Source organism: Roseovarius sp., from assembly GCF_040219995.1.
Taxonomy (GTDB): domain Bacteria; phylum Pseudomonadota; class Alphaproteobacteria; order Rhodobacterales; family Rhodobacteraceae; genus Roseovarius.
In genome coordinates, this window is sequence record NZ_JAVJUC010000020.1 from 1 (window position 1) to 48,756 (window position 48,756).

Consider the following 48,756-nt stretch of genomic DNA (forward strand, 5'->3'; position numbering starts at 1 on the left):
TCAGCGCACTTCGCGCCGGCCTCATGCTCGGTCAGGATGCCGATGATCTGTTCTTCGCTGTATCTCGTTCGCTTCATTGTCCGTCCCTTCGTTGGGTCGGACTCTAATTCCAAATGGAGGAAAAATCCCGTGGCAGGTCAATCCGAAGAAGATCCTGAAATGCGTCGCTGCAATCCTGTCAGAGATCCAAACGGCAGCCCTCAAGAAACGGCACGCACTGCCAGCGCATGGACGAGAAAGCCGGAAGCGGTCGATTACGAAACATGCCCTGACCAATCAGTGGAAGCGTCTTTTCGACGAAGAGATCAAGGCGTCGAATTTCGATGCGCCGCTTCGCTCCGCGAGGCTCTTCCTATCAGATTACATATCGCATCTGAAATCCGGTTCTGCTCTCCACGGCGGCAAGAAGATCAAGAAATCGCCGGAGATCGAGCGCGCCCTGGATGCGATCAATGGTTTGCTACCAGCGTCACTGACTGTTCGCCCAGACATCTTTGTCGAGCCGGATGCGCCACGTCCCGCGAACCTCGTTCCGTTTGAGATCGCGCTCGAATATCAATCTGATATGCACGCCGAGGAGCACCGGCGCTTGCCATCGGGCACCACGTTGAACCCACGGCTCCGATATTTGCCGGTGGCGACCGCCCCGACATCATCATCCGGGAAAGCGCGCGCGGACCGCGAGGGAAAGATCACCCTCGTGCCGGACGTGGACATTCGGCGCGACTACAGGGTCCATGCGCTGATCGACAGGCTCGCGATCCTGATCAGCACGACCGCCAAGATCGACGACAAAAAGCTGAAGACGCATATCGAAAAAATGGCAGGCAGGTCGACCTTTGTCCGGGATCTGACCAAGATCAAAAATGAAAATGGTTGGGGGGCACCTTTGCCGGTCCCGGATCTCAGCAAACGCACCGGTTATCACTTCGCCATCATGATCCAGGAGCCAACGCCGGATGTGCTCGCCACCATTCTGGAAGCCATCCAGGACGGACCGGGCCTCATCGAGCCGGCGCTCCTGCATCTGATCGAGATCTCGGTCGATTTCTATCCGAGGAAACCACGCGCGCCGGAAGAGGCCGTTCTGCGCCGCGAGAAGATGGTGGGGTTGCTGCAGCGCCATCACTGGAGCAGACCAAGTCGTATTCTGGAGCCAGGTTCTACGACGCCGCGATGTGCAGATGCGCGTCAGCTATCCGAGAAAGAAATTGCATACGGCGAGATCGTGCCCAAGACCGGTTTCCTCTTCCTGCACATGAAATCGTCCGGTGGCATCTACAGGAATGAGAGCGACGCGATTATTTCCGATCCGGAGATCAGAACCCGTATCTTGACAAAGAATCCGGGGAGCAAATTGTGGCTGAATGCTACGATAGCGAAGGGCGGAAAGTTCTCGCCGCACATGGTCAGTGTTCAGCACAAGATCGCAGACCGGAGAAATCTGGGTAAGAAGACCTTCATCTCTTTGCCAGAAGATAAACGCCGCGCCCGGATGGAAGTTACAATCTCCGGAACCGAGACGCTGGCGAAACATGGTCTGCACACGATCGAAGATCTGAGCAGCATCTCGTTCCGGAAGATCACCAGGGGTTTCCTGCGCTGCAGACTGCCAACAATTGAGCCGGTGCAGCATATTTTCGACGACACACAGGCTCAGATGAAGAACCGCGGTGTCTACGGCGTAAACCTTCGGCTGCGTGCCCTGGCCGAGGAGAGAAGACAGACCTTGAAGAAGGCAGGCAAGAAACTGCCGCGCAAGACGAACGACGAAGAGATGGGCCTCTCAGACTGGAAAGAGATGAATGCTATCATCGGCGGCGAACTGGACGGGTTGCAGCGACGCTGGAGCAGATTCACCACCAGGTAGGTCGCGGCCGCGCTCGCCGAGCCTGACGGGTGTGAGGATGATGATGTGAGGCGCGCCGCCGCGTTTTCGTGCGGCTTCTCGTTTCAGAGTCTGGTATGATGTCGGTGTGACGAGGAGGATGGTTTGTGAAGTGTGTATGAGGGGATGGTGTATGTGTGGGGAAGAATATAGGGTATTAAGAGGTGAACCCAGTTATTAGGCCGACGTATTGAGCACCTCAGCCAGAAACCAGTGGGATCACGCATAAGTAAGCGTTTACTGGTGGTTCAAGCGATCACCATGACGTGGATCCTAAGCGCCAACAGCGCGAATGTCCAAGAAATCGGCGTCAAAAATCACAGTTAGGAGCTAATTACAGGTGTCGCGGCTGCTCGGCCCTGCATCTTGAGCAATTGGTTGTGTGCGACGGGAGCGACTGATACCGGAGACCCCTACTTAGCGCCACACACGAACCGGCCCTTCTCCAAACGCTTGCTGAACAGGCATGCACCCTGGCCATCCCACCAGATGATCTTGATCAGATCACCGCGCCGACCGCGGAAGACGAACATGTGCCCGGCGAACGGGTCCTGCTTCAGCACCGTCTCCGCCTGGGCCGCGAGCGTGGTGAACCCGCGCCGCATGTCCGTCACGCCTGCCGCCAGCCAGACCTTCGTGTTCGTCGGAACCGGGATCATCCGGATAGACCCCGGATCAGCCGGACCAGCGCCTCGGGATCGTAGGCCCCGCTGATCCGCAGCTTATGACCACAGGCGGTGTCGATCTCTATCGCGCCTGTCGTGGGGAGGGCCTCTGTGGCGGCGCTGCTATCGTCGTGCATGGGGCGATCAACGATCTCGACGAGAAGGAAACAGGCCGCATCTGGCTCCGCCAAGAGCTCTGGCGCATAGCGCGGGTCGCGCAGCCACCTGGAGATCAGGTTGGCGTTCATCGCGTAACGCTGTGCTACACGCGCAACCGACACGCCCGGTGCCGTCGTCTGCAAACAGATCGAACGCTTCTCCTCGTCCGTCCAAAGCCGCTTCGTCCGACGCGCCATCACGCCCCCATAGTGTCCACTATCTCGTGGTGGACACTATCGATCACCCTCTATGCGCGGCAGAGCAGTGACGCCGGACGCTTACAAAAAAGGCACCCAAAACCGATAAGGAAAGATCCACCGACATATATATGTCGATGGATCCGAATTGTTGTGAATAAAGAAGTGCAGCCTGAGAGGATGTCGTTCAGGCGTCCGCGCGACGGCGGCGCATGGCAGCAAGCCCACCCAAGGCGCCGATTAACAGCAGCGCCGAGGCCGGAAGCGGAATCGGCGCAAGAGCGACTTCACGCACCAGAAAATTGCCGATACCAGAGCTAGGCGCACGCTCAGTGCCAAAGACCCAACCCGTCCGAAGCGAGCAGTTTGCAACCGTGTTGATGCACAATTCACCGACATTGCTGCCAAAGCTGAAGCGACCAATGCTTGTTCCGGTGCTGCTTGATGTCTGACCGATCGCGGCTTGGAGACCTGCGATATCTGCGGTGCCAGGGGTCACGGTGAAGCTCGTCAGGTTTCCGACTGTGGGGCTTGGAAATGCGTCGATCCCAAAGGCGGAAAACAGGTCGTTCACCTGACCGAGAGTTGCAAGACCAAAACCGTCAAACGCACTGACGGCAGCGGAAGAGCTGAGATTGACTGTCGGGGCCAGATCCAGGAACTGAAGCTGGATACCGTTATCCGTATCGTTGATCAAAGTGAGGTCGTTCGTCGCATTCAACGTCTCAGACCCGGCGAAAGTGGCGGCTTCTGCACCATTAGAGGACAGGCCCGCCGACAGAACCCCGAAAAGGACCGTATAGAACAAGTTTTTCATGGTAGCTCCAAGTTGATAGTTTCCTACGCCACATCTCTCATGAAACGCTGAGAAATAAGGTGAAGTTTTAATGAAGAGATTGTGTAAGAGGTGTTTTCAGCGAAATGGCATCTGGTATGCTGCAGCCGCACGATCTCATCTCGAGCTATGCGGGAAACTGGGTGACGTGGTTTGAGAAGGCGGCGAATCGTGGCGGGTGCCTGCGCGGCATTTCCATCGGCGACTTCCGGGAGGCGCTCTCTGCGATCCTGGGGGCGGATGCGCCGAACCTGTCGCCGGGCGTGATCTCGCGCCTGACCGGGGAATGGCAGCAGGAATATGACCGTTGGCAGCACCGTGATCTGTCGGCGCGGCGCAACGTCTACATCTGGGCGGACGGTGTCTACCTCCAGGCCTGGATGGAGCCGCAGGCCGAGTGTATCTTAGTCATTCTCGGGGGCACGCTTGAAGGAAAGAGGGAGGTCGTCGGCTTCCAGGTCGGTGTGCGTGAGAGCGCGCAGAGCTGGCGCGAGCTACTCATCGACATCAAGGTCCGCGGCCTCGCGGTTCCGCCGGAGATCGCCGTCGGGGACGGGGCGATGGGGTTCTGGAAGGCGCTCGACGAGGTCTTCCCAGGGACGCGGCATCAGCGGTGTTGGGTCCACAATACCGCCAACGTCCTGAACAAGTTCCCGAAGTCCATGCAACCGACGGTAAAGGCCGATCTGCGCGAGATCTGGCAGGCCGACAGCGGCCCACGCGAGATCGACCTGGTCGTCCTCTGCTATGGGAGGATAGGCCCTGGGGTAGTGCCGGCGCCAAAACGCATCCCCTTCATGATCGACGAAAAAATCTAGGACTTCGTCCAATCCCATGCATTCCGGCTGTGGTCTATACCCGGATGTCGAGCCATTCCTAGGCAATAAGGCTTCTAGATCTGATCGTCGATGATATTGGAGGCTCTAGGACAAGGGCGGTGCGAAGCAATGTCTAAACCTGCGAGAGGCCACACAATCACCCATCGTTCAATCAGACTAAAAACAGCAACATCGTAAGAAAACCCAAACTGACCACCAAGAGCAGGACCCATAACAGAAGTTTGATACTCGACTTGAACTGAACGACGGGTTCAATAGGAACAGCGGTGCCAGAATTGCCCTTGCCACACTACTATTTGCGGGCGCGGCGCGGAGGTCGAGATTTTCGAGGTCCAGCTGGTCTGTGTTTGTGCTTCTCCTTTCGCTCGGGGGGGCTCGCCGCCCAGTCTATGGCTGATAAATCCAAGTCTACGACATCACTTTCTTCGGCGAAGACACCATTAAAAAGGCGTGCGACAGCCGCGACGTATGCACGGCTATGCAGATTTTCTCGAAGGAGGATCGGGCCACAGTCCTGGTCGCGCGCGGTGAGCTTTTGACCGCCAAGGTGCACAGCGGACTTGGCTCCAACCCGGGCGTTTTCGAGTTGATGGTGGCGGGATACGCTCCAAGACAGATTTAGGCCCTCACGCCCCAATAATTCCTTAATCGATTTCGACACGGCGTTCTTCAACTTGCGATCGTAGGACATCAGCTGGCGGGTTTGGTTGACGAGGTCGGTTAGGTCTGGAGCACTAGAGATGTCGTGCAGAATGTTGAAATGAGAAAGCCTGTTCCGGATATCGCGAAGACAAGTCTCGCCCTTTTGATCTGCCAGGAGCAACCTGACACCAGAACAGTCCTTTCCGAACAGCCCTTCAAGTTTTTCGCGTAGTTCTTTTCCAAGCTCGTTCATTTGCATCTTGTCCTCCCGCAGCGCTGCGAGGACCTGGCCATTCGCGAGGAGTGCTAACCCGCCTTCTTCGTTCTCGGCGGACCTTTTGAAGACATCTTCGGGTCGCGCACCTTTGTCATGCAGCAGACCCAGAATCGCGAAATACAGGTCACGCTCGAACATTCCAGCAAAATCGACCAGTCGGCCGAGGACGGTCACCATGAGCCTATGGAGTTGAACCTGGTCGGTCAGCGTGACGTGGGACGCCAGTCGCCGGTGATGAGCAATGCCACAGAGCGCCGTGACATAGTCTTCAATGTCCTTGGCATCGATGGCCTCTCTCTTCTCCTTAGCCTGCACCCAGTTCTCGTGCGCCTTCTCCTTTCTGGCCTGTAAAGCAGCAACACTGTCCGGTCCCTCCTCGAACTCCAGGCGCAGGAAGGTGCTCACTTCCTCGTCCGTAATTCTAGAATCGTCTGCGATTGATGAGACCAGGCGACTATGTCCAAAGCGCATGATCTCGCGCAGGCCGCGCTTGGGCACCCGGCGGTCTAGCCGTTCGTCTGCCACGGTCGGAAAGATACGCTCAAACCCAGCTCGACTAGAGAAAAGCTTGGCGAAGGGTCTGCAACCCGTCAGGGTATCGCCGCCGTTAAACTTAGCGTCGTGCATGTCGAGATGCAGAGTAAGCGCACGCACCAGCTGCTTCAGATCTTCTTCTCCGGTATTCTTTCTCACTTTTGACGGAGCGTCAGGGTTTGTGGTCTGTAATAGGTCGTCGGCCAGTCGCGAGGTGACCGACCATTTAGCGAGCTGATGCACGATCCGGTTGGCCTCTCCCACGGGAACGAGATGCAGGAACAGGTAGAGAGCCGCTTGCCAGTCTTCCGGCTTTTCCGGCACCGGCACGGTCCCGATCTCGGTCAGTGCGCATTTAGGTGCCACAGGCAATGGCGTTCCCGGTTCCAGTCCGCATATGAACGTAAGGGGCCGCCCGTTGGCTTGAGGACTATTCAGCCAAGCATCGAAGGCAAGCGCTATTACGTCGCACAGAAGATCATCGATATAGCTGGCCTGTTCCTTCGCGGCCTCACCGTCATGGCCATAACCGCGCTGGACTCGCATCTCACTTGCTGTTGCAGAGGAGAGGTCAGAGAAGAAATCCTCGATCCGTCCATCCCCGGACAGCCGCGGCAGATGCTCGGCCTTGGCGACAATGACGGCTTTCTTGTTATCTTCTCCTTTTTTCGCGTTCATCGTCTTCGCGGCGCTCGTGGATCTTTTGATTGCCCGTTCAATCCATGCATTGACCTCATCGGTCGTGCGCGCGGCTAGCCAGGAGCGAAACGGCCGTTCATAGAGGGCTTTTAGGATCGTGTAACGGCATCGCCGTGCCGGATCTTCCAACTGCACACGGTTCGTCCTGGGTGGCAAAACGAGAGCCTCCTCGCCCTTCCACGTGTTTTCTGCGCGCTCGAGCAGCCGACGGAATCGAGGGAGCGGCAAAGGGTTCACAGACGACGTCGCGTAGAGCAGGTCGAGGATTACAGCGTTCTGACCCTCATCAAAATAATGAGCAGCGTGTGCGCCGGTCAAATCCTCCCGAAGCCGTCTTTCTCGGGCTATAACGTCCTCACGCCAAAGGGCCTTTGCTGCCGCCATTATGGACGGCTCCATTATCTCTTCCTTGCTCAGCCCCTTGAGCGCAGCAAGGAATCCACCGCGACCTGTGAAGTGGAAGCTGTTGTTCCGAAGCGCGAGTCCTACACGGAGCAACGAGGCGAGCAACGCCTTGCGGCCTTCGTCATCATAGGAAAAGAGCGCGGCGCGTGAACCGAACAGAAGGCGAACTTTGGCGTCGTGTTTGTCGGAATTAAAGTTGGCTCTGCCGATCGCCTCATTCGGCTTGTTCCGGTTGGCCAGCACATCGCCAAGGTCTTTCTCCATCGATGCCCAGTCCCTCAATGTTATTGAGGCCATGGCGATCGTATGGCGCCAGACACGGACGAACGCCTCAGATCGCTTGATTGCAGACTGGCCGTCGCTCGTGAGATATCGGCTATCGGACAGGTTCTCGGGCCAATTGGCGACGGCGTCGGCCAACCGATCCGCAACGGGTCCATCCGGCACCTTGGTCGCAATGTCAAACGCGGTGTAATGGACCAACTTGCCCCGCCGTATAAGGGCAGACATTTCGCGGTTACGGCTGCGGTGCTGCACCAGGCGCAGCAATTCACTAGCATTCCTGGGCAGACCTGTCGTCACTTGCGCATGTCGAGGCGCTTCAAAACCCGTCTTCGGGGCCTTAGGTCGAGCTTTGTGCTTCAGGAGATTTGCATAAGCGTCTTTTACCGCCATGTGGAGCGCGAGGAGTTCGGGCTCTTTCTCTTGGGCCTCCTGGATGCTGTAGGGATTACGGGAGCCTGGTGCGTGGAAGATACGCTTCCAGTGTCCGTGCAGAATGCTTGCAGCAACCGCGCGGCGCAATGGGCCTTTCCGCGCATTATCCCGGCTTTGCGAAGCAGCAAATATCTCGGCAGCTACATCCTGTCGCATGAAATATCGTGTCACCGCCTCACGCGAAAACGACACTGGACTTTTAAGAGTCTCGGCCCTCTGAACATTGCCCGCTATGCTTTCGGCGCGCCCCTCGATCAAGCCCTTGCACTTCTCGGGACGACTTGGGTCAATCCGAAGTTCGCCAACATGCAGATGGTGGTCCATTAGAGCCGCTATGGCGACCACGTTCGCCTCGGCGGGATTCGTGTCACCAGCAAAACGGCGATACCAACGACCTCGCGGGTTCGGCTCGGGAATCTGTTTTCCGTGCCTGCCCTTCCTAGGTCTGTATTCGGCGTTTCCGTAGGGGTGTATCTTGAAGCGCCAGTATGCAAAAACCAGCGGATCGCTCTGCGCCGAAGCGCTGATCCTTTCGGAGGCACAGATCTGGTCCCAGCAGGCGCGGCCTAGTCGTTCGCGAAAGTCGCGCTGATCCTTAGTCGCACCTTGCGCGCTTTGCGGTTTCGAGACGATACGGTCCAAAACCGAGATCCACTGTGCAATCACCAACGCATCATGCTTCTGTGCGAATACCGGTATATCATGGCGCGCTCGCGCAGCGGTGTTGTCGATTAGAACACGGGTCTGTCCCTGCTCTCCTCTGTGGTATGTTTGGCTTTCTCCGTAAGGACGAACGACTCGCATGGTCAAACCCCACTATCTTGTAAGCTTATGATCTACGCACCAGTAGGACCGGCTTTGCAGTGCTGTTGCAAGGCGTCTTGCCTGAATGGAGCATGTGCAATAGCATCTCAGCGTGATACTCCAATGGTTGACCCTTATGGGATAGAGATGTTGGCAGACATGGAGGAAAGGACGAAAACCTTGAGGAATCGGATGGCTCGCGGCAGTTGGTGATGCCTGAGCGCGGTATTACGATTGCAGCATCAGTGAGTTCTTACACTTTTCCAGAGACTTGTGCGGATCGAGATGGAGACCACGCCCAAATGAAGGGCGACTACACCTTCGGTCGTCATGGGGCGGCTCCTTCAAAGATGGAGACCACGCCCAAATGAAGGGCGACTACACCAGGGGGATGTGGTCAGTCATTGATCTGGCTGATGGAGACCACGCCCAAATAAAGGGCGACTACACCGCGCCTTCCGCCTTACCTCTGCATCGCGCGATGGAGACCACGCCCAAATAAAGGGCGACTACACCGGCTTCCTTGGCGGCGAGGAGGGCGCGCATGATGGAGACCACGCCTAAATGAAGGGCGACTACACCCTGCCTTGTCCAGTCGTCTGTGATCTCCGCGATGGAGACCACGCCCAAATGAAGGGCGACTATCCCTGTGCTGTCCGATGGGAGGAATGTGCACAGAAATAAGCAAGAAACATGGCGCGCGCCTGCCTCGCCACACTCCCACAAATGATCCCGGTCCAAGCCATTCTCGACACCATGCGCCTCTCTCGGCCATCCAGCGGCCCGGCAAGAGACGCATCTCACAGCGTCGTCGCCGTCGCTTCGCAGAACGCGCGCCATGCAGTGACACGTTGCAGGTTGTGCACCAGGCGCTCTGGGGCGCTCCGTGGGTGCGATCCGCACATTCTGACGATGTTGATGCTGCGGCCGAAAAAAACCCACCCAGCGAGTGGCTCTGCGAGCCTGCGGATTTCCCTTGCAGCGCGCGCTTCTTGTTTCATGGGCCCGCCGGGTCCGGAAGGTTTGCATAGAGCCCGAATTTTTTGTTTTCGGGGTCAAATTTGTCAACTTAGGGTAAACTTGATGTAAACCTTTTGGGCGAATTCTGGGGCATTTTGGCTGGTTTCAGGGGGTAAAAGGTTTCCCACTTTTTCAGTCAGGAAACCCTCATGTAAACCTTTTGGCCGGGATCCGGCGAGGGGCGGAAGCGTAGCCATTCCTCGCCGTGCCCTCGGGAAGCATCTCTTTGCATCCGCATCTTCTTCGCGCGATAGGTATGCCAAACACAGAGTGAAGGAGGAACCAATTGGCGCGTCAGCATTGCCGACCGATCTACCTCAATGAAACCGGATCAATGTATGGACAACTTGCTAATCCATTATCCTTGCCCGAAGCTGATCTTCAGGATCTCGTGCACAAGCACCCGGAAGCCTTACCCATCGAAGAAATCGATCCCTCGTTTTCGGACCCGGTTTCGATTTGTCGCGAACTGAACACGCCAGCCGGTCCAATCGACAACTTTCTGGTTACGCCGTCAGGACTGCCAATTCTCGTGGAGTGCAAGCTCTGGCGCAATCCACAGGCACGACGTGAAGTCGTCGGACAGGTGCTGGATTATGCCAAGGAACTTGCACGCTGGACATCTGCTGACATTGAACGGGAGGCTGCGCGTCGGGGTGTCCCTTCGGTCATTGAAAGGGTGCGCGCGCATGCACCTGAAATCGATGAAGCGGAGTTCAATGACACGTTGACGACCAGTCTCCAGAGCGGTCGCTGCTTGCTGTTGATCCTCGGCGACGGGATCAGGGAGGGGGTCGAAGCCATTTTCGAACATCTGGGCGAGCAGGGTGCACTTCATTTCTCGTTCGGGTTGGTGGAAATGCCGGTTTTCGAATTGCCGAATGGTGCCCGGCTTGCGACCCCACGCATCATCGCGCGAACTGCGATCAATGTAAGGGAGGTCGTCAAGCTGCCGGATGGATATGGGCTAAAGGCGGACGGCTCGAGCGACGGCGGCGGCATTGATGCCGAAACACAGGCCATGGGTGATGACAGACAGTCTTTCTGGCGGGCTTTTCTAAAGAGGCTGGAGCTTGATGATCCGGAACAACCTGTGCCGCGCGCGCCGAGGCAGGGCTTCATCACATTCACCCTTCCAGCCCCCGGCGGAACGTCCTGGATCACGGTTTACCGGGAGATGGCCAAGGGTGATGTGGGTGTATTCCTGTCGTTCACGCGCGATACGCTCGGGCAACGTGCAACCGAGAAAATAGTGGAACAAACCGGGCAGGAGATACTCAACGATCTTGGCGGCACGGCGTTCGAGACGGATCGGAATGGAATTCAAACCTTTGCAGACAAAAGGCATGTCGGCAATCTGTCCGACGATGCGGTGCGGGACGTTGCGATCGCGTGGCTGGCCACACGGACAAATGATTTTGTGAATGTTCTGCGTCCAGCGGTTCGATCCGCAATTCTAGACATTCAGGAAAGTGACGAATAGACGCGCGCTGTTTAGACCAGCTGAATTCTCGTCCGAGATAGAGGAGGAACCATGCCACTCCAGAACCGTGTCGCCCCTACTGGCGAACTTCACACAGTCTCAGCCAGAGGAACGCTCATGGGTAACCGCGGCATCATTCATGATGCCGACGGCAGGATCCTCAAGACCCACGCGCATCAGAATTGGGTCACATGCGCGCTGCATTACAAGGATCGCAAACAGGTCTTGATGGCACCCGGACGCTATACCCAGCTGTTCTTTCTCGACGAGGTGACAGCGCTCGCTGCCGGGCACCGACCATGTGCCACATGCAGGCGCGATCGCTATCGGTCATTCGTCGAGGCCTGGTGCAAGGTCCACGGTCGACCGGAAGGTAGGCGCTCTGTGCCGCAGTCGATTGATAAGATGCTGCATGCCGCCCGGATTTCTCGAAATGGAGAAAAGATCACGTTTCAATCAAAGCCGACCGAGCTTCCGGATGGCACCATCTTCATCCTTGATGAGGCCCCGATACTCCGGTGGAAAGGCTCTTTCTTGAGATGGAGTTTCTCCGGTTATGAACACGCAGAAGCAACACACTCGGACGACGTCCGTGTCCTCACTCCTCAGCCCCTCGTCGACCTATATGCGGCTGGTTGGACGCCAGAAGTGCAAATGTGAGGTTCACAATGTCGGTTCTGGACTGCCGGGACCGTGCATCAGGAATCTGTGCCTCACATCAACCAGAACACGCGCGCAGCAAAACCAGACTTCCCTATCGGCGAGGAGCGGCAGCCCATCCATTCCTCGCCTCAGGTCTCGCACTGCTCGTTCTTACGCCCTCCTGGGCTTGCATACGCGCCGCAACAGCTGCACGCGCCGCAGTGTGGGTGCCGGATCGCAGTCGAGGCTGATCATCCGCAGGAATTCCAACCAGGCACGCTCGTTCTCGCTGAGTTCCTCCATATGCTTCATCGCCTCTACCTCCCGAAGATAGCATTGATCGCCGCCTGCGACCGGCTGGTCAGGCGCGGATCGCTATTGTCGGAGACCGTGCGGATTGCGTCGATCCAGCCCCTCTCGTTCTCGGTCACCGGCGTGCCGAAGATCTCGATGACGGCCGCCGCCGCAGTCTGTCCGACCGCCTGCTCCAGGGCGAGGCGCATCAGGAAGGCCGGGTCACATTCCAGGGCACGCGCCAGAGCCGGGATGCGGTCGAGCGCCGCCTTGCTCTTTCCCTGCTTGATCATCGTGATCACGTTCGGATTGATGAAGCCCGTCTGCGCGGCGATCTCGCCCTGCGTCTTGCGCGGCTTCAGCTCGAGGATACGGCGTTCGACATACTGCGCCAGCCGGGTGTCTTCGAAAGGTTTCTTCTGGTTCATTGTGTTCTCTCTTCTGTGACGCAGCACGCGCTGCATGTCTTCGCTATAGCGAGCGTGAGATTGGGAAAGCGTGGCGGGATGAGAAAAACGAAAGCATCATACTGCGGAGTTTTCCGGTCGCTTCGATGTTTGGTTCCACAATTTGCTGGATTTGCACTAGAAGCCAGGACATGAGCAGCCGGACCCGCAGCATTCTCATTTTCGAGCTCGGTGGCGCGGCCTTCATGGTAGCGGTCGGTTCGGCGATGCATTTCCTGTTCGAGCTTGCGTCGGGATGGCCGCCTCTTGCACTGATCGCTGCGGTCAATGAGTCGATCTGGGAGCATCTGAAGCTCGCCTTCTGGCCGGGGCTGTTCTGGGCCGGCGTTGCACCACTACCGGCCGGGTTGCGCCGACGTGAAATGCTGGCGGCCAAGGGGCCTGGATTGTTTGTCACGGCGGTTCTGATCGTCGCGGTCTTTACAACCTATGTAACGATACTGGGCCACAACATCCTCGCGCTGGACATCGGCACATTCGTTATTGCCATCATGATCGGACAGGCTTTGTCAGCTGTCTTGCTGACGGGCGGCGTATTTCAGCATCACGCTTTCATACGCGCTGGACTGGGACTCCTGGGCCTGCAGATAATCTCTTATGGCCTCTTCACCTACATTCCGCCGGATCACTGGCTCTTTATTGAGGCAAGCAGCGGAGTGCGCGGAATTCCTGAGCGCTGACACATGCATCCTTTTCTTGTAGAGGCTAACGATGGAACTCGATGTCAACGTTCACCTGAAATACCAACTCTCCGGTCCCACGGACTTGCTCTTGCAGATCGAAATTGCCGACTTGGCCGATCAGAAGCTGCAATCGTCGTCGCTGGACACCTCCGATGTGGATCACATTGCCCGGGTCACTGCCGACGAAGGGCTTGGCGAGCGCATATGGATCCGGACCAATGGCGAGTTTCGTTGTGACTACACGGCGCGTGTCATCGTCGATCGACCGGTGCTTGATATCTCCGCTCTGCACGCCGTGCCCCCGCACCTTCTACCGGGTGACACCGTTCGCTACCTTATGCCGTCCAGATATTGCCCGTCAGACGAGTTTCAGTTCTTCGTTGCAGCAGAGTTCGGAGACCGCCAAGGCGGAGCTCGGATCGCCGCAATACGAGATTGGATCAATAAAGCCTTCAGCTACGTGCCCGGTTCAAGCAACGCTCAGACAACGGCCCTCGATACCTTTGTTCAGCGCCAGGGCGTATGCCGCGACTTTGCCCATGTCATGATCGCCCTGGCGCGCGCATCCACCATCCCTGCCAGATTTGCGAGCGTTTACGCCCCTGGGGTCACGCCGCCAGACTTTCATGCGGTGGCCGAAGTCTATCTCGACGGGACATGGCATCTCGTCGATGCCACCGGCATGGCGCCTGCCGACACGATTGCCCGGATCGGCGTTGGGCCCGACGCCGCGGGTGTCGCGTTGCTCACGGCCTTCGGACAGGCAACCCTGATGAAGCAGACGGTGTCGATGACAGTATAGTTGGACATCACGCCGGAGCGTTCGCTCGGCATAGAGGATGCTTCCCAGATGGTGGGTTGGACGCCCGAGCATGCACTGCACACACCGCGCCCCAACTGAACCAACTTGAAGAGCTGGCGATCCCCGAGTCCATTTTTGCCGCCGCGAAGTCTGGTGGGTCTATGTCCGAGTTCTGCGCATTGATGCCGCCTGAGCAGACTGCCGCAACGTTGATTCGGCAGAAACGCGGCATGTTCTACCCCACCGCCTCTTCGGCCTCTGCATTTTCGGCTGCCCAGTTGGCTGCGTCCTCCACCGCAACGGCAGAGGCCGTTGGCACGAGATTCACATAGGCATCGGTCTCCGAAGCAGGGACCGCCTGTCGCTGGCTCATACGATAGAATGCATAAAGCGCGATGATTGCGAAGGTGCCGCCGAGCACGATCCAGAACGCGAAAGGACCGAGTGCGTCCATGGCAAAGCCCATGCCGAGCGGGCCAATGATGGCCCCCAGTCCGAAGGTAAAGACGAGGCCACCCGAGATCGCCGGCATTTCTTCCGCGGGAACGTTGTCGTTGGTATAAGCCAGCAGCAGCGCGTAGAGCGGTGTCGTTGTGCCGCCCGCGAAAAAGGCCGCCCCCATCAGCGGTATCAGCGGATCGGGAAAGAGCCAGTCGGGCGGGCTCTGCGCCAGCCAGCCGAGCCCGCAGGACACCGCGCCGAGAAAAGCCGCGCCGCAGATCACCTTGCGTCTATCGAGCCGGTCAGACAGCCAGCCAATGGGCACCTGCAGCAGCAACGCGCCGCCGAAGAGCATTGCCACGAAGAGCGCAATCTGGTTTGCGCTCAGGCCGATCTCGGTGCCGAAGACTGCACCCATGCCCGACTGACTGGCATAGATGCTACCCAACAGAAAGATGCCTATGGTGCCCAGCGGCGAGGCAGTGAAAAGGTTCCTGAGATTGCCGGGCTTGGCCAGTTGAACAGGGGGCGCGGGCTGAACCGAAAGTAGAATCGGTGCAAAAGAAATCGAAACGAGGATCGAGGCCCCAATGAAAAGCGCTGCGTTGGCCGCGTCACCCAGCGTGAGCAACCCCTGTGCGCCGATGATGCCCAGCGTCTGAGCGATCATGTAGACGGAGAGCATCTTGCCACGGTTCTCGTTCGTCGTTGCATTATTGAGCCAGCTTTCAGCCACGACATAGATACCCGACATACAAAAACCGATAATGATGCGCAGCACCGTCCATGACCACGGCTCTGCCCAGAGTGTGAAGGCAATGAGGGCTGCGGACATGAAGCTGCCCAGCGCTGCAAAGACCCGCACATGCCCCACCCTCTGGATAAGCACGGGGGTGAAACGGGCACCGGTAAGGAAACCTAAGAAGTAGCCCGAGGTCACGATTGACAGCTCGGCGGCGGAAAACTCCTCAATACCACCGCGCAGGCCCATCAGGGTGAAATGCATGCCGTTGCCAAGCATGATGAGCACTATGCCCAAGAGCAGCGCCCAGACGGAGGCGAGCATTCTTGTCATCTGGATACTCCTCGCTGCTGTGGACGGCCTACGTTCTTCGAGCCTAAGGCACCTAAATGCTGCCAATGCAATGCCGCAGCTACGCATACGTCTCAGTTTATGACATCGTGCAATTTTTGTGTCCAAGAGGCGCGGCAACCGAGCAAGCATTGGCATACTCTTGGATTGTGTTTGCTTTGGAAGACCCTGATATTGGACCGAAAGCAGCAGGTTCCATCATTGAAGGAAAAGTTCACTTTGCCCCGCTCTGCCGCCATCCGTGTTCCCGAAATGCTGCGCGAGGTGCGAACGCCGGATCTGGTGAAGCCGCGCTGCAGCGGCGGCAAATAATATAAACGGCGATCATGCGCCGTCCGCGCGCTGATTTCTAAGAGGCTGGCCTGTTCATAAGGGGCGCAGGTTGGCGAAAATATCTGGCACAGGTCCTTGGATATCTGCCTATTACTATGCGTCGTCATCTCTGGTCTTTGGCCTCAGAGACGCCGCAGACTGGTTAAACAGAATGGTGTTATTATCGGCCCGGTGCTGCCCCCTGTTTTGCTCAGATTTGTGCAAGTCAATCGCGCGCTGCACCGCAGGACGTTCCTTAATCCGTGCACGCCAATCGGCCACGCGGGGGAACGCCTCGAGAGAGGCATCCAATGGTTTGGCGATGAACGCCCAAGGGAAGGCCAGGATGTCCGCGATAGAGAAGTCACCCAGAATATAGTCACGCCCGTCAAGGCGGCTTTCAAGAACGCCAAGGTTTCGGTCGTATTCGCCGAGATACCGCTTGAATCCGTAATCGCGGTCGACCTCCGGCGCATAGTTGCGGAAATGACTGAGTTGCCCGGCCATAGGCCCCTGATTGCCCACCTGCCAAAAGAGCCACTCCATCAATTCCTTGCGTGCGCGCAGGTCGCTTTTGGGTGGCGCGAACTGCCCGGTCTTGTCGGCAAGGTATAAAAGCAGCGCGCCGGACTCGAACACCGTCACTGGCCCGTCTCCCCAAACCGTATCTGGCGTGTGATCGACGATGGCCGGTATCTTGGCGTTCGGGCTGATTGACAGAAATTCCGGCGTGAACTGATCCCCCTCGCTCAGGCGCATCAGGATGGGCCGGTAGGCCAGCCCAGTTTCCTCAAGCATGATGGCGGCCTTCCAGCCATTGGGTGTGGGGGCGTAGTGGAGATCTATCATTCGGGCATGTCCTGCACGTCCGTTGCAATGCCGTCGGCAATCAGAGCGGCGACGGCATTTGCGTCATAGCCCGCCTGTGCCAACACATCGCGCGTGTCTGCACCCAGACGGGGCGCGGGAGTCGGCGACCCGGTTGGCGTGTTGGAGAACCGGGCGGGCGTTCGGGTCTGGCGAATGCGCCCGGCCTCCGGATGGTCCAGTTCGATCATTGTGTCATTGGCCTCGACCTGCGGATGCATGTAGACCTGATCGCGGGTCAGGACCGGCGCGCAGGGCACATCATGCGCACTCAGGCGGCGCATCCAGTTTTCGGTCGTGTCCTTCAGCAACTCTTGCTGCGTCAGGTCCAGACGGGCGGGTTTGTTTTCCTCGCGCGCAGCCACAGTGGCAAAGCGTGGGTCCTCCAGCCAGTCGGGCCGGTTCACGGCGGCGGAAAGTCCCGCCCATGTGCTGTCGGTATGGGCCGAAACCGCCATCCAGCCGTCGGTGGTCTGGTAGATCAACTCTACAAAGCTCTGCGCCTCGGCTCCCTTGTCGGGCTCAGCTTCGTCGCCAACAAAGGTATAGCCCGCCATGTCCGAGCTCCACAGAAATGCCAGCACCGTGTCCAGCATCGAGACCCGCACATGGCACCCCTCACCTGTCCGGGCACGCGACAGCAGCGCTGCAGTGATCGCCTGAGACGTCTGGATCGCAGTGAGCTTGTCAGGCAGGATCGTGCGCACGAGCCGGGGCCGCGCCGTATCAGCCCCGCCCTGCACACTGGCCAACCCAGACAGCGCCTGGATCAGCGGATCATAAACCGGCTTGCGCGCCCAGTCTCCTTCGAACCCGAAGCCTGCGATCGAGGTATAGATGATATCGGACCTGACCGCGCGCACCGCGTCCTCGCCCAGACCGAGCCTGTCGATCACGCCGGGGCGGAAATTCTGCACGACAACATCCGCGGTCTCGCAAAGCCGCAGCGCCGCCTCGACACCGCGCGCATCCTTCAGATTCAGCGTGACCGATTTCTTGCCGCGATTGTTGTTGAGAAATGAGGCCGAAAATCCGCCACGCCGCCCCGTGACCCGACGGCTGAGGTCGCCCCCCTCAGGGTGTTCGATCTTGATCACGTCCGCACCCTGATCAGCCAGTGTCATGGTGGCCAGCGGCCCCGAAATTACCGTGGTCAGGTCGATCACCCGAAAGCCCTGCAATGGTCCGGACATTTTGGAGGCCTCCATTTCGAGGTGTCATGTCAGAGGAGGTGTCCGCGAGCGCGCGGGCCGGTCCTTATCGTTCTCTGCAACTTAATGCGCAGCCAAGTAGTCGTCTAGTTCGGCGATTTAGAGTGCAGCCTGAGATTGCACATCAACGAGTATTTGACGCGGCCCATTCATGGGAGTGGATATTCTTGGAATTATTTCAAGATACTGCTTTTCTCGTTCTTCCGCCATCTGCGCATCGAAATTGCCGCAACTGGCACAAACGGCAGGTCTGATGAAGCTGCGCTGCAGCGGTTCTCGGCAAGGTGCACCGAAGCGACGAGCCGATCAAGTTGAAAACCATGACCTAAGTTTGCGAATTTGCGTCAACAGAGGCGTGTTCGAGTGCCATATTGCGGTTTCCCTGCTTGATCATCGTGATCATGTTCGGATTAACGAAGCCCGCCATTGCGGCGATTTCGACCTGCGTCTTTCTGGACCTCAGCTCCAGAATGCGGTGTTCGACGTATTTCGCGAGCTGTGTGTCCTGATGCGGTTTATTGGTCATTTGTGTTTCTCTCATTTGTGACGCAGCACGCGCTGCTTACTCTAGTTATAGAAAGCAGTTGCTTGGGGATGCGTGGCAGGATGAGAGGACCCGTGACGTTCTAATCGTTCGCCTTGGTTAGAAGCGCTTGTTGTGGATAGTGGTGTGCAATCGCACGACCCAAGCCGACTCTAGGTGAGAGGCCAAGAAGAACTTACGCGTTCCCCTGCACCCAAGCGAGGCGAGGTTGATCCGCAGAAAGCATTGTGCGAGCCATGCTCGTAAGGAACACCAGTTCGGGACCATACGCTGATGACAATAATGCGCGCGCGAAACAACGCCTCTCTTTGTGTTCATTTTCTCGTCGCAGCCGTCGTTGCCTTGCCGGTAAAAGCCGACCCGATTCCAGAGCCATGGCAATCGAAGCGCGAGACAGTGATCACCATCACGGATAAGGCATGCAACGGCGACGAGGATGCCATCTCGGAAGTTCACAGTCGGCTTGCGGAGAGTGACCCTGTCATGATGAACGCAACCGTCTGGTTGCGCTCTAATTGTGACGCGTTCAAATCCATGACCAAGGAGGAAACAGCGGTCCTTCAACGAAAATCGGCACTGGCGGGATTTCCCATCGCGATGTCTAACTATGGCGTGTCTTTGCTGCGTGGCGATCTTGGAGTCGCAAAGGACCATCCTACTGGTTTGGCCTTGATGGAGCGGTCCATTGAAGCGGGATATGGTGAAGCCGCCCGAGTCCTCGCAGAGTTTTATGCCAAGGGAGAATGGTTGCCACGCGATGTAGAAAAGGCTCGCGCTTATATCGCGATGGCCGAGGCAGAGGGTGTTTCTTCTGATGAAATCGCGAGCGTGCATAGATTAGTTTCGAAGGCCGCTGCTGCAGAGCCAAATGAATCTGAACAAGGTTCTGAATCAACCGTCCAACGTGCTGTCGGCGAACCGGACAAAGCTCCCTCAGATACGATTGCAGGCCGTTGTAGGCCACCTCAAGGCGATACCAGCCCGTTCTCTGGAGTCGAATTCAACTTACTAAACGTGGCTGCCAAGTGTATCTCGGCATACCCAAGAGATAACGATTGGCAATCGCAAAATCGTTGGGAAGCATACGTATTGAAGCGCTGCAACTCGATTTACAGATTGCGTTTCACTGGAAGCGAAGCGGCCGATTACACCGAAGCATGCGTCATGGCCGAGCAAGAGTTCCGTGAAGAATCCTCGGACTGGGAGCACAAGGTGATCGACCGTGTGACGCGTCCTGTGTGCACTTCTGTGCTTACAGAAGGACCCGACGGCGAGAAGTATTATGCCTGTTCGATCCACTACTCGACGGAGAGATACAACGGCCCCGCAAAGCCGTTGCGTGATGATGCAATAGTTATCCAGAACTAGATCTAACCTGCGTTGAATACAGAACGCCGCGCGTAAGTTAGGTGCGGCCTTGAATGTATGCAGCTATTGTTTCGCAAAGGGTAGCGTGAACAGACTTCTGCAATTTCGGCTTCCATAGCTCTTTCGACAAAGTCGGAAGGCGCTAAAGGACGGTGTCATCGCATTGCAGCACACAGCGTTTGAAAATTGCGCATGATCGATCGATGCCGTAATCAGAAAAAATGCGGTGGACGATCAACGAAATCGAGACCTTTCTCATTGTTATCGATGCAGGCTCAATTTCGGGCGCTGCAATCCGCATGGATATCTCGAAATCCGTGATCAGCAAGCGGATCAGTGACTTCGAGACAGCCCTCGGAACAGCCCTCTTCACGCGCCACGCAGGACGCATCACACCGACGGATCCGGCCCTGACCCTCGCCGAGCGGCTGCGCCCGGCGCTTACGCAACTGGTCACCGCGACGGAAAGTGCGGTCTCTGACGTCAAGGGATTGCGAGGTCGGTTAAGCATATCGGCACCGATGAGCTTCGGCATCCATCATCTCGGCCCGATAATTGCCTCATTTGCCCGGGCACATCCCGCACTCGAGATCGTCCTCGACTATGACGACGCCATGGTCGATCTGGCGCGCAAGGGTCATGACGTCGGTATCCGTCTGGGTGAGATGTCCGACAGCACGCTCCTCTCGCGCAAGCTCTGCGAGGATCGGCGCGCCATCGTCGCCAGTCCCAACTATATTGAGCGTCATGGCCCGCTGACTGACCAGGCCCAGCTCTCGGAGCATGATACGATCCGTTATCTGAACCGACGGATCGGCGACATCTGGCGTTTCGAGCCGCATGTTCGGCCTCCCCGACCCTCGCATCTTGTCACCAACAATGGCGAGGCGATGCGCGACATGGTCTGTGCCGGACTTGGCATAGCGCTTCTACCAATGTTTATCGTTCACAGGGATATCGAGGAGGGCCGGTTGGTTCAGGTTCTGCCGGACCTTCGCCCACACGGTCTGCCAATCCATGTCGTCTGGCCGCCGATCAAACCCATGCCGCAAAAACTCAGGCTCTTCATAAACCACCTCGTAGAGAGCCTCGGCGACACGCCACCCTGGTTGCGAACATAGAAGCGGTCTCGGCCCGTAATCTCGTCAGGCACGTTCTCGGATTGCGAACCCGATGTTCGCGCCGAGCCCGGTGACGTCCCGCCCCCTGGTAGCTGTATGCTTGAGGTGTTGCGCTGGTCTCATTCTGCCCCACAGGGGCCGAGCACTGCGCAGCACCCCAAACATGCGAGGCCGGGATGCCGGTCTCACGACAAGAAGGAAACGCGAATGTCATTCACCTATACACGCCTGAACAAGGAAGACGCGGCGGTTCTGCTCGTAGATCATCAGGCCGGACTGCTCTCGCTGGTGCGGGATATCGACCCGGACAAGTTCAAGAACAACGTCTTGGCCCTTGCCGATGCCGCCAAATACTTCGGCCTGCCGACCATTCTGACGACGAGTTTCGAGGACGGACCGAATGGCCCCATCGTGCCCGAGCTCAAAGAGACCTTTCCCGACGCCCCTTTTCTCGCGCGCCCGGGGCAGATCAACGCTTGGGACAACGAGGATTTCGTGGCCGCCGTGAAGGCCACGGGCAAGAAGCAATTGATCATCGCCAGGGTCGTTACCGAAGTCTGTGTGGCCTTCCCAGTTCTTTCCGCGATCGAGGAAGGCTACGACGTGTTCGTAATCACTGACGCCTCCGGCACCTTCAACCCGATGACCCGAGACGCCGCGTGGGACCGGATGTCGGCGGCAGGCGCTCAGCTCATGACCTGGTTCGGGGCCTCCTGTGAACTGCACCGCGACTGGCGCAACGACATCGACGGGTTGGGCGAACTTTTCGCGAATCACATTCCCGACTACCGGAACCTGTTTTCGAGCTATCTTGTGAACCGGAGCTGAACGCCATCACAATGACGGTCACGCCGAGAGTCTGCCGGTAATATAGCCCATGCCCGCATTTTCTCTCGGCGGGCATGGGCCAGCTAGCAGATGCGATCAGCATTTCGACAAGGATCCTGCCTAGATCTGGGCCGTCTACTCACCCAGCGAATGCTGGAATTGCGCTACGGCTGCAGGATAGGCCGCAGGTTGAGGCGGGCTGCTTCACGTGCGGATCTCCTTGAAGACATCCGACACAACCTTACGCAGCCATTTCTGTCCCGGCTCGCGTTCGGTCCTGAGATCCCAGCAGAGGTCGAACGAGAACACCACTTCTTCCAGCGGCAGAGGTGACGCCTTGAGATTGCGCAAACGCGGGTCGAGTGAGAACAGCCGTCGCGGTGCGATGGCGATCAGGTCGGACTTGGCGACGATATCAGGAATCTCGAACCAGCTTGCCACGGTCATCGCCATGTGCCGCTCCAGGCCGCGCGCGGCGAGGGCGTCATCTATCACAGTCGTGCCGGTGGCCGATTGCGACAGCTTCACATGGGGGAGTTCGGCATAAAGCTCCGCCGTCATTGGGTCATTCGCGCGCGGATGGTCACGGCGCATCAGCACGACGATCTCATCGGCCAGCAGACGCTGCGAGCGCACCACCTCCGGCTGAAGCCGCCCCGGGGTCAGGCGCACCTGCATGTCGACCCTGTCCCAAACGCTCTCGGGCGAGATCGAAAACGGCAGGATGTCGAAGGACACGCCCGGCGCCTCGACCTGCAACCGCTCGGCCAAGCGTGGCAAAAGAAAGCCGGAGACGTAATCGGCGACCTGCATGGTGAAAACCCGCTTTGCCTCGGCAGGCACGAACTGGTGTTGCAGCGAAATTGCCGTCGAGATGAAGCCCAATCCGCGTTCGATATCGGCGCTCAACTCGCGTGCGCGATCGGTGGGGCGCACCCCGTCGGCGGTGCGAAAGAATAACTCGTCGTTAAGCATGATGCGCAGGCGGGCCAGCGCATGACTGACCGCCGAGGGCGATAGCCCGATTTCCTCCGCCGCCCCGGCGATGGAGCCACGCACCATTATGGCGCGGAAGATGACGAGCAGGTTGAGATCGAAGTTGCGCAGGTTCACCATGGCATCACCGCATGAGGCTTACAAAGGAAAGCGTCACCTGCGGCACGAAGGCTACCAGGAGCAGCACCGCGATCATCACGCCGAGCATCGGCATCAGCGGCCGCGCGATCTGGCCGATCTTCAGCCCGCTGATCGCCGCCCCCACGAAGATCGTATAGCCGAAGGGCGGCGTCGCCATGCCGATGGTAAAATTGATCGCCACCATCGCCCCAAACTGCACCGGGTCCATGCCGAGCTGCTCTCCGATGGGAATGAGGAAGGAGGCGAGGATGATCATGGCGGCGAGATTGTCCATCACGCAGCCGATTACCAGCAACAGTAGGTTCATCAGCAGCAGGTAGAGCGCCGGCGTATCGGCGAAGCCCTCCATCGCCTGTGTCACCTGCCCGGGGATGCGCTCGAAGGCCATGACCCAGCCAAAGCCATTGGCCAGCGCGATGATGAACATGACGATGGTCATGGTCTTGAGCGATCCGCGCGTGACCGGGACGATATTGTCCAGAGTCAGTTCCCGGTAAACACCAAAGCCCAGCACCAGCGCAAAGACCGCCGCGACGATGGCCGCCTCGGTCGGCGTTACGATCCCGCCATAGATGCCACCCAGCACGAGGATCGGCCCGCAGAGCGCCCATTTCGCCGCGTTGAACGCAGCCCAGACCTCGGCGCGTGTCGCCTTGGGCTGCGGCGCGATGTCATGCTTGCGCGCGTGATGCCAGCAGAGCGCCATGAGGCCGAGCGCCAGCAGGATGCCCGGCACGATACCCGCCAGGAAAAGCTGGCTGATCGAGGTCTCGGACATCACTCCCCAGACCACCATCGGGATCGACGGCGGCAGCATCGGCCCGATGATCCCGCCTGCGACCGCAAGCGCGGTGGCGAAGGGCCGCGAATAGCCGCGCTTTTCCATTTCCGGGATCATGATCGCTCCGATGGCCGCCGTGGTCGCGGGCGCGGATCCAGAGAGCGCCGCGAAGAAGGCGGCGGCCAGAACCGCGACCATGCCCAGCCCCCCGGTGCGATGTCGCACCAGCACATCGGCAAACCCCACCAGCCGACGCGAGATACCGCCCGCCGTCATCAGGTCACCGGCGAGAATAAAGAACGGGATCGCCAGCAGGCTGAAGGATTGCGTGCCCGAAACCATCCGCTGCGCAAAGATCATCATGTCGATATCGGCGCTCCAGAGCGCGCCTATCGTGGCCAGGCCGATGGCAAAGGCCAGCGGCACGCGCAGCACAAGCATCAGCGGCAGGCCAAGTGTCAGGACAAGAAGCGTGGTGTTCATGTGGCGGCCGTCTCGGGGTCAGCAGGTGTGAGCAGCCTTGCCAGCCCATGCAGGATGAAAAGCGCGCCGCAAACTGGCACACAGAGATAAAGCACCTCGATGGGAATTTGCAGCGCGGCGGTGAGTTGCCCTGCCGTGCGACCGACATAGGCGATCCCGGCGGTGAGCGTGACCCAGCCGAACAGGATCGCGAGAGCGGCCACCAGCCGGTCGGCCCAGCCGTGCAACCGCTCAAACCGGGCGGGGATCGACTCGACGGCGACGTGAAAGCCCTCACGCAATCCGACGGTGGCATAAAGCAGCACCAGCCAGGCGAAGAGAATGATCGCCAGTTCCTCGGTCCAGCTTGGCGGCGCACCGAGGAAATAACGCATCAGAACCTGTGTCACGAGAAGGCCCAGCATCACGAAGATCAGCCCGACGCAGAGATTGGCCACGAGCCGCGAGGTCACGTGGCTCGTGGTGTCGATGATCATGGCGATCCTGCGCACGCATGCCTCCTTTAGCGCCGTCAGTCCGACGACACGGCTTTCAGCGCGCGCTCAAGCAGCTCTTCACCGATGGTCGCCTCGAAACGCTCGTAAACCGGACCGACCTTGGCGCGGAACGCGCCGACATCGTCGATCTCGTTGATCTCCATGCCCTTCTCTTTCAGCGCCGCGACCACGTCCGCCTCGGCTGCGGCGACCGCATCGCGTTGTTTGGCAATCGCCGCCTCGCTGGCCTCCATCACCGCCTGTTGCACATCCTCGGGCAGATTCTCGAAGCTGCGCTCCGACATCAGCAGATGGATCGCCGAGTAGGTGTGCCGCGTGAAGCTTAGATACTTGGTGACGTCTGCGTAATTGTTCGAATTGACCACTGAGGTGGGGATTTCGAGCCCGTCAACCGTGCCCTGCTGCATCGCGGTGAACACCTCGCCCCAGGCCATCGGCACCGGGCTCCCACCAAGCGAAGAGAACATCTCGATGAAGACCGGGTTCTGCATGGTGCGGTATTTCACGCCTTCGACATCCTCGGGTGTGCGCACCGGCCGGGTGTTGTTGATCATGTTGCGAAAGCCGCCTTCGGCCGCGCCAAGAGAGACGACACCATGCTCGCGCAGGTTGGTCGCCAGTTGTTGCCCTACCTCTCCGTCAAGCACTGCATGCGCCTGCTCGGCGCTGCCGAAAAGGAATGGCAGATCGACAAGCTGGTAGCTGGGTTCGAGATTGGCGACCACGGCATTGGTGATGATCCCCATGTCAATAGTGCCGAATTGCAGCCCCTCGAGGATCTCCTTGTCGTCGCCCAGCTGTCGGTTCGGAAACAGCTGCACCTCTACCCGCCCGGGCAATGCCGCCTCCAGCTCGTCCTTGAAGGCATGCGCGGTAATCGCATAGGGATCGGTCGGGCTATCAGCCGTGAGCCAGGCGAGCTTCAGCTCGATCTCGGCGGCATGCGCGGCACCGGTCAGGGCCATGCTGGTGAGCATGGCGCCAACTGCTCTGCGTGTGAAAGTCATGGTCATCGGTTTTCCTCCCTTTGATGATCGTCCGGGTCTGGGCCTCTCCCTCGTCCCGAAGGTCTGCCCGAAGCCTACACGCGCCCCAACCGATGCAAACAGTGCATAAGTCGCACTGTAACCTGCACATAATGCAGGTGCCAAACTGAAATCCCTGCAGGATGCTCTGAAAGAAATGAAGTTTTCTCAGGCAGTGTCGCCCCATAAGCTTGAACAAAGTCGGCTCTGTTCCGGCAATTAGCGCAAGAAGGAATAGGTGCATGGCCCAAATCGAATTTGAGACACGACCTCTGGCACCGGATATTTGCTGGCCCGACAACCGCCGGATCGCAGTGGTATTCAACCTTGCCTACGAGATGTGGTCGCCAGGGGTGACATCCGGGGTCGGCCCGATGGGCAACATACTTGGCGACGGTCTCTTTGACCCCAATGCCGACAGCTACGGGCGTTACAACGCCACCCACGGCATCCCGCGGCTGGTCTCGATCCTGGAGCGTCACGATATCCCGGTTACCCTGATGACCTCCGGGCTGGTGGCCGAGACCTTTCCCGATCAGCTCTGCACCTACGCGGCCCAGGGCCATGATATCGTCGGCCACGGCCTTGCCCAGGATATGATCTTTCCGACACTCTCCACGGACGACGCAGAGCGCTCGATCATCCGCAGCACAGCGGCAATCGAGGCCGCGATCGGACGCCGGCCCTTGGGTTGGATCAGCCCAAGAGTGACCTCATCCGCAGCGACGCAAAGCCTGCTTGCCACCCATGGATATCATTGGCACGGCGACGTGCTCGACGGCGACCTCCCCTACCTCCAGAGGTTCGAGACTGGCGAGATTTTGGCAATTCCGATGTCGGTCGAGTTCAATGACCTGCCGCACGCCATGCGTTTCGGCCGCACCCCGACGCAATTCGTTGAGATGTTTCAGGACGCGTTGACCGGATTGCGGTCACAGCCTGCCGAAACGCTCATCCTCGACATCATTGCACATGGCCATTGCTACGGTCGCCCCGCCGCCGCCTGGGCCATCGACGAAATCGCAAGCCTCTGCAAGGAGGACGACTCCATCTGGCTCACAACGCGCTCCAAGATCGCAGCACATTACAAAAAGATCGGTCAACACGCCGCTTGATCTGTGTGCAACGGCAAGGGTGAACTGAACGCGCTCCAATCTCGTAGCATGGTCCACAGGACAATGCTGCGAAATCAGTCCGGATATGCATCCACGGGGCCCCGGTTCGGCGTCTGCGCCGAGTATTGATTATGTGTCGTTTTGCGGATTGCACCGGTATCGAAGCAAGCGCGAATTACTCGGAAATCAGATTCCGGATTCATACCATCCAGACGCGCTGTGATGACGGCATTCAGGAGCCAGTCTGAAACTTTCATCGTCCGTCCTGCGTGCTTCGTTGTGACCCTGCCCGAAATCCCGGGCCTGAGGAGCAACGATGCAGAACGCAATAACCCTTAGACGGCCCATAACAACAGACATCTGTCTGGCCATCCGCCGCCTGCCGATGGCGAGTTGGGGGTTGATCTGTGCCTGGACCGCAGTGCTAATCTATGCGGCATCAAATTCCATCGTGGCACTGCTGGTCGATATTGGCGAGGCCAACCCCGTCGACGAGGGGCGCAACGCCATAACCTACATGAACCTGCTGTTACTGGGCTCGCTTCTCTCGGTCATCCCGATGGTTTTTCTGTTCCGGCGCGATTGGACCCGTGCCAACATCGCGCGACTGAGCCGCCGCGACTGGCGTATGCTGACGCTCTCGGCCTTTCTGTCGTCGGCGCTAACGCCGGGACTGTTCTTCTACGCGCTGGCCCATACCAGCGTGACCAACGTGGTTCTGGTCTCGCGGATCGAGCCGCCGCTGTTTCTCTTGGCCGCCTGGCTGGTGCTGAATGAGCGGGTCTGCCGTCGCACCATGACGGCCGGGTTGATCGCTCTGACCGGTGCAGTTGTGATGATCGGATTGCGCGACGGTGGCGGGGTCGGCGCGCTTGGCACCGGCGAATGGGCCACCGTGGCGGCAACACTGTCCTACGTGGCCTCGACACTGGTGACCCGAGTGAGCCTGCGCGATATCCCGCTCGGGATCTTCTCGATCTATCGCACCGTCGTGGGTGCGGCGATCTATTTCGTGCTCGTCTCGGCGCTCTACGGCCCCCAGGTGTTTCGTGATATTCTTTCACCGCTGCTGTGGCAGTGGATCTGGTTGTATGCAGGCGTGGTCATCGTGCTGGGCCAGTTGGCCTGGAACATGGCACTGAAACACGCACGCGCCTCTGAGCTTTCGCTCGCCACATCCTTCTCGCCGCTCGCTGCGATCCTGATTGCGATGTTGCTTCTGGGCGAAACTGCGGGGCCGGGCCTGATACCGGGCGCTGCGCTGATCGTGCTGGCGATTGCGATCGGCAATGGTCTGTTCTCGCGGCAGCGAACTGCACCGATGGACCATGGCGTCGCAACCAGCGACCGGGAGCAGCACACGCCGTTCGCCTGGTCGCCCCAATCCCACGTGCGGCCAAAATGGGTTCGGTTGATCTCTCGGTCAGACCATACAAATACCAGCCAACTGACCGAATCTGGACACGGTGCCCCAACAAGAGCATACCCGCCATGGACCCTCTCAACGGCCCCTCCGAGATTGCCCTGGTCGCGTCCTGCTCTGGGAGGATAGGCCAAGTCACCAATGAGTGTCGGCGGTTCACGTTCAGACGAAAAGCAGTAGATCTTGCTTTAATTTGACAGCAGGCCTTTAGCCAATCCGATCTCTTAAGCAACTGCGACGGCTACAATCTCTTCAAAGTATCGCCTTGCCGAAGCGGTTTGACGCAACACGCTCCACGACCGGTCAGGCAAGCAAAATACTGACGTCTAGAGTCAGAATTTATGGAATTCAGGGTTGAAGTAATGTCTAAGTTTCGAACTGATGGAACTACAACCGATCAACGGTGAGAAACCACAGGGAGACGGAAATGATAAAGAGAACCATGAAAACCCTCGCGTCGGCACTTTGCGTGTCGGCAATCGGCCTTACAGCGGCCTCGGCCGACGTGCTCGACACGATCAAGGAACGCGGCACGCTCATTGTCGGCGTCAAGGCCGATTACAAGCCCTATGGCTTTCTCGATTCATCCGGTAACATCATCGGCATCGAGCCCGATCTTGCAAAAGACGTCGCCGACGAACTGGGTGTCGAGGTCGAGTATGTGCCGGTGGTCAGCTCGAACCGGATGCAGTTTCTGGAGCAGGGCAAGATCGACCTCATGATCGCGACCATGACCGACACTGAAGATCGTCGCAAGGCCGTGCAGATCGTGGACCCCAACTATTACTCTTCCGGCACGAACATCCTTGCGCTCAAGAGCCTCGGTCTGACGGAGTGGGAAGACCTGCGGGGCAAGCCTGTCTGTGGTATTCAGGGGGCGTTCTACAACAAGTCCACGTCGCAGAATTATGGTGCAGAGATTGTCGCCTTTACGGGCACGGCCGAGGCGTATTCGGCTCTCAAGGCCGGCAATTGTGCCGCGTTTGTCTATGATGACAGTGCCATTGTCGCGAAAACCAACGATCCTGAATGGTCGGATTACGAAATGCCGCTCAAGACCATTGACGACGCGCCTTGGGGGCTTGCTGTCCCGCTGGGCGAGGACGAATTCGCGGCGTTTATGAGCGACATGATCACCGAATGGCACAAATCCGGACGTATTCTGGAGCTTGAGACGGAGTGGGGCGTGGCCAACACGCCGTTCGCCGAGGCGATGCACGAAAAGTTCAAGTAAACCAAAGCAGGCGGAGCATTCGGCTCCGCCTGATATCCCTGCCCCGGAGCGCCCCCTACATGGACGTCATCTATGAATGGTTTCGCGTTCTTTACGACGAAACCGGCATCAACCTGCCATTTCTATACGATGCCTATGACCGCAATCGCATGATCGACGGATTCTTTACGACGATCCGGCTTTCGCTGGTCTGTCTGTTCTTTTCGGTGTTGATCGGCGTGATTGGAGCCTGGCTGCAAGGGTCATCGTTCAAATGGACCCGGCGTATCGTGAATGGGTATATCCAGCTCTTTCGCAACACCCCGCCGCTGGTGCAGTTGTATTTCTTTTATTTCGCCATCGGGACGATGCTCCCGACGGTTGAGAACGATTGGGGCGGCCAATCGCCGATTCTCGGCAGTTTCGCCTGGGCCGCGATATCGCTGTCCTTCTTCGCCGGGGCATTCAATGTCGAGATATTCCGCTCGGGGATCGAGGCGGTGCCGAAATCCACCGTCGAGGCGGCTGAGGCTCTCGGTTTTTCGAGATTGCAAATCTACCGCGACGTGACGCTGCCATTGGCGTTCCGGGTGGTTCTGCCCGCCCTCAACAACAACCTTGTCAATCTGGTCAAGACAACAACACTCGCCTACGCGATCGCGGTGCCGGAGATGCTCTACGAGGCCAATCAGATCTGGTCGGACAATGTGAATGTGACAGAGATGATGATCTTTCTCTTGCTGGCCTATTTCGCATTGGTGGGCGTTCTGGTGGGCGGCATGAACCGTTGGGAGCGCGCGATGAGAATTCCGGGTTTCGGCTGATGAGCTACAAGACAGATCTTCCCGTCATGAAGCCGTTCAGACCGCGCGAGCCGGAACCGCTCCTGGGGTTTCGGCCGTGGCACTTTGTCGTGATCGCACTCCTTGCCGTGTTCGGACCTTCCCTCGCCTTTGCGCAAGCGGGTGTGCCGCTGCTGACCCCGTTTGCTGTCCTGCTGGACTGGGTGCCCTTGCTGTTGCAGGGCTTCATATTCAATCTCGTCATCTCATTTCTCGCAATGGCCCTTGGAACGGCGCTCGGCACGTTGCTGGGCCTCGGACAGATATCGCTCTCACGGGTGACACGCGGCGTGTCATGGTTCCTCACACAGTTCTTCCGCAACGCCCCTTGGCTGGTCCTGCTGTTTTTTGCGATGTTCCTGTTACCGTTCGAGATCAACCTGCTGGGCATTTCGATACCATTCCCCGACTGGTTCAAAGCCATTCTTGGCTTGTCGCTGCCGGTGATGGCGAACGTCTCCGAGATCGTGCGAGGGGCTGTCAGATCACTGCCCAGTGGACAGTGGGAAGCTGCAGAAAGCCTCGCGTATACGCGGCGGCAAACTCTATGGCTGATCATCCTGCCGCAATGCGTGAAGCGCATGCTGCCGCCCTGGATGAACCTCTATTCCATTCTGACGATGGCAACGGTTCTAGCCTCGATCGTCGGCGTTTCGGAGGTCATGACACTGACCGGACAGGCGCTCGCCGCAGAAGGCGGTCGTCCTGAATTGCTGGCGCCGTTCTATGGGTTCGTCCTCTTGTTATTCTTCGCCTACTGTTATCCCATCGCACGTTTCACCGTTCGGCTGGAACGCAAATTCGCAGTCATCAACTGAGGAAATGAAATGAGTTGGACCCCTGCCGAACCGATGGTCTCACTGAAGGACGTCCACAAGTCCTTTGGCACGCTCAAGGTTTTGAACGGCGTATCGCTTGATGTGATGAAAGGTGATGTGATCTGCATCATCGGCCCATCAGGGTCCGGCAAATCTACACTGATCCGCTGCGTCAACGCGCTCAATGATATTCAGCAAGGTTCTATCCTCGTCGAGGGGCAAGAGGTGAACGACCCTAATCTGGACAAGCTGGAGTTGCGGAAGAAGGTCGGCATGGTGTTTCAGCAATACAACCTGTTTCCGCACAAGACTGCATTGCAGAATGTCATGATGGCGCCGGTGCGCGTGCTGAAACAGGACAAGGCAAAGGCTGAAGCGACCGCACGGGCCTTGTTGAAGAAGGTGCGTCTCGAGGGCAAGGAAGGTGCATATCCCGGCGAACTCTCCGGGGGGCAGCAACAACGTGTCGCCATCGCACGATCCTTGGCAATGCAGCCTGACGTAATGCTATTCGATGAGGTCACCGCAGCACTTGATCCCGAGACCGTCGGTGAGGTTCTGCAGACCATCAAGGATCTGGCCGAAGAGGGGATGACCTGTATCCTCGTCACTCACGAAATGGCCTTTGCCCGGGAGGTAGCAGACCACATTTACTTCACGGACCGGGGCGTCATTGTCGAACACGGCCCGCCGGAGACCTTCTTCAAGAACGCCCAGGACCCGCGCACCAGGGAGTTTCTCAGCCAGATCCTCTGATGCATGTCCCACAGCCACGGTGCTTACCGTGAGTTGGAGGTGCAACAGGTTAGCGAATAATCGACAAGCGTCGAGCACGCTGTGAGGGCACCAGAAGGATTCGCAGGGCGCCCTGAGCGGCCCGTGGAGTCGCAAGACGCGCCTGCCTGCAGTCAGGGAGTCCGCGAGCACGACCGCTCTTAGCGAGTCTCTCCACAGCTCTGAGGGGCATGGCCGTGTCAGCCACGCCACTTAACTCCATGATGTGGCCCAATGCACTTGGATAAAAGCACGCCAAGGCTGATCAAGACGTCTGACCACAGCAGCAGCCATTTGCGTGAAGTCAAAGAGTGTGCCGGTTAGTTGCCCTATGCTCGCTACGAGCAATAAGCTCGGAACCAATTCCAACCGCGGTTCCAGCAGTCTCAAGTTGGCGTCGGAGCCTATAACAAAGGTTGTCGTTGGCACCAATAGCAGTCGGGGCTGAGAGCCCTTTCCTTGTCTCTTACGCCTCGCGCAGAGACGCACAAACTGGAGGACATGATGAAGACCTTTGCCACTGCTTTCGCAGCCGCACTTATCGCTGGAGCTGCGCAGGCAGATCCTACGGTGGGGATTACGAAATCGATGCCTCAAGTGACCGTGCAGACCGAAATTGGCCCACAGGTGGTCGACCGCGTTCAGGATCCTTCGAACGAGATTACCGGCGAGTGGGCACGCACCTCGCGCCCGTGTCCGGAATTCTGCATCCAGCCGATGAGCCCGGCCCCGGGCGTGTCGACGATCGGGGAGCTTGAGCTTCTGGAGATGTTGCAAGACCCGGATGCAGTGGTCGTGGACAGCCGGACGCCCGACTGGTTTCAGGGCGGCACGATCCCCGGCGCGATCAACATTCCCTATACATATGTCGTCGATGAACTCGGTCGGCTCGGGTGTGAGCCGGATTTTGACGGCTGGGATTGTGCGGAGGCCAAGCAGGTCGCGCTCTTCTGCAACGGAATCTGGTGCGGCCAGTCCCCGACGGCGATCCGCAACATGATCGACGCCGGTTACCCGGCCGAGCAGATCTCATACTACCGCGGTGGCATGCAGGTCTGGCGTCTGCTCGGCCTGACCGTGGTCGGTGGACGTTAAGGTGAACACAGGGGTCGCCTGCATCGCGTGACGCCCCTAGCTGGGCGGCCATCCTCGGCTGCGAGATACGAGTGCAGGAACTGGACCACCATGTCATAAAGGGCAGGCTTTGTCTCCTGAAGAGGTAAATTGCCATGCTTCCAACACTCGGGCTGCTTCTGGCCTGCCAACTTATCGGAGAAGTCACCGTCCGCGGCATCGGTCTCTCGATCCCCGGCCCTGTCCTCGGCCTTGCCCTTCTCCTCGTCATCCTGCGTCTCAGGCCCGCCCTAGCCGGGGACCTGCGCCCCACCATCTCAGTCATCCTCGCCAACCTGTCGCTGCTCTTCGTGCCAGCGGGCGTCGGCGTGATCGGCAATCTCGACGTGCTGTCGGAGGATTGGTTCGCGCTCCTCGTCGTTCTGGTGCTGTCGACGCTTCTGGCCATGCTGGCCTCCGTGGGCACATTTCTCGCCGTGCGCCGCCTCACCGAGGGACCAGCAAAATGACTGGCGTGGCAAATCTCTGGAGTTATCTTTCCACAACCCCCCTCTTGTGGCTGACCGCGACCATCCTCGCCTACCTCGCCGCGGATGCGATAGCGCGACGGCTGCACAACCATCCACTCGCCAACCCGGTAATCCTCTCGGTCCTCATCATCGCGCCGGTGCTCTGGGTCACGAAGACAGAATATGCGACCTATTTCGAAGGTGCGCAGTTCATCCATTTCCTCCTCGGCCCCGCGACGATCGCCCTCGCGCTGCCGCTCTGGGACAACCGCGAGACCATCGGCACCTCCGTCGCGCCGATCCTGCTGGCGCTCGTGGCAGGGTCGGTGACGGCCGCAGGCTCGGCCATCCTGCTGGCGCAGGCATTCGGTCTTTCGACCGACGTGATCCTGTCGCTTGCCCCCAAATCGACGACCGCGCCGGTGGCACTCGGCATATCCGAGGCGGTTGGCGGCCTGCCGGCGCTGACGGCGGTGCTGGTGATCCTGACCGGGATCATCGGCGCGGTGATCGTGACACCGCTGATGACCGTGCTGCGTATCAAGGACTGGCGCGCGCGGGGCTTCTCCGTCGGCCTGGCCTCGCACGGCATCGGAACGGCGCGCGCCTTTCAGGTCAACCCGACGGCCGGGGCCTATGCCGGCATCGCGATGGCGCTGAATGCCCTGCTCACGAGCCTGATCGTGCCGGTGCTCGTGCGGTGGCTGATATGACGAACCGGGCGGCCGCATTCTCTGCGGCAAGGGGTTAAAGAGACATGTCGGAAACACTGACAGCACTAGGCGGGATCGGCCTGTTTCTTCTTGGCATGAAGATCATGACCGAGGCGCTGCGCGAGGCGGCGGGCTCGAATCTGCGTCGCTTACTCGCGCGGTTCACCACTACACCGCTTCGGGGCGTGGCGAGCGGCGCGCTCACCACGGCGGTGATCCAATCATCCTCGGCCACCACAGTGATGACCGTGGGGTTCGTGGGGGCCGGGCTTTTGAGTTTCCCGCAGGCGCTTGGGGTGATCTACGGGGCCAATATCGGCACCACCGTGACCGGTTGGATCGTCTCTCTGGTCGGCTTCAAGCTGAAGCTGGGCACCCTGGCGATGGGCCTTTTGTTCCTTGCGAGCCTCGCCCTCCTACTGTCGCACGGGCGACTGGCACGGATCGGACGGATCGTGGCAGGCTTCTGCCTGCTCTTCATCGGGCTCGACATGATGCAGGAGGGCATGTCCAGCGCCGCCGCCTGGATCACGCCCGAGCGCACACCAGGGCCGGGATTGGGCGGAATGCTGACCATGGCCGCACTCGGCTTCGCGATCACTGTGGTGATGCAGTCGTCCTCGGCGGCCATCGCCGTGGTGCTGGTCTTGCTGAGCGGCGGCGCCTTGCCGCTGATCCAGGCCGCAGCGGCGGTCATAGGAATGAACCTGGGCACCACCGTGACCGCGCTGATTGCCACGATCGGCGGTTCGCGCGCCATGCAACAAACCTCGCTCGCGAACCTGTTGTTCAACCTCGGGACCATGGTGCTGGCCTTTCCCATGCTGCTTTTGATCACCGGCCCGCTCGAAACGCTGGCCGCCCGCAGCGGAGTGGACACCGCGCTCGTGCTGTTTCACACCGCGTTCAACCTTCTGGGCACCCTCGTCTTTCTTCCTCTCACCGACCGTTTTGCCACGCTGGTGTCATCGCTGCGGCCGGACCTCGGCGCACGCGCCCTCCCGGAACTGGACCGCCGCCTGCTGACGGACGAGGGTGCGGCGATTCAGGCCGCGCACGGTGCCATGACCTGGGCCGCGCGCGAAATTTTCGCGGCCTATGCGCTGGCCCTCGGACCACAAGGCGATGTGCGGCGGCTGTCATCACTCACCCCCCGTGTGACCCTCGCGCTCGAGGACCTGAAGGATTTCATGGCCCGGATCTCAGTGCCACACGACAAGCCCGCCGAAGCCGCCGCCTACGCCGCGCTGATGCACCAGGTCGACCACCTTGTGCGCCTCATCGAACAGGCTGAACATCGCGGGTTCGCCCGCGTTCTGAAACATGATCTGGTCACACGGCGACCCGCCCGTTGGTTCGCCGCCTGCCTCTCCCCCACCCGGACGTTGGAGCTTGCCGCCATCGGCGCGCACATGGCGCGCATGACCGCTCCGGTCTCACACCGCTTCACCCGGCACCGGCGCGGCCTTCTGCTGGGCGAGCACGCAGGCCTCTACTCGGTGCAGGAGACCTTTCAGGCCACCGACGCGATGCGGTGGCTCAACCGGATCATGCATAACGTCCAGCGCGTCGGAGAGTATGAATATGAGGTTCAATTCAGGTTAGGCTAGGCGCACTTTCAGAAGATGAACGGGCCTTCACCATGCGCGAAGGGCAGTTCGGTCCAGGCCGCGCCGGAGGCCGTGTCGATCAGCGCGCATCCGGTGGGCGGCGTCACGAGCGGATGCCGCCCGAGCAGGCCATGATACACACCATGCACATGACCCGTCAGGATCCGAACCGGCGCGCTGTGGCGGTCCTGCACATCCCGCAGTGCGTCGGGATTCGCCAAGCCGATTGTATCCATGAAGCGAATGCCGCTCCGCAGCGGCGGATGATGCAGGGCCACGACGATCTGCAGGCCCCCGTCCCCGGCCAGCGCCTTGGACAAGAGCGCGAGGCTCTCATTGCGCAGCACACCCCCGCCCTGCCCCTCGATCAAGCGTATCGAGCCCGACGATGCGAGTGTCGCCGACCCTTCAGCTTTCTGCGCCGCAAGAAAGGTCATACCGGGCTGAGACTAATGCCAAAGACAGGTGCTAAAAGTTGGTTCGTGCCTAGAAGCACACGTGATGATTACTCCTTATGGTGGAGAGCCGTCCGAACCAATTAGAGAAGTCGAAAAAACAGCCCCTTGTATGAAACCTTGATAGCGGATCGGCGGTGGACTACCATTCGCGACGCTTCTGGCGATTGGCAGCTCAGGCCTTGGCAAACTCATGGTTGTCCGAGTATCCTAGCAAGCGTGCGTCGCGTCAGTGATAGCCGAACCCCAAGAGGCAGCGTCCAGACTTCGCTTTGGCACTTTGATGGCGAATGGGTCGGACAGGATCGGCAGCAGTTCTGATACCTCTAACAGAAGGCGCCTTCACAAATGGTTCCAACTGAGAGCACGCCTACACATCGCCGTCAAAGGCAGGCGAAGAATGTCGTCCTGACCGCTTTGACCATCGCATTCTTCGGCGCGATGCTCGGCGTTATCTTCGGTATTGCGCTAGGAACCGTGACCAGACCCGAAGCCTGGATCATCGGACTGTGTGCGGCCGTGACAGGTGGCATGATGGTTCCCGTCTACTTGAAGCCGACAATGGCAACGAGCGTGGTTTCCGGCGCATTAACCGTATATTTCGTTTTTCACCTCAATGCCGGTGCAATCATCGCCTACCAGGCATCCGAGGAAGTCATCCGTATCATACCCTATGTCGTCTGGTTCTTTCCACTGGTCGTGTTTCACCAGCTAACCAATTTCGGCTTTTATAAGCGCTGGATCAGCTGCCTTGTCGGTCTCGGCCCGATACCGATCTCGGTCTATGTGCTTGGTCATCTGACAGACCCCGTCGCCATCGGAGTCCTCGACGCGATCGTGACGTTCCTGTTCAGTTTCTTCGCCTTCGTTCTCTTTGTCGGCGTGTTCACACGACACCGTGATGAGGAGATCCAGCGCGCGGCCATGGCCGAGGAAGCGAACCGAACCGCCGCCGTGCTGCGGGTGAGCGAAGAGCGCTTCAGGCTGCTGGGTTTGGCGACAAACGATCTTGTCTGGGACGCTGACCTGAAGTCCGAAAAAATCTGGTGGAGCGAGACGCTGCTCGACACTTACGGCTATGATCCTCAGGGACCCGCCACCGACCTGAAAACCTGGGAAACCTGGATTCACCCCGAGGAACGGGACCGAGTGGTCAAGAGCCTTCAATCCGTGATCGAGAGCGGTGGAAGCAAGTGGACCAGCGAGTATCAGTTCGTTTGCGCGGATGGCCGAATCTTGGACGTGATTGCCCGTGGCCTTGTGCTTCGCGATGAGACCGGTGAGCCGGTCAGGCTGATCGGTAGCACGGCTGATGTCACAGAGCTACGTGAGCTGGAAAAGAAGCTGCGCCAGTCGCAGAAGATGGAGGCAGTCGGTCAATTGACGGGCGGCATCGCTCACGACTTCAACAACCTTCTGACGATCATCCTGGGCAGTGCCGAGGCGCTCGCGGACATCCGCGCGAAGGACCCAAAGGCGCGCGAGCTGGCCGAAACCACGTTGCAGGCGGCGGAACGCGGCGCAATCCTGACCAACCGCCTGCTCTCCTTCGCACGGCGCCAGGTGCTCGCGCCAAGAAATCTTCACCCGGGGCAGTTGCTGACAGGGCTCGAGGGGCTGATCCGCCGCACGATCAATGCGGATATCGAGATCAGGATCAGTGCCGCTGCCGATGTCCTGCCGATCGAGGCCGATCCGGATCAACTCGAGAATGCGATCCTGAATCTCGTGATCAATGCCCGCGACGCCATGCCCGATGGCGGGCACCTGATCATCGAGGCGTCAAACGTGACACTCACCTCGGAGGATCTGCTACACTACAAGGGGATGTCAGGGGGCCGATACGTGATGGTCGCCGTGTCCGACACCGGCTGCGGGATGCCGCGGGAGATCGCGGAACGGGTGTTCGAACCCTTTTTCACCACAAAGGAGGTCGGCAAGGGAACCGGGCTTGGACTGTCGATGGTCTGGGGGTTCGTCCGACAGTCGAACGGTCACGCCCAGATCTATTCCGAACCCGACGAGGGCACCACGGTCAAGCTCTACTTCCCGGCTGTGAAGCAGTTGGAAACGCAGCCTAAGACGCAGAAGAAACCCACCGGACTGGTGGGCGGGACAGAGGGCATTCTCGTAGTCGAGGATGACGACATGGTCCGCGAACATGCCGCAGCGCAACTCGCGAGCCTTGGATACAGGATCAAGCAAGCTGCGTCAGCAGCCGACGCCATTGCGATTCTGGATAGTGACGAGACCATCGACTTGTTGTTCACCGATGTGGTGATGCCCGGTGGTATGAACGGCAAACAGCTTGCAGATGCCGCCCTGCTTCGGCATCCTGACCTCAAGGTGCTCTTCACATCCGGCTACACCAAGGATGCGATCGTTCACCAAGGTCGGCTTGATCCCGGTGCGAACCTGCTGGGTAAACCCTACCGTCGTGCGCACCTCGTCGCGAAAATCCGGCACGTGCTGGATGCATAGCGGCGGACGCTGGTGCAGCAATAGCCGCGTTCTCTGGTGATGCCTGACACGCTGTGCAGTGCAAAAAGGATCATCTCTCAGTGCGGCTGTAATGTTCCAACGCATCCTGACGAGGTATGCAGCGACAAGAAACGAACGGCAGTTTTGGTGAAGTTGCGCTGCGGCACATCGTCGACGCTGAGCGGCCGGTTAGGGCCATCCGTAACCTTTTTGCATCAGGAGGGTCGGCACTGTTAACTCTTTGTGACAAAACAGTCCATGTCTATCACCCCAACGCGCTCCGATCCACGACGCACGGCGTCGCTTGCACCGTCATCGGCTTCAGCGGTCTGCCCATTCTGCGTGCATGGCAGATAGAGCTTGACCGTGGTCCCTACATCCCGCTCGCTGTAAATGTTGATATGGCCGTTGGATTGCCTAAGGGAGACGATATTTTTGCTATACATTTTGCTATACAAAAAGCGTTACCTAATAATATAAAAACTATTTTTATCAATACCTTAATCGCTGACCTTTGGAGGAGTAGCGGACACCTCCTCCGCCACCCACCTCAGTCTCCATTTCAGTGTGCGGTTTTCGCTATTTTTCCCACGCGTTTTCCGCCGGTTACAGTTAGCCATTCCCAATAGAGACGCACCGCCTCGGCGGTAATTCCCGATCACAGGCGCAGAGTCTCAGTAGCCCATTTTGGCCGGTTCGCTTTTCGCGAAACTTCCCTGTTAACAGGCAATTTACAGGGAAGTGCTCCAAATTCGACGATTTCAGCTTATGCAAAGCCCCATAATAACAATGACTTAATGAACAAATTCCCTGCAATCAAAACAGGGAATTCTCTAGACCGAGCAGGGAAGTTTCAGGGAGCGTGATCGCTCTTGCAGGGAATAGCTAGTGAACGGTCAATCCCAGACGGCGTTCCTGCTCTGACCACTCGAGCGGCAACTGACCGCGCACCAGCTTTTCAAGTGTCAAATCTAGCGGTTGCGTGCCGTCCAGAATCGCGCGTTGCAGTCTGGGCGAGAGGCATACGAGTTGTGCCCGCGTGCGAATGAAGGCTTCGCTGACGTTTTCGCTCCGGGCGACCTCGGAGATGGAAGAACCTGACTTCAGCGCCGCTGTCCATCCATGCGCCTTCGCCAAAGCGCGCAGCATGGTCGAATCCGGTGCAGGTTTGACATCGCCAATGACGATCCTGGTTTCCACGCCACGGCGGCGGGTTTCAAACGGCGCCGTACAACTCAGCACGGTGTCGGAAAGATCCCCGGGCGGGACCTGCAGGAGATCCGCCAGCGCGTCACGGTAAAAAGTCATGGAAAGGTCATCCGTGGAAATCTGTGCGTTATGGATGATCACCGACAACAGGTCATTCTCACCGTTCCTCAGTCGATTGATCAACGCCCGCGCATTGTCCTCCAACCTGGGGCTTGCGCCGATGTCGGGGATCGTGACCAGAGTATGGCGCTCGGCCATCAGATCGAGATGATCTGCAACGCGGGCGGCCACCGACGCCTCGAAGCGCCCCGCAGGCAAACGCCACCCCGCGGGATCATGGCGCGAGAGAAGACGATTCGAGACATAGTAGCGGATACGCCGGCTGCCCTTCTTGGTATGTGTCGGTGTCAGCCGGTCACCGGTCGGGTCCCGGAACTTGCCCGTCAACACCGCCACGTCAGTCCGGCGGCCGTTTTGGATCGCGCAACCACCCCGCCTGGGGCGACCACTTGCTTCCTGCAACTTGGCCTGCACGCGGTCCCAGAAGTCGGTGGCGATGATGGCGGCATGCTGTCCATCGAATACCTTGTCCTTGTGCCGGATGCGCCCGGCATAGACCGGGTTGCAGAGTATATGATGGATTTGGCCACGCGAGAGCGGGCCGCCACCCTGCTCGCGTCCGGTGGAGAAAACATGGCGCTTGGACCGAAGCCCACGGCTTGCCGCTTCCCGCTCAACCGCGCGCAGACATCCAAGATCGTTGTAGAGCGCATAAAGCGCCTCGACCGTACCGCGCTCCGTCTCGTTGACCACGAGGCTTCGGGTGTTGGGATCGGGATGTGCATCATAGCCGAGGGGTGGCACGCCACCCATCCATAGACCGCGTTTCTTGGAGGCGGCGATCTTGTCACGAATGCGCTCTGCTGTAACTTCCCGCTCGAATTGCGCGAAACTGAGCAGCATGTTCAGTGTCAGCCGTCCCATGGACGAGGACGTATTGAACGCCTGCGTGACCGAAACGAACGAACTGCCAGCCGCTTCGAACCTGTCGACCAGCTTGGCGAAATCCGACAGCGACCGTGTCAAGCGATCGATCTTGTAGACGACGATCATGTCGACGCGACCGGCATCCACGTCGTCCATGAGCTGCTGCAACGCCGGACGCTCAAGTGTGCCTCCGGAGACCCCGCCATCATCATAGCGTGTGGGGAGCAGGTGCCACCCCTCGCCGCGCTGGCTCGTGATATAAGCCGCACAGGCCTCATGCTGAGCATCAAGAGAGTTGAATTCCTGATCGAGCCCGTCTTCCGTCGATTTGCGGGTATAGATGGCACAGCGGATTTTCCGGCTCATGCTTTTGTCCTCCCGTTCAGGCCGAAAAAGCGCGGGCCGGACCAATGCGCCCCGGTGATCTCGCGCGCAATCACCGAAAGCGAGCGCCACGTCTGATCGCGCCACCGATAGCCCTGCTCGGTCACATCGACCACATGCGTCACGCCGTTCCATTCACGCAGCAGGCGACCGCCAGGCCGCATGTCCGGCCTGCGATTCGGCGCGTCGGCGATGGCCGCTCGATCCAGCTTTGCAACAAACCCTTTCGGCAGACCGCCCATGACCCGCGCCTGCACCTCGAAGGCGAGGATGCGCCGCAAAACGGGTCGGCTGAGGCTCTTCGGCGGCGGGTCGCCGAAGAGGTCTTCCCAAAGCGCGACCAGACCGGGGCGGGTCATGACTTCAATGTCCGCCACCGAGGTCATTGCTCCGCCTCCGTGGTCTTGAAGATGCGGTAGATTGACGTTCCGGGCGCGTCAGTCGTGCGATCGATCAGGACCCCCGCCTTCCGAAAACGGCTAATGGCGGCCCGCACCGTGTGCGCCTGCCAGCCCGTAGCCTTGCACAGGTCCTCAAGGCGCGCGCCCTTGGGGCGTTGGAGCAGATCGCGCAAGATTGCGATCTTGGTCTTCTGCGGTGATTTGGTCTTTGTTTTGGCCATGGTGGTCTCCCGGTTTTGCGGGCCGACCCCATGCCGGCCCTGCTACCGAGAGGAGCCCGATACATGTGTCGGGCGTGAGCACAGCAACGCTTGCTGCAGCGTACAAGTCCAGAGAAAGATCGAAGCTGTGCGACATGTACTGCAGCTGGAATCCGAGCAAGTACGACACCCTGAATTTTTCGTCAATTTCGGTTTTAATTCAATGTGTTATAATAAAAACATGTTGCAAGCCGAACAACTGCGTGCTACAGGTTCTGTGCGCACCGCCCTTGACGCGGCACTACGTAGTATTTGGTAGAATACCCACCGGCCCTTCGTGGCCAAGGGAGCAACCTCAACCAGGAACCGGATCGAAAGATCTGGAGACGAGGTGAGTTGCTCCTTTTTCGTCTCCGGACCCTGGTTTCAACCTAACGGCCCTCGGGCCAGAAACCACCAAGGAGGCCTTCATGCCTGACCGCAAATTCAATCACACCCAAGCCGAATCCCCGGCGATCGCCGCCCTCCCCCTTGATCAGCTCAAGCCCTATACGCGCAATGCACGCCGGCATAGCGACAAGCAAATCGATCTCATCGCCCGCTCGATCCGCGAGTTCGGGTTCAACAACCCGGTGCTGATCGATCGCGAGAATGCGATCGTCGCAGGCCATGGGCGCTTTGAAGCGGCCAAGCGCCTCAAGCTGAAGACTGTACCGACCGTTCTGCTTGAGCACCTGACCGAGGCGCAGATCAAGGCTTACCGCCTTGCCGACAACCGCATCGCGGAGCTGTCGGACTGGGATGACGAGGTCTTGCGGCTCGAAATCCTGGAACTCAGTGACCTGGAGATTGCGGGCGACCTGGACTTCGAAGTTTCGCTCACCGGCTTCGACACACCGCAACTCGATATCATCATCGGTGGCCAGTGCGACGATCCAGTTGCAGCCACCAACGAAACCGTGGGAGTGCCCGACGATCAGGCCATCGCGGTGACGCGTCCCGGCGAGGTCTGGGAGTTGGGACATCACCGCCTGATGTGCGGGAATGCGCTCGAAGCAACAGCCTACCGGACTCTCATGGGCGATGCGCGCGCCCGCATGGTCTTCACCGATCCGCCGTACAACGTGCCGATCAACGGGCACGTCCGCATGGGTGAGGCCAGCGGGCATCGGGATTTCGCGATGGGCGTCGGCGAGATGTCTGATGCGGAGTTTGTTCATTTCCTGCGCGGCTTCATTCGAGAATGCGCCGCCATGGTCATGGAGGGTGGTATCTGCATGATCTGCATGGATTGGCGGCACGTCGCAGACCTGGTTCTTGCCGGCAAGGCGGAGGGGCTGTCGCTCCTGAACCTGTGCGTCTGGAACAAGACCAATGGCGGGATGGGCAGCCTCTATCGCTCCAAGCATGAGCTGGTCTGTGTGTTCAAGAAGGCTGGTGCGAGCCACGTGAACAATGTCGAGCTCGGCCGCCATGGCCGCTACCGCACCAATGTCTGGGACTATGCCGGCGTTAACACGTTCCGCAAGGGCCGTGACGCGGACCTGGTGGACCATCCGACCGTCAAGCCAACGGCGCTGGTCGCCGACGCGATCCGCGACGTAAGCCATCGCGGCGAGATCGTGCTTGACCCTTTTTGTGGCTCAGGCGCGACCCTGCTGGCTGCCGAACAGACCGGGCGCGTGGCCCGCGCCATCGAGCTCGATCCGCTCTATGTCGATGTCGCCATTCGTCGATGGCAGCAGGCGACTGGCGGGTCGGCCACGCTTGTCGGCTCCGGCGAAACGTTCGCCGATCGGGAACAGGTCCAGACACCTGAGGATGAGGAGGCGCGTCATGACGACCAATGACAAGGATCATGATTACGACGTGGGTTATGGCAAACCACCCAAGCATAGCCAGTTCCAGAAAGGTCAGTCCGGCAACCCCAAAGGCCGCCCTAAAGGTTCGAAGAACATCTCAACCATTCTCAAGGAACAACTCTACCGCAAGGTCACAATTACAGAAAACGGACGGCATAAACAAATCACTGTCATTGACGCCATCTTTCGACGGGTCAGCAAATCCGCACTCGAAGGAGATCGCGGAGCCTGGAACACCATCATCAAGCTCTTTCCCATGGTGGAAGCCGACAACCTGGCGGCCGACGAGGTGACGGATGCGTCTGAGATTGATGCAACAGATGAGGCTATCTTGCGTCACTTCATCGAGATGCGCGGGAGCGAACTGCTCGACACGTCTGGACAAGATGAGGCTGATGAGGAGCGTGGAGAAAGATGACTCGATTTGATCCTGCCCTTGATCGCGAGGCCCGGGGCGCAGTTGTCCGGAAAGACCTGTTTTCTTTTGTCTGGAAGACTTTTGCCACGCTGCATCAGGGACACAAAGACAGTTTCGTGCCCGCCTGGCATGTTCAGGCGATGTGTTTTGAGCTCGAGAACCTTCTCTCTGGTGAGAACAAGCGACTGGTGATCAACATTCCGCCACGCCATCTGAAGTCGATCACCGTTGCGGTGGCCTTTGTCGCTTATGTGCTGGGCCATCGGCCGGAAGCCAAAATAATCGTCGCAAGTTATGGGCTCGACCTCGCCCGCAAGCACTCCGAGGACTGCCGTCGCGTCATGGAGGCCGACTGGTATAAACAGGCGTTTCCCAAAACCCGGCTATCGCGGCGAGGCAACACAACCGATGAATTCCGCACCACGCAGGGCGGCGGCCGCAAGGCCGTCTCCCTCGGCGGTGCCGTGACAGGTCATGGGGCCGACTACATCATCATCGATGACCTGCTGAAAGCCCAGGATGCTGCCTCAGACGTCGAGCTCCAGCGTGCGCAAGACTTCATCGAAGGTACGCTGCTGTCGCGCTTCAACAAACCGTCGGAAGGCCGAGTCGCAATGATCGCCCAGCGACTGCACGAGCTCGATCCCCCCGGCTACCTGCTCGACAAGGGCACCTATCGCCATCTCAATCTTCCGGCCATTGCGGAAGAAGATCAAGCGATCCCGATTGGCCGCGACCAGGTTCATCATCGCAAGATGGGCGACGCCCTGTTTCCCGAGAGCATGAACCTCGAAACCCTTGAACGACTGCGCAAGGAAATTGGGACAGCGACCTTCAACTGCCAGTACCAGCAGAACCCAGTCGCTCCGGATGGCTCGCCCCTGCGGTGGGAGTGTTTCCAAGTCTACGACAAGCCCAGAAACCGCGCCTACTACCAGCTTGTCGTCCAGAGCTGGGACACCGGCATGTCGTCGGACCCGCGTTCAGACTTTTCCGTCTGCACCACCTGGGGGTTTCGCGATCGCTGCTGGCACCTTCTGGATGTGTTTCGGGATCAGCTCGATTTTCCCGACCTCAAGCGCAAGGCCTTCGCGCTTTGCGACACGTGGAACGCGGACCGGGTCCTGGTCGAGGATGCCGGCAGCGGCAAATCCCTGCTGCAGGAATTTCGGAACAGCGACTATCGGCTGATCTTTCCAATTAGCGCGACCGTGGACAAAGAAATCCGGTTCAATGCAGCCTGCGCCCCTGTCGAAGAGGGGATTGTCTACCTGCCACGCGAGGCGCCCTGGCTCCAGTCTTTCAAACGCGAGCTGCAGAGCTTTCCGCGGGGTCGCAACGACGACCAGGTGGACAGTTTCAGCCAGTTCCTGAACTGGACGAAGACAAATGGCTTCTTTCGAGCGCTCGGTCGCGACCACCCGATCAATGTCGAGCGGCAAAACCAGCGTCGAAGAAGACCCAGACGATGACTGGGCTCGCCATGAAGCAACCGAATAATGAAGAGCGTCTCGAGGGTTCGAATCCCTATCTCTCCGCCACTTGCCCCAGACGAAAGCGTTCTCCCGATCCGGCTGCGGCAGGATTTTTTCGTAGTTTTCGAGGGTTATGCGGGTGGGGCTGAGCACTGGCTGGCTCGCCACGAGGTCCGGAAGCGGTCTCTCAGGGCCGATATACTCCGCACCTAATGACTGCGCCGATTTGGTGAATGGATCTTAAGGGGCTGTTATGAAATGATAAAAGTAGGTAGGCGATGTTGCTTTCGATTTTAGTCCTTTTAGATCAAAGGGGTCTGTGATCGAACCGCGCTGCGGCTTTGCCGACGTCGTGACACTCGTATTTCAAAGCGTGATTGTGGTGCCTTATCTTCGCAAGTTGGAACCCATACTATAGGGGTTGCCAAAGAAATGACCAACGCGAGCGGCTTGACCTCTGGGGGACATCCCATCAGTGTTGAGGCTCTGTTTTTCAACCCAGAGTGACGTGGGCGACTGTAACCGTGGCTAATACTGAAACACACATTAACGCTATGCCGACTAAGGCATTTTTTGTTGACATGCTGGTTCGAGACATCCCTCTCGAGCGCGCGGTTCTCGACCTCGTAGACAATTGTATCGACGGTGCCAAACGCCAGCATCCTGAAGATGAGCCGAATTTTGGTGGCCTATTCGCCACCATACGCATGGATGCGGAACATTTTGAGATCGCAGACAATTGTGGAGGGTTCGATGTTGACACGGCTCGGGATTACGCCTTCCGCTTCGGACGGCCAGATCAGGCCAAATCAACAGACTATTCGATTGGCCAGTTCGGTGTAGGCATGAAGCGCGCCCTGTTCAAGTTTGGGCGATATTTCGAGGTCCATTCGACTACGCTAACCCAGCGATGGTCAATGACGGTAGATGTGGACAAGTGGGAGGAAGACGAGGGAAACTGGTTCTTTGACTTCACCAAAATCGAAGATGGGACGTTTTCTGCTGACGATGTGGGAACACGCATCCTCGTCAAGAATCTCCGACCCGAAGTTGCACGGCAATTCTCGTCAGAGTTTTTCAGGCGCCAGCTGTCGGAAATGATCCGTTCCCATCAACGGCAATTCCTTGCATTTGGACTGGCCATCGACTTTGAAGGCGCGCATCTAACAAATACTGAACTACGCATTCGCTCGGGTGGGCAGTTCAGTCCGGCCATTGAAGAATTCGCGCTAGAAGAAGACACCGACACCCCTGTTAAGGTTCGGATTCTCGCAGGTGTTTCTGAGTCATCCCCCTCCGGCGCAGGCTGGTATATCGTGTGCAACGGACGAGTTATTCTTTCCGCGAACCGCTCGGAAGCGACCGGTTGGAATTCTGTGTCAGAGCAGAAGGATGGCATCCCGAAGTATCACAATCAGTATGCCCGTTTTCGGGGTGTTGTATTTTTTAGCTGCCGCAATTCGAAAAAACTCCCTTGGAATACAACCAAGACAGGCCTCGATGAGTCAGCCGCTGTTTGGCAGGTAACTTATCCTAAGATGCTGGATCACACTCGGACAGTGATCAATTTTCTCAACACGCTGGATAGCGATATTGAGGAATATGGCAGCAAGTCATCGCCGCTTCTAACTGCGCTAACCCGCGAAACCCTAGCCCGGGAAGTTGAAAGCTTCCGCGGGCCAAGAAGCTTTTCTTGGAACCAGACTCCGCAAGCTCCAGGCCCGAAAATGACAAAAATACAGTATTCTAGGGAGGAGGCGAAAATCCGAAGCCTGATGACAGCGCTTGGCGTTGGCTCGGCAAAGGCTGTCGGAGAAAAGGCATTCGACATTCTTTATACTGAACAGTGCGACGACGAAGAATGACAGCCAGTTACCGACTAATCGATTATTCGCTGCGACCGGCCAAGTTCGCCGAACGCAAGATGCTTTCCGAGATGTTTTCTAGATTGAAGGTATTTGGATCACTAGAAAGCTACCGCTATATTGGTTTTGGGTCCATTTGGTTCACTGACTGCGTGTTGTTTCATCGGGCGCTGGGGATCGAGGACATAATCTCAATAGAGCAGGAGCAAGCGCATCAAGCGCGATTCGATTTTAACAACCCGTATCGTGGAATTGAGCTTCGCATGGGAACAGCGGCTGAAGTCCTGCCGGGACTGGACTGGACGCATCGCTCTATCGTTTGGCTTGACTATGACGATCCGCTTTCACCGTCCATTCTGGACGATGTCCGTACAATCGCAACGCGAGCTATGAGCGGGACGGCTCTTGCTGTTTCGGTTCAGACTGGGGGCTTGGTCGATAAGCGCCCGATCCTGGAAGAACCTATCGATATTACTGAACCAGAGCAGTTTCGGGAGGCGTTCGGCGATGCACGGACACCAATTGCGCTGAATGCTGCTGCTTTGCGCGGTTGGACGCTCTCCAAGACGTCACGAAGCATCATCAGCGATGAGATCGAAGCAGGTCTGGAGGTTAGTAACGCAGGGCGCAGTGCTGGTCAGGCACTTCAGTTCCGTGTGATTGGCGCATTCGAATACGCGGATGGCGCAAAAATGACGACTCTCGTCGGAGTATTCGTTGATCAGGGTCAAAATGGACTTTTTGAAAGCGCTGGCTTTCGAGAGTTGCCATTCTATCGCAACGGTGATGACGCGCTGAGGATCAAGGTACCACTCTTGACGCCGCGCGAAATGCGGCACTTGGACCGAAGTCTTCCTTGTCCAAATGGCGACGCTCTCGATCTTGGGCCAATCCCGGAGTCGGACGGGAAAAATTATGCGAAACTCTACCGCTATTTGCCGAATTTTGCGTCCTTCGAACCGTAGGTTTCTTCAAATGTGCTGATATCTCTTCATAGGGGTCACACGGCATGTGCTTCGCAGTGGCCGTGACCTGCCACGGGATTTTTCCTCCATTTGGAATTAGAGTCCGACCCAACGAAGGGACGGACAATGAAGCGAACGAGATACAGCGAAGAACAGATCATCGGCATCCTGACCGAGCATGAGGCCGGCGCGAAGTGCGCTGA

The 48,756-nt window shown here is 58.6% G+C and carries 41 protein-coding genes, 2 pseudogenes and 1 CRISPR repeat array; of the genes and pseudogenes, 26 read left to right on the plus strand and 17 right to left on the minus strand.

The genetic code is table 11. The features are described from left to right. Positions 1–91 precede the first annotated feature (91 nt). A complete protein-coding gene (locus tag RID11_RS10660; RefSeq protein ID WP_350138745.1) occupies positions 92–1,870 on the plus strand; it encodes a hypothetical protein in 1,779 nt (592 codons plus the stop codon). Positions 1,871–2,316: 446 nt separating this feature from the next. Here RID11_RS10660 and tnpB read toward each other — a convergent pair. From tnpB to RID11_RS10675, 3 genes and pseudogenes are all read right to left on the minus strand, one after another. Beyond that, a pseudogene (gene tnpB / locus RID11_RS10665) lies at positions 2,317–2,547 on the minus strand (IS66 family insertion sequence element accessory protein TnpB); the annotation flags it as partial. Then, positions 2,544–2,909: an IS66-like element accessory protein TnpA gene (gene tnpA / locus RID11_RS10670; protein ID WP_350138747.1), complete on the minus strand. Its 366-nt coding sequence runs from the start codon at positions 2,907–2,909 to the stop codon at positions 2,544–2,546. The pseudogene tnpB and the gene tnpA, both read right to left, overlap by 4 nt. A 187-nt stretch (positions 2,910–3,096) precedes the next feature. Then, on the minus strand, positions 3,097–3,726 hold the full coding sequence (locus RID11_RS10675) for a VPLPA-CTERM sorting domain-containing protein (protein ID WP_350138749.1): 630 nt from the start codon (positions 3,724–3,726) through the stop codon (positions 3,097–3,099). A gap of 200 nt (positions 3,727–3,926) precedes the next feature. On the opposite strand from RID11_RS10675, the pseudogene RID11_RS10680 reads away from it, so the two are divergent. After that, positions 3,927–4,451 (plus strand): annotated as a pseudogene (locus tag RID11_RS10680) (IS256 family transposase); the annotation flags it as partial. 424 nt (positions 4,452–4,875) lie between these two features. On the opposite strand, the gene cas13a reads toward RID11_RS10680, so the two are convergent. Then, positions 4,876–8,661: a type VI-A CRISPR-associated RNA-guided ribonuclease Cas13a gene (cas13a, locus tag RID11_RS10685; protein WP_350138752.1), complete on the minus strand. Its 3,786-nt coding sequence runs from the start codon at positions 8,659–8,661 to the stop codon at positions 4,876–4,878. Positions 8,662–8,944: 283 nt separating this feature from the next. Further along, positions 8,945–9,309: direct repeats of the CRISPR family, unit length 37 nt; unit sequence AGATGGAGACCACGCCCAAATGAAGGGCGACTACACC. Between the two features lie 658 nt (positions 9,310–9,967). Between cas13a and RID11_RS10690 the strand changes: the two genes are divergently transcribed. Both RID11_RS10690 and RID11_RS10695 read left to right on the plus strand, forming a co-directional pair. After that, positions 9,968–11,164, plus strand: a complete 1,197-nt coding sequence (locus tag RID11_RS10690) for a hypothetical protein (RefSeq protein ID WP_350138754.1) — start codon at positions 9,968–9,970, stop codon at positions 11,162–11,164. A gap of 51 nt (positions 11,165–11,215) precedes the next feature. Beyond that, positions 11,216–11,824: a hypothetical protein gene (locus tag RID11_RS10695; RefSeq protein WP_350138756.1), complete on the plus strand. Its 609-nt coding sequence runs from the start codon at positions 11,216–11,218 to the stop codon at positions 11,822–11,824. Between the two features lie 153 nt (positions 11,825–11,977). Here the strand turns inward: RID11_RS10695 and RID11_RS10700 are convergent, their stop codons facing one another. Together RID11_RS10700 and RID11_RS10705 are read right to left on the minus strand one after the other, a co-directional pair. Beyond that, positions 11,978–12,118 carry a hypothetical protein gene (locus tag RID11_RS10700; protein ID WP_350138758.1) on the minus strand — a complete coding sequence of 47 codons (141 nt, stop codon included), beginning with the start codon at positions 12,116–12,118 and terminating at the stop codon, positions 11,978–11,980. A 5-nt stretch (positions 12,119–12,123) separates the two neighbouring features. Continuing rightward, positions 12,124–12,528 carry a helix-turn-helix domain-containing protein gene (locus RID11_RS10705; RefSeq protein WP_350138761.1) on the minus strand — a complete coding sequence of 135 codons (405 nt, stop codon included), beginning with the start codon at positions 12,526–12,528 and terminating at the stop codon, positions 12,124–12,126. Positions 12,529–12,698: 170 nt separating this feature from the next. Here RID11_RS10705 and RID11_RS10710 point away from each other — a divergent pair, with 170 nt between their 5' ends. After that, on the plus strand, positions 12,699–13,247 hold the full coding sequence (locus RID11_RS10710; protein WP_350138764.1) for a DUF6512 family protein: 549 nt from the start codon (positions 12,699–12,701) through the stop codon (positions 13,245–13,247). Positions 13,248–13,278: 31 nt separating this feature from the next. Further along, a complete protein-coding gene (locus tag RID11_RS10715) occupies positions 13,279–14,052 on the plus strand; it encodes a transglutaminase-like domain-containing protein (protein WP_350138766.1) in 774 nt (257 codons plus the stop codon). 235 nt (positions 14,053–14,287) lie between these two features. Here the strand turns inward: RID11_RS10715 and RID11_RS10720 are convergent, their stop codons facing one another. The 3 genes from RID11_RS10720 to RID11_RS10730 form a co-directional block, all read right to left on the minus strand. Beyond that, positions 14,288–15,568, minus strand: a complete 1,281-nt coding sequence (locus RID11_RS10720; protein WP_350138769.1) for an MFS transporter — start codon at positions 15,566–15,568, stop codon at positions 14,288–14,290. Between the two features lie 444 nt (positions 15,569–16,012). Further along, on the minus strand, positions 16,013–16,747 hold the full coding sequence (locus tag RID11_RS10725; protein ID WP_350138773.1) for a glutathione S-transferase family protein: 735 nt from the start codon (positions 16,745–16,747) through the stop codon (positions 16,013–16,015). After that, positions 16,744–17,958: a CaiB/BaiF CoA transferase family protein gene (locus RID11_RS10730; protein ID WP_350138775.1), complete on the minus strand. Its 1,215-nt coding sequence runs from the start codon at positions 17,956–17,958 to the stop codon at positions 16,744–16,746. The genes RID11_RS10725 and RID11_RS10730 overlap by 4 nt, the downstream gene beginning before the upstream one ends. 169 nt (positions 17,959–18,127) lie before the next feature. On the opposite strand from RID11_RS10730, the gene RID11_RS10735 reads away from it, so the two are divergent. From RID11_RS10735 to ycaC, 4 genes are all read left to right on the plus strand, one after another. Then, positions 18,128–18,523: a hypothetical protein gene (locus RID11_RS10735; protein WP_350138778.1), complete on the plus strand. Its 396-nt coding sequence runs from the start codon at positions 18,128–18,130 to the stop codon at positions 18,521–18,523. A 270-nt stretch (positions 18,524–18,793) separates the two neighbouring features. Beyond that, positions 18,794–19,888, plus strand: a complete 1,095-nt coding sequence (locus RID11_RS10740) for a tetratricopeptide repeat protein (protein ID WP_350138780.1) — start codon at positions 18,794–18,796, stop codon at positions 19,886–19,888. 221 nt (positions 19,889–20,109) lie between these two features. Continuing rightward, positions 20,110–21,009, plus strand: a complete 900-nt coding sequence (locus RID11_RS10745) for a LysR family transcriptional regulator (protein WP_350138783.1) — start codon at positions 20,110–20,112, stop codon at positions 21,007–21,009. A 207-nt stretch (positions 21,010–21,216) separates the two neighbouring features. Continuing rightward, on the plus strand, positions 21,217–21,837 hold the full coding sequence (ycaC, locus tag RID11_RS10750; protein ID WP_350138785.1) for an isochorismate family cysteine hydrolase YcaC: 621 nt from the start codon (positions 21,217–21,219) through the stop codon (positions 21,835–21,837). A gap of 204 nt (positions 21,838–22,041) precedes the next feature. Here ycaC and RID11_RS10755 read toward each other — a convergent pair whose 3' ends face one another. From RID11_RS10755 to RID11_RS10770, 4 genes are read right to left on the minus strand one after another with little or no spacing between them, the layout of a single operon-like run. Then, on the minus strand, positions 22,042–22,953 hold the full coding sequence (locus RID11_RS10755; protein ID WP_350138787.1) for a LysR family transcriptional regulator: 912 nt from the start codon (positions 22,951–22,953) through the stop codon (positions 22,042–22,044). Positions 22,954–22,957: 4 nt separating this feature from the next. Further along, the gene (locus RID11_RS10760; protein WP_350138790.1) at positions 22,958–24,238 is read right to left on the minus strand and encodes a TRAP transporter large permease; all 1,281 of its coding nucleotides are present in this window, start codon (positions 24,236–24,238) and stop codon (positions 22,958–22,960) included. After that, the gene (locus tag RID11_RS10765) at positions 24,235–24,729 is read right to left on the minus strand and encodes a TRAP transporter small permease (protein ID WP_350138793.1); all 495 of its coding nucleotides are present in this window, start codon (positions 24,727–24,729) and stop codon (positions 24,235–24,237) included. Before RID11_RS10765 ends, RID11_RS10760 begins: the two co-directional genes overlap by 4 nt. A 20-nt stretch (positions 24,730–24,749) precedes the next feature. Then, entirely contained in the window at positions 24,750–25,712 is a 963-nt protein-coding gene (locus tag RID11_RS10770; RefSeq protein WP_350138796.1) for a TRAP transporter substrate-binding protein, read from the minus strand. 290 nt (positions 25,713–26,002) lie between these two features. Here RID11_RS10770 and RID11_RS10775 point away from each other — a divergent pair, with 290 nt between their 5' ends. From RID11_RS10775 to RID11_RS10820, 10 genes are all read left to right on the plus strand, one after another. Then, positions 26,003–26,875, plus strand: coding sequence for a polysaccharide deacetylase family protein (locus tag RID11_RS10775; RefSeq protein WP_350138799.1), 873 nt, complete (start codon positions 26,003–26,005; stop codon positions 26,873–26,875). Positions 26,876–27,191: 316 nt separating this feature from the next. Then, the gene (locus RID11_RS10780) at positions 27,192–28,427 is read left to right on the plus strand and encodes a DMT family transporter (RefSeq protein WP_350138803.1); all 1,236 of its coding nucleotides are present in this window, start codon (positions 27,192–27,194) and stop codon (positions 28,425–28,427) included. Between the two features lie 298 nt (positions 28,428–28,725). Then, positions 28,726–29,532, plus strand: a complete 807-nt coding sequence (locus RID11_RS10785) for a transporter substrate-binding domain-containing protein (protein ID WP_350138806.1) — start codon at positions 28,726–28,728, stop codon at positions 29,530–29,532. A gap of 59 nt (positions 29,533–29,591) precedes the next feature. After that, positions 29,592–30,335 carry an amino acid ABC transporter permease gene (locus tag RID11_RS10790; RefSeq protein ID WP_350138808.1) on the plus strand — a complete coding sequence of 248 codons (744 nt, stop codon included), beginning with the start codon at positions 29,592–29,594 and terminating at the stop codon, positions 30,333–30,335. Next, entirely contained in the window at positions 30,335–31,171 is an 837-nt protein-coding gene (locus RID11_RS10795; RefSeq protein WP_350138810.1) for an amino acid ABC transporter permease, read from the plus strand. Before RID11_RS10790 ends, RID11_RS10795 begins: the two co-directional genes overlap by 1 nt. A gap of 9 nt (positions 31,172–31,180) precedes the next feature. Then, complete coding sequence (locus tag RID11_RS10800) at positions 31,181–31,927, plus strand: amino acid ABC transporter ATP-binding protein (RefSeq protein ID WP_502949352.1); 747 nt, start codon at positions 31,181–31,183, stop codon at positions 31,925–31,927. A 519-nt stretch (positions 31,928–32,446) separates the two neighbouring features. Then, entirely contained in the window at positions 32,447–33,040 is a 594-nt protein-coding gene (locus tag RID11_RS10805) for a rhodanese-like domain-containing protein (protein ID WP_350138812.1), read from the plus strand. 134 nt (positions 33,041–33,174) lie between these two features. After that, positions 33,175–33,528: a CidA/LrgA family protein gene (locus RID11_RS10810; protein WP_350138814.1), complete on the plus strand. Its 354-nt coding sequence runs from the start codon at positions 33,175–33,177 to the stop codon at positions 33,526–33,528. Next, positions 33,525–34,241, plus strand: a complete 717-nt coding sequence (locus RID11_RS10815; RefSeq protein ID WP_350138817.1) for an LrgB family protein — start codon at positions 33,525–33,527, stop codon at positions 34,239–34,241. Before RID11_RS10810 ends, RID11_RS10815 begins: the two co-directional genes overlap by 4 nt. Before the next feature lie 44 nt (positions 34,242–34,285). Further along, positions 34,286–35,851 (plus strand): Na/Pi cotransporter family protein, encoded by a 1,566-nt coding sequence (locus RID11_RS10820; RefSeq protein ID WP_350138819.1) that lies wholly within the window; start codon positions 34,286–34,288, stop codon positions 35,849–35,851. A gap of 8 nt (positions 35,852–35,859) precedes the next feature. Here the strand turns inward: RID11_RS10820 and RID11_RS10825 are convergent, their stop codons facing one another. Next, a complete protein-coding gene (locus RID11_RS10825; RefSeq protein WP_350138821.1) occupies positions 35,860–36,288 on the minus strand; it encodes a metallophosphoesterase family protein in 429 nt (142 codons plus the stop codon). Between the two features lie 435 nt (positions 36,289–36,723). Here RID11_RS10825 and RID11_RS10830 point away from each other — a divergent pair, with 435 nt between their 5' ends. Next, positions 36,724–38,787 carry a hybrid sensor histidine kinase/response regulator gene (locus RID11_RS10830; RefSeq protein WP_350138823.1) on the plus strand — a complete coding sequence of 688 codons (2,064 nt, stop codon included), beginning with the start codon at positions 36,724–36,726 and terminating at the stop codon, positions 38,785–38,787. Positions 38,788–39,672: 885 nt separating this feature from the next. Here the strand turns inward: RID11_RS10830 and RID11_RS10835 are convergent. The 3 genes from RID11_RS10835 to RID11_RS10845 are packed head-to-tail and all read right to left on the minus strand — an operon-like array spanning position 39,673 to position 41,989. Further along, the gene (locus RID11_RS10835; protein ID WP_350138826.1) at positions 39,673–41,349 is read right to left on the minus strand and encodes a recombinase family protein; all 1,677 of its coding nucleotides are present in this window, start codon (positions 41,347–41,349) and stop codon (positions 39,673–39,675) included. Continuing rightward, the gene (locus tag RID11_RS10840; RefSeq protein WP_350138827.1) at positions 41,346–41,753 is read right to left on the minus strand and encodes a DUF2924 domain-containing protein; all 408 of its coding nucleotides are present in this window, start codon (positions 41,751–41,753) and stop codon (positions 41,346–41,348) included. The genes RID11_RS10835 and RID11_RS10840 overlap by 4 nt, the downstream gene beginning before the upstream one ends. Beyond that, positions 41,750–41,989 carry a DUF3489 domain-containing protein gene (locus RID11_RS10845; RefSeq protein ID WP_350138831.1) on the minus strand — a complete coding sequence of 80 codons (240 nt, stop codon included), beginning with the start codon at positions 41,987–41,989 and terminating at the stop codon, positions 41,750–41,752. Before RID11_RS10845 ends, RID11_RS10840 begins: the two co-directional genes overlap by 4 nt. 449 nt (positions 41,990–42,438) lie before the next feature. Between RID11_RS10845 and RID11_RS10850 the strand changes: the two genes are divergently transcribed. From RID11_RS10850 to RID11_RS10870, 5 genes are all read left to right on the plus strand, one after another. Beyond that, on the plus strand, positions 42,439–43,818 hold the full coding sequence (locus RID11_RS10850; RefSeq protein WP_350138834.1) for a site-specific DNA-methyltransferase: 1,380 nt from the start codon (positions 42,439–42,441) through the stop codon (positions 43,816–43,818). Continuing rightward, complete coding sequence (locus RID11_RS10855; protein WP_350138837.1) at positions 43,805–44,248, plus strand: DUF5681 domain-containing protein; 444 nt, start codon at positions 43,805–43,807, stop codon at positions 44,246–44,248. Before RID11_RS10850 ends, RID11_RS10855 begins: the two co-directional genes overlap by 14 nt. Beyond that, positions 44,245–45,720, plus strand: coding sequence for a phage terminase large subunit (terL, locus tag RID11_RS10860; RefSeq protein WP_350138839.1), 1,476 nt, complete (start codon positions 44,245–44,247; stop codon positions 45,718–45,720). Before RID11_RS10855 ends, terL begins: the two co-directional genes overlap by 4 nt. A 527-nt stretch (positions 45,721–46,247) precedes the next feature. After that, positions 46,248–47,588 carry an ATP-binding protein gene (locus RID11_RS10865; RefSeq protein WP_350138842.1) on the plus strand — a complete coding sequence of 447 codons (1,341 nt, stop codon included), beginning with the start codon at positions 46,248–46,250 and terminating at the stop codon, positions 47,586–47,588. Next, a complete protein-coding gene (locus RID11_RS10870; RefSeq protein ID WP_350138845.1) occupies positions 47,585–48,553 on the plus strand; it encodes an O-methyltransferase in 969 nt (322 codons plus the stop codon). Before RID11_RS10865 ends, RID11_RS10870 begins: the two co-directional genes overlap by 4 nt. Positions 48,554–48,756: the final 203 nt, after the last annotated feature.

Coding starts and splice junctions, on each gene's coding strand:
- tnpA (WP_350138747.1), bottom strand. CDS start 2,909: ATGGCGCGTCGGACGAAGCGGCTTTGGACGGACGAGGAGAAGCGTTCG.
- RID11_RS10675 (WP_350138749.1), bottom strand. CDS start 3,726: ATGAAAAACTTGTTCTATACGGTCCTTTTCGGGGTTCTGTCGGCGGGC.
- cas13a (WP_350138752.1), bottom strand. CDS start 8,661: ATGCGAGTCGTTCGTCCTTACGGAGAAAGCCAAACATACCACAGAGGA.
- RID11_RS10695 (WP_350138756.1), top strand. CDS start 11,216: ATGCCACTCCAGAACCGTGTCGCCCCTACTGGCGAACTTCACACAGTC.
- RID11_RS10700 (WP_350138758.1), bottom strand. CDS start 12,118: ATGAAGCATATGGAGGAACTCAGCGAGAACGAGCGTGCCTGGTTGGAA.
- RID11_RS10705 (WP_350138761.1), bottom strand. CDS start 12,528: ATGAACCAGAAGAAACCTTTCGAAGACACCCGGCTGGCGCAGTATGTC.
- RID11_RS10710 (WP_350138764.1), top strand. CDS start 12,699: ATGAGCAGCCGGACCCGCAGCATTCTCATTTTCGAGCTCGGTGGCGCG.
- RID11_RS10715 (WP_350138766.1), top strand. CDS start 13,279: ATGGAACTCGATGTCAACGTTCACCTGAAATACCAACTCTCCGGTCCC.
- RID11_RS10720 (WP_350138769.1), bottom strand. CDS start 15,568: ATGACAAGAATGCTCGCCTCCGTCTGGGCGCTGCTCTTGGGCATAGTG.
- RID11_RS10725 (WP_350138773.1), bottom strand. CDS start 16,747: ATGATAGATCTCCACTACGCCCCCACACCCAATGGCTGGAAGGCCGCC.
- RID11_RS10730 (WP_350138775.1), bottom strand. CDS start 17,958: ATGTCCGGACCATTGCAGGGCTTTCGGGTGATCGACCTGACCACGGTA.
- RID11_RS10735 (WP_350138778.1), top strand. CDS start 18,128: ATGGGAGTGGATATTCTTGGAATTATTTCAAGATACTGCTTTTCTCGT.
- RID11_RS10740 (WP_350138780.1), top strand. CDS start 18,794: ATGACAATAATGCGCGCGCGAAACAACGCCTCTCTTTGTGTTCATTTT.
- RID11_RS10745 (WP_350138783.1), top strand. CDS start 20,110: ATGCGGTGGACGATCAACGAAATCGAGACCTTTCTCATTGTTATCGAT.
- ycaC (WP_350138785.1), top strand. CDS start 21,217: ATGTCATTCACCTATACACGCCTGAACAAGGAAGACGCGGCGGTTCTG.
- RID11_RS10755 (WP_350138787.1), bottom strand. CDS start 22,953: ATGGTGAACCTGCGCAACTTCGATCTCAACCTGCTCGTCATCTTCCGC.
- RID11_RS10760 (WP_350138790.1), bottom strand. CDS start 24,238: ATGAACACCACGCTTCTTGTCCTGACACTTGGCCTGCCGCTGATGCTT.
- RID11_RS10770 (WP_350138796.1), bottom strand. CDS start 25,712: ATGCTCACCAGCATGGCCCTGACCGGTGCCGCGCATGCCGCCGAGATC.
- RID11_RS10775 (WP_350138799.1), top strand. CDS start 26,003: ATGGCCCAAATCGAATTTGAGACACGACCTCTGGCACCGGATATTTGC.
- RID11_RS10780 (WP_350138803.1), top strand. CDS start 27,192: ATGCAGAACGCAATAACCCTTAGACGGCCCATAACAACAGACATCTGT.
- RID11_RS10785 (WP_350138806.1), top strand. CDS start 28,726: ATGATAAAGAGAACCATGAAAACCCTCGCGTCGGCACTTTGCGTGTCG.
- RID11_RS10790 (WP_350138808.1), top strand. CDS start 29,592: ATGGACGTCATCTATGAATGGTTTCGCGTTCTTTACGACGAAACCGGC.
- RID11_RS10795 (WP_350138810.1), top strand. CDS start 30,335: ATGAGCTACAAGACAGATCTTCCCGTCATGAAGCCGTTCAGACCGCGC.
- RID11_RS10800 (WP_502949352.1), top strand. CDS start 31,181: ATGAGTTGGACCCCTGCCGAACCGATGGTCTCACTGAAGGACGTCCAC.
- RID11_RS10805 (WP_350138812.1), top strand. CDS start 32,447: ATGATGAAGACCTTTGCCACTGCTTTCGCAGCCGCACTTATCGCTGGA.
- RID11_RS10810 (WP_350138814.1), top strand. CDS start 33,175: ATGCTTCCAACACTCGGGCTGCTTCTGGCCTGCCAACTTATCGGAGAA.
- RID11_RS10815 (WP_350138817.1), top strand. CDS start 33,525: ATGACTGGCGTGGCAAATCTCTGGAGTTATCTTTCCACAACCCCCCTC.
- RID11_RS10820 (WP_350138819.1), top strand. CDS start 34,286: ATGTCGGAAACACTGACAGCACTAGGCGGGATCGGCCTGTTTCTTCTT.
- RID11_RS10825 (WP_350138821.1), bottom strand. CDS start 36,288: ATGACCTTTCTTGCGGCGCAGAAAGCTGAAGGGTCGGCGACACTCGCA.
- RID11_RS10835 (WP_350138826.1), bottom strand. CDS start 41,349: ATGAGCCGGAAAATCCGCTGTGCCATCTATACCCGCAAATCGACGGAA.
- RID11_RS10840 (WP_350138827.1), bottom strand. CDS start 41,753: ATGACCTCGGTGGCGGACATTGAAGTCATGACCCGCCCCGGTCTGGTC.
- RID11_RS10845 (WP_350138831.1), bottom strand. CDS start 41,989: ATGGCCAAAACAAAGACCAAATCACCGCAGAAGACCAAGATCGCAATC.
- RID11_RS10850 (WP_350138834.1), top strand. CDS start 42,439: ATGCCTGACCGCAAATTCAATCACACCCAAGCCGAATCCCCGGCGATC.
- RID11_RS10855 (WP_350138837.1), top strand. CDS start 43,805: ATGACGACCAATGACAAGGATCATGATTACGACGTGGGTTATGGCAAA.
- terL (WP_350138839.1), top strand. CDS start 44,245: ATGACTCGATTTGATCCTGCCCTTGATCGCGAGGCCCGGGGCGCAGTT.
- RID11_RS10870 (WP_350138845.1), top strand. CDS start 47,585: ATGACAGCCAGTTACCGACTAATCGATTATTCGCTGCGACCGGCCAAG.